Origin of the sequence: Acidaminococcus sp. BV3L6 (assembly GCF_000468835.1) — a bacterium.
Taxonomy (GTDB): domain Bacteria; phylum Bacillota; class Negativicutes; order Acidaminococcales; family Acidaminococcaceae; genus Acidaminococcus; species Acidaminococcus intestini.
This window is the reverse complement of record NZ_AWUR01000048.1, coordinates 1-56,555: the sequence shown is the minus strand read 5'-3', so window position 1 is coordinate 56,555 and position 56,555 is coordinate 1. Positions and strand designations below refer to the sequence as shown.

Annotated in this window: 64 protein-coding genes and 1 tRNA gene (1 of these 65 running past the window's edge); 10 read left to right on the top strand and 55 right to left on the bottom strand. The window is 48.7% G+C overall.

Going from position 1 to position 56,555, the window contains the following annotated elements; all coding sequences use genetic code 11:
• The 3 genes from HMPREF1246_RS09045 to HMPREF1246_RS09035 all read left to right on the top strand — a co-directional run.
• On the top strand, positions 1 to 611 hold the 3' portion of the coding sequence (locus tag HMPREF1246_RS09045) for a DUF6282 family protein (protein ID WP_016459958.1). 280 nt of this gene lie to the left of the window's left edge; 611 of the gene's 891 nt are visible here — the last part of the coding sequence; the start codon falls outside the window, past its left edge; its stop codon occupies positions 609 to 611.
• 27 nt (positions 612 to 638) lie between these two features.
• On the top strand, positions 639 to 1,952 hold the full coding sequence (locus tag HMPREF1246_RS09040; protein WP_014129115.1) for an SLC13 family permease: 1,314 nt from the start codon (positions 639 to 641) through the stop codon (positions 1,950 to 1,952).
• 169 nt (positions 1,953 to 2,121) lie between these two features.
• Positions 2,122 to 3,039: a LysR family transcriptional regulator gene (locus HMPREF1246_RS09035; protein ID WP_021737344.1), complete on the top strand. Its 918-nt coding sequence runs from the start codon at positions 2,122 to 2,124 to the stop codon at positions 3,037 to 3,039.
• Positions 3,040 to 3,114: 75 nt separating this feature from the next.
• Here HMPREF1246_RS09035 and HMPREF1246_RS09030 read toward each other — a convergent pair whose 3' ends face one another.
• The 6 genes from HMPREF1246_RS09030 to HMPREF1246_RS09005 all read right to left on the bottom strand — a co-directional run bounded on the left by HMPREF1246_RS09030 (position 3,115) and on the right by HMPREF1246_RS09005 (position 11,699).
• Positions 3,115 to 5,418, bottom strand: a complete 2,304-nt coding sequence (locus HMPREF1246_RS09030) for a hydratase (RefSeq protein ID WP_021737338.1) — start codon at positions 5,416 to 5,418, stop codon at positions 3,115 to 3,117.
• A gap of 17 nt (positions 5,419 to 5,435) precedes the next feature.
• Entirely contained in the window at positions 5,436 to 6,575 is a 1,140-nt protein-coding gene (locus tag HMPREF1246_RS09025) for a PrpF domain-containing protein (RefSeq protein WP_021737320.1), read from the bottom strand.
• 21 nt (positions 6,576 to 6,596) lie between these two features.
• Positions 6,597 to 7,901, bottom strand: a complete 1,305-nt coding sequence (locus tag HMPREF1246_RS09020; RefSeq protein WP_021737330.1) for a 2-hydroxycarboxylate transporter family protein — start codon at positions 7,899 to 7,901, stop codon at positions 6,597 to 6,599.
• Between the two features lie 15 nt (positions 7,902 to 7,916).
• A complete protein-coding gene (locus tag HMPREF1246_RS09015) occupies positions 7,917 to 8,789 on the bottom strand; it encodes an amidohydrolase family protein (protein ID WP_021737305.1) in 873 nt (290 codons plus the stop codon).
• Between the two features lie 276 nt (positions 8,790 to 9,065).
• A complete protein-coding gene (locus tag HMPREF1246_RS09010) occupies positions 9,066 to 10,268 on the bottom strand; it encodes a M20 family metallopeptidase (protein WP_021737288.1) in 1,203 nt (400 codons plus the stop codon).
• A 24-nt stretch (positions 10,269 to 10,292) separates the two neighbouring features.
• Entirely contained in the window at positions 10,293 to 11,699 is a 1,407-nt protein-coding gene (locus tag HMPREF1246_RS09005; RefSeq protein WP_021737302.1) for a YfcC family protein, read from the bottom strand.
• A 215-nt stretch (positions 11,700 to 11,914) separates the two neighbouring features.
• Here HMPREF1246_RS09005 and HMPREF1246_RS09000 point away from each other — a divergent pair, with 215 nt between their 5' ends.
• Together HMPREF1246_RS09000 and HMPREF1246_RS08995 are read left to right on the top strand one after the other, a co-directional pair.
• Positions 11,915 to 12,847, top strand: coding sequence for a LysR family transcriptional regulator (locus HMPREF1246_RS09000; RefSeq protein ID WP_021737278.1), 933 nt, complete (start codon positions 11,915 to 11,917; stop codon positions 12,845 to 12,847).
• Positions 12,848 to 13,821: 974 nt separating this feature from the next.
• On the top strand, positions 13,822 to 14,484 hold the full coding sequence (locus HMPREF1246_RS08995; protein ID WP_035224692.1) for a helix-turn-helix domain-containing protein: 663 nt from the start codon (positions 13,822 to 13,824) through the stop codon (positions 14,482 to 14,484).
• A gap of 187 nt (positions 14,485 to 14,671) precedes the next feature.
• Here the strand turns inward: HMPREF1246_RS08995 and HMPREF1246_RS10615 are convergent, their stop codons facing one another.
• The 4 genes from HMPREF1246_RS10615 to HMPREF1246_RS08980 form a co-directional block, all read right to left on the bottom strand.
• Positions 14,672 to 15,562, bottom strand: coding sequence for a reverse transcriptase domain-containing protein (locus HMPREF1246_RS10615; protein ID WP_021737341.1), 891 nt, complete (start codon positions 15,560 to 15,562; stop codon positions 14,672 to 14,674).
• Positions 15,559 to 15,726, bottom strand: a complete 168-nt coding sequence (locus HMPREF1246_RS10610) for a hypothetical protein (RefSeq protein ID WP_021737287.1) — start codon at positions 15,724 to 15,726, stop codon at positions 15,559 to 15,561. Before HMPREF1246_RS10610 ends, HMPREF1246_RS10615 begins: the two co-directional genes overlap by 4 nt.
• Before the next feature lie 765 nt (positions 15,727 to 16,491).
• Positions 16,492 to 17,946 carry a sodium:alanine symporter family protein gene (locus tag HMPREF1246_RS08985; protein WP_021737284.1) on the bottom strand — a complete coding sequence of 485 codons (1,455 nt, stop codon included), beginning with the start codon at positions 17,944 to 17,946 and terminating at the stop codon, positions 16,492 to 16,494.
• A gap of 81 nt (positions 17,947 to 18,027) precedes the next feature.
• A complete protein-coding gene (locus tag HMPREF1246_RS08980) occupies positions 18,028 to 19,224 on the bottom strand; it encodes a PLP-dependent aspartate aminotransferase family protein (RefSeq protein ID WP_021737293.1) in 1,197 nt (398 codons plus the stop codon).
• 178 nt (positions 19,225 to 19,402) lie between these two features.
• Between HMPREF1246_RS08980 and HMPREF1246_RS08975 the strand changes: the two genes are divergently transcribed.
• The 3 genes from HMPREF1246_RS08975 to HMPREF1246_RS08965 all read left to right on the top strand — a co-directional run bounded on the left by HMPREF1246_RS08975 (position 19,403) and on the right by HMPREF1246_RS08965 (position 26,332).
• A complete protein-coding gene (locus tag HMPREF1246_RS08975) occupies positions 19,403 to 20,920 on the top strand; it encodes a sodium:alanine symporter family protein (RefSeq protein WP_021737299.1) in 1,518 nt (505 codons plus the stop codon).
• 448 nt (positions 20,921 to 21,368) lie between these two features.
• Positions 21,369 to 24,872: a pyruvate:ferredoxin (flavodoxin) oxidoreductase gene (gene nifJ / locus HMPREF1246_RS08970; RefSeq protein WP_021737291.1), complete on the top strand. Its 3,504-nt coding sequence runs from the start codon at positions 21,369 to 21,371 to the stop codon at positions 24,870 to 24,872.
• Between the two features lie 782 nt (positions 24,873 to 25,654).
• Positions 25,655 to 26,332 carry a PolC-type DNA polymerase III gene (locus HMPREF1246_RS08965; protein WP_021737331.1) on the top strand — a complete coding sequence of 226 codons (678 nt, stop codon included), beginning with the start codon at positions 25,655 to 25,657 and terminating at the stop codon, positions 26,330 to 26,332.
• A 99-nt stretch (positions 26,333 to 26,431) separates the two neighbouring features.
• On the opposite strand, the gene HMPREF1246_RS08960 is transcribed toward HMPREF1246_RS08965, so the two are convergent.
• The 14 genes from HMPREF1246_RS08960 to murQ form a co-directional block, all read right to left on the bottom strand.
• Positions 26,432 to 26,507: transfer RNA gene (locus tag HMPREF1246_RS08960), tRNA-Ala, on the bottom strand.
• Positions 26,508 to 27,281: 774 nt separating this feature from the next.
• On the bottom strand, positions 27,282 to 28,175 hold the full coding sequence (locus HMPREF1246_RS08950) for a S1 RNA-binding domain-containing protein (RefSeq protein ID WP_021737303.1): 894 nt from the start codon (positions 28,173 to 28,175) through the stop codon (positions 27,282 to 27,284).
• Complete coding sequence (gene rsfS, locus HMPREF1246_RS08945) at positions 28,172 to 28,534, bottom strand: ribosome silencing factor (protein WP_009015348.1); 363 nt, start codon at positions 28,532 to 28,534, stop codon at positions 28,172 to 28,174. The genes HMPREF1246_RS08950 and rsfS overlap by 4 nt, the downstream gene beginning before the upstream one ends.
• A gap of 13 nt (positions 28,535 to 28,547) precedes the next feature.
• The gene (locus tag HMPREF1246_RS08940) at positions 28,548 to 29,522 is read right to left on the bottom strand and encodes an LCP family protein (RefSeq protein WP_231368272.1); all 975 of its coding nucleotides are present in this window, start codon (positions 29,520 to 29,522) and stop codon (positions 28,548 to 28,550) included.
• 18 nt (positions 29,523 to 29,540) lie between these two features.
• Positions 29,541 to 30,122 carry a bis(5'-nucleosyl)-tetraphosphatase (symmetrical) YqeK gene (yqeK, locus tag HMPREF1246_RS08935; RefSeq protein ID WP_021737306.1) on the bottom strand — a complete coding sequence of 194 codons (582 nt, stop codon included), beginning with the start codon at positions 30,120 to 30,122 and terminating at the stop codon, positions 29,541 to 29,543.
• A gap of 14 nt (positions 30,123 to 30,136) precedes the next feature.
• Positions 30,137 to 30,385: a hypothetical protein gene (locus HMPREF1246_RS08930; protein ID WP_035224689.1), complete on the bottom strand. Its 249-nt coding sequence runs from the start codon at positions 30,383 to 30,385 to the stop codon at positions 30,137 to 30,139.
• A 730-nt stretch (positions 30,386 to 31,115) separates the two neighbouring features.
• Positions 31,116 to 31,724: a nicotinate-nucleotide adenylyltransferase gene (gene nadD, locus HMPREF1246_RS08925; protein WP_009015351.1), complete on the bottom strand. Its 609-nt coding sequence runs from the start codon at positions 31,722 to 31,724 to the stop codon at positions 31,116 to 31,118.
• 67 nt (positions 31,725 to 31,791) lie between these two features.
• Positions 31,792 to 31,938, bottom strand: coding sequence for a hypothetical protein (locus HMPREF1246_RS10520; RefSeq protein WP_021737298.1), 147 nt, complete (start codon positions 31,936 to 31,938; stop codon positions 31,792 to 31,794).
• Between the two features lie 212 nt (positions 31,939 to 32,150).
• Entirely contained in the window at positions 32,151 to 32,924 is a 774-nt protein-coding gene (locus tag HMPREF1246_RS08920; RefSeq protein WP_009015352.1) for a histidinol-phosphatase HisJ family protein, read from the bottom strand.
• A 16-nt stretch (positions 32,925 to 32,940) separates the two neighbouring features.
• Complete coding sequence (ychF, locus tag HMPREF1246_RS08915; RefSeq protein ID WP_021737311.1) at positions 32,941 to 34,050, bottom strand: redox-regulated ATPase YchF; 1,110 nt, start codon at positions 34,048 to 34,050, stop codon at positions 32,941 to 32,943.
• A gap of 267 nt (positions 34,051 to 34,317) precedes the next feature.
• Complete coding sequence (mgtE, locus tag HMPREF1246_RS08910; protein ID WP_021737315.1) at positions 34,318 to 35,703, bottom strand: magnesium transporter; 1,386 nt, start codon at positions 35,701 to 35,703, stop codon at positions 34,318 to 34,320.
• 335 nt (positions 35,704 to 36,038) lie between these two features.
• A complete protein-coding gene (locus HMPREF1246_RS08905) occupies positions 36,039 to 37,100 on the bottom strand; it encodes a MupG family TIM beta-alpha barrel fold protein (protein WP_021737324.1) in 1,062 nt (353 codons plus the stop codon).
• Complete coding sequence (locus HMPREF1246_RS08900) at positions 37,100 to 38,509, bottom strand: PTS transporter subunit EIIC (RefSeq protein ID WP_021737329.1); 1,410 nt, start codon at positions 38,507 to 38,509, stop codon at positions 37,100 to 37,102. The genes HMPREF1246_RS08905 and HMPREF1246_RS08900 overlap by 1 nt, the downstream gene beginning before the upstream one ends.
• Positions 38,499 to 39,335 carry an N-acetylmuramic acid 6-phosphate etherase gene (gene murQ, locus HMPREF1246_RS08895; RefSeq protein ID WP_021737322.1) on the bottom strand — a complete coding sequence of 279 codons (837 nt, stop codon included), beginning with the start codon at positions 39,333 to 39,335 and terminating at the stop codon, positions 38,499 to 38,501. The genes HMPREF1246_RS08900 and murQ overlap by 11 nt, the downstream gene beginning before the upstream one ends.
• A gap of 76 nt (positions 39,336 to 39,411) precedes the next feature.
• Between murQ and nagA the strand changes: the two genes are divergently transcribed.
• Positions 39,412 to 40,554: an N-acetylglucosamine-6-phosphate deacetylase gene (gene nagA, locus HMPREF1246_RS08890; RefSeq protein WP_009015358.1), complete on the top strand. Its 1,143-nt coding sequence runs from the start codon at positions 39,412 to 39,414 to the stop codon at positions 40,552 to 40,554.
• Between the two features lie 370 nt (positions 40,555 to 40,924).
• Here the strand turns inward: nagA and HMPREF1246_RS08885 are convergent, their stop codons facing one another.
• Positions 40,925 to 41,302 (bottom strand): pyridoxamine 5'-phosphate oxidase family protein, encoded by a 378-nt coding sequence (locus HMPREF1246_RS08885; protein WP_009015359.1) that lies wholly within the window; start codon positions 41,300 to 41,302, stop codon positions 40,925 to 40,927.
• A gap of 215 nt (positions 41,303 to 41,517) precedes the next feature.
• On the opposite strand from HMPREF1246_RS08885, the gene HMPREF1246_RS08880 reads away from it, so the two are divergent.
• Entirely contained in the window at positions 41,518 to 42,009 is a 492-nt protein-coding gene (locus tag HMPREF1246_RS08880; RefSeq protein WP_009015360.1) for an Rrf2 family transcriptional regulator, read from the top strand.
• A gap of 87 nt (positions 42,010 to 42,096) precedes the next feature.
• Here HMPREF1246_RS08880 and rplQ read toward each other — a convergent pair whose 3' ends face one another.
• The 30 genes from rplQ to rpsJ form a co-directional block, all read right to left on the bottom strand.
• On the bottom strand, positions 42,097 to 42,435 hold the full coding sequence (rplQ, locus tag HMPREF1246_RS08875) for a 50S ribosomal protein L17 (protein ID WP_009015361.1): 339 nt from the start codon (positions 42,433 to 42,435) through the stop codon (positions 42,097 to 42,099).
• 17 nt (positions 42,436 to 42,452) lie between these two features.
• The gene (locus HMPREF1246_RS08870; protein ID WP_009015362.1) at positions 42,453 to 43,424 is read right to left on the bottom strand and encodes a DNA-directed RNA polymerase subunit alpha; all 972 of its coding nucleotides are present in this window, start codon (positions 43,422 to 43,424) and stop codon (positions 42,453 to 42,455) included.
• A gap of 63 nt (positions 43,425 to 43,487) precedes the next feature.
• Positions 43,488 to 44,081, bottom strand: a complete 594-nt coding sequence (gene rpsD / locus HMPREF1246_RS08865; protein ID WP_009015363.1) for a 30S ribosomal protein S4 — start codon at positions 44,079 to 44,081, stop codon at positions 43,488 to 43,490.
• Between the two features lie 17 nt (positions 44,082 to 44,098).
• Complete coding sequence (gene rpsK, locus HMPREF1246_RS08860) at positions 44,099 to 44,491, bottom strand: 30S ribosomal protein S11 (RefSeq protein ID WP_009015364.1); 393 nt, start codon at positions 44,489 to 44,491, stop codon at positions 44,099 to 44,101.
• A gap of 21 nt (positions 44,492 to 44,512) precedes the next feature.
• Entirely contained in the window at positions 44,513 to 44,878 is a 366-nt protein-coding gene (rpsM, locus tag HMPREF1246_RS08855; protein WP_009015365.1) for a 30S ribosomal protein S13, read from the bottom strand.
• A gap of 19 nt (positions 44,879 to 44,897) precedes the next feature.
• On the bottom strand, positions 44,898 to 45,011 hold the full coding sequence (gene rpmJ / locus HMPREF1246_RS08850) for a 50S ribosomal protein L36 (RefSeq protein ID WP_009015366.1): 114 nt from the start codon (positions 45,009 to 45,011) through the stop codon (positions 44,898 to 44,900).
• Between the two features lie 29 nt (positions 45,012 to 45,040).
• A complete protein-coding gene (infA, locus tag HMPREF1246_RS08845; RefSeq protein ID WP_009015367.1) occupies positions 45,041 to 45,259 on the bottom strand; it encodes a translation initiation factor IF-1 in 219 nt (72 codons plus the stop codon).
• 12 nt (positions 45,260 to 45,271) lie between these two features.
• Entirely contained in the window at positions 45,272 to 45,919 is a 648-nt protein-coding gene (locus tag HMPREF1246_RS08840; protein WP_009015368.1) for an adenylate kinase, read from the bottom strand.
• A 10-nt stretch (positions 45,920 to 45,929) separates the two neighbouring features.
• Positions 45,930 to 47,186: a preprotein translocase subunit SecY gene (secY, locus tag HMPREF1246_RS08835; RefSeq protein WP_009015369.1), complete on the bottom strand. Its 1,257-nt coding sequence runs from the start codon at positions 47,184 to 47,186 to the stop codon at positions 45,930 to 45,932.
• The gene (gene rplO / locus HMPREF1246_RS08830; protein WP_009015370.1) at positions 47,187 to 47,627 is read right to left on the bottom strand and encodes a 50S ribosomal protein L15; all 441 of its coding nucleotides are present in this window, start codon (positions 47,625 to 47,627) and stop codon (positions 47,187 to 47,189) included.
• 12 nt (positions 47,628 to 47,639) lie between these two features.
• The gene (gene rpmD, locus HMPREF1246_RS08825; RefSeq protein WP_009015371.1) at positions 47,640 to 47,825 is read right to left on the bottom strand and encodes a 50S ribosomal protein L30; all 186 of its coding nucleotides are present in this window, start codon (positions 47,823 to 47,825) and stop codon (positions 47,640 to 47,642) included.
• Positions 47,826 to 47,838: 13 nt separating this feature from the next.
• Positions 47,839 to 48,339, bottom strand: a complete 501-nt coding sequence (gene rpsE, locus HMPREF1246_RS08820; protein ID WP_009015372.1) for a 30S ribosomal protein S5 — start codon at positions 48,337 to 48,339, stop codon at positions 47,839 to 47,841.
• Positions 48,340 to 48,357: 18 nt separating this feature from the next.
• On the bottom strand, positions 48,358 to 48,720 hold the full coding sequence (gene rplR / locus HMPREF1246_RS08815) for a 50S ribosomal protein L18 (protein ID WP_016459951.1): 363 nt from the start codon (positions 48,718 to 48,720) through the stop codon (positions 48,358 to 48,360).
• Positions 48,721 to 48,745: 25 nt separating this feature from the next.
• Positions 48,746 to 49,294: a 50S ribosomal protein L6 gene (gene rplF / locus HMPREF1246_RS08810; protein ID WP_009015374.1), complete on the bottom strand. Its 549-nt coding sequence runs from the start codon at positions 49,292 to 49,294 to the stop codon at positions 48,746 to 48,748.
• Between the two features lie 29 nt (positions 49,295 to 49,323).
• Positions 49,324 to 49,722, bottom strand: coding sequence for a 30S ribosomal protein S8 (rpsH, locus tag HMPREF1246_RS08805; RefSeq protein WP_009015375.1), 399 nt, complete (start codon positions 49,720 to 49,722; stop codon positions 49,324 to 49,326).
• A gap of 32 nt (positions 49,723 to 49,754) precedes the next feature.
• Positions 49,755 to 49,940: a type Z 30S ribosomal protein S14 gene (locus tag HMPREF1246_RS08800; protein WP_009015376.1), complete on the bottom strand. Its 186-nt coding sequence runs from the start codon at positions 49,938 to 49,940 to the stop codon at positions 49,755 to 49,757.
• 14 nt (positions 49,941 to 49,954) lie between these two features.
• Positions 49,955 to 50,497, bottom strand: coding sequence for a 50S ribosomal protein L5 (rplE, locus tag HMPREF1246_RS08795; protein WP_009015377.1), 543 nt, complete (start codon positions 50,495 to 50,497; stop codon positions 49,955 to 49,957).
• Between the two features lie 20 nt (positions 50,498 to 50,517).
• Positions 50,518 to 50,838 (bottom strand): 50S ribosomal protein L24, encoded by a 321-nt coding sequence (gene rplX, locus HMPREF1246_RS08790; RefSeq protein WP_009015378.1) that lies wholly within the window; start codon positions 50,836 to 50,838, stop codon positions 50,518 to 50,520.
• 18 nt (positions 50,839 to 50,856) lie between these two features.
• A complete protein-coding gene (gene rplN / locus HMPREF1246_RS08785; protein WP_009015379.1) occupies positions 50,857 to 51,225 on the bottom strand; it encodes a 50S ribosomal protein L14 in 369 nt (122 codons plus the stop codon).
• 50 nt (positions 51,226 to 51,275) lie between these two features.
• On the bottom strand, positions 51,276 to 51,536 hold the full coding sequence (rpsQ, locus tag HMPREF1246_RS08780) for a 30S ribosomal protein S17 (protein WP_009015380.1): 261 nt from the start codon (positions 51,534 to 51,536) through the stop codon (positions 51,276 to 51,278).
• A gap of 35 nt (positions 51,537 to 51,571) precedes the next feature.
• Positions 51,572 to 51,766, bottom strand: coding sequence for a 50S ribosomal protein L29 (gene rpmC / locus HMPREF1246_RS08775; RefSeq protein WP_009015381.1), 195 nt, complete (start codon positions 51,764 to 51,766; stop codon positions 51,572 to 51,574).
• Entirely contained in the window at positions 51,766 to 52,224 is a 459-nt protein-coding gene (rplP, locus tag HMPREF1246_RS08770) for a 50S ribosomal protein L16 (protein WP_009015382.1), read from the bottom strand. Before rplP ends, rpmC begins: the two co-directional genes overlap by 1 nt.
• Entirely contained in the window at positions 52,224 to 52,907 is a 684-nt protein-coding gene (gene rpsC / locus HMPREF1246_RS08765; protein ID WP_009015383.1) for a 30S ribosomal protein S3, read from the bottom strand. The genes rplP and rpsC overlap by 1 nt, the downstream gene beginning before the upstream one ends.
• Before the next feature lie 28 nt (positions 52,908 to 52,935).
• Positions 52,936 to 53,271, bottom strand: a complete 336-nt coding sequence (gene rplV / locus HMPREF1246_RS08760; protein ID WP_009015384.1) for a 50S ribosomal protein L22 — start codon at positions 53,269 to 53,271, stop codon at positions 52,936 to 52,938.
• A gap of 23 nt (positions 53,272 to 53,294) precedes the next feature.
• Entirely contained in the window at positions 53,295 to 53,576 is a 282-nt protein-coding gene (gene rpsS / locus HMPREF1246_RS08755) for a 30S ribosomal protein S19 (protein ID WP_009015385.1), read from the bottom strand.
• Positions 53,577 to 53,604: 28 nt separating this feature from the next.
• The gene (rplB, locus tag HMPREF1246_RS08750) at positions 53,605 to 54,435 is read right to left on the bottom strand and encodes a 50S ribosomal protein L2 (protein ID WP_009015386.1); all 831 of its coding nucleotides are present in this window, start codon (positions 54,433 to 54,435) and stop codon (positions 53,605 to 53,607) included.
• A 21-nt stretch (positions 54,436 to 54,456) separates the two neighbouring features.
• On the bottom strand, positions 54,457 to 54,747 hold the full coding sequence (gene rplW / locus HMPREF1246_RS08745; protein ID WP_009015387.1) for a 50S ribosomal protein L23: 291 nt from the start codon (positions 54,745 to 54,747) through the stop codon (positions 54,457 to 54,459).
• Positions 54,747 to 55,376: a 50S ribosomal protein L4 gene (rplD, locus tag HMPREF1246_RS08740; protein WP_009015388.1), complete on the bottom strand. Its 630-nt coding sequence runs from the start codon at positions 55,374 to 55,376 to the stop codon at positions 54,747 to 54,749. Before rplD ends, rplW begins: the two co-directional genes overlap by 1 nt.
• A 20-nt stretch (positions 55,377 to 55,396) precedes the next feature.
• Entirely contained in the window at positions 55,397 to 56,056 is a 660-nt protein-coding gene (rplC, locus tag HMPREF1246_RS08735) for a 50S ribosomal protein L3 (protein ID WP_009015389.1), read from the bottom strand.
• Positions 56,057 to 56,068: 12 nt separating this feature from the next.
• Positions 56,069 to 56,380 (bottom strand): 30S ribosomal protein S10, encoded by a 312-nt coding sequence (gene rpsJ, locus HMPREF1246_RS08730; RefSeq protein WP_009015390.1) that lies wholly within the window; start codon positions 56,378 to 56,380, stop codon positions 56,069 to 56,071.
• Positions 56,381 to 56,555 lie beyond the last annotated feature (175 nt).

Here is a 56,555-nt window from a genome sequence, read left to right as displayed (position 1 = left end):
AGGGACTCAAACTGGGGGCAAAAGTGATTTGGCTGCCGACCCAATCTGCCCGGAGGCATCTGGAAAAATTGGGGCAAGATCCCAATCAAGGTATTACACTGGTTGAAAATGGCAAGGTTGTACCCAAACTAAAGGACATTTTTCAGCTCGTCAAGGATCATGATGCCGTTCTAGCAACAGCCCATGTTTCACCGGAAGAAGCCTTTGTTGTCGTCGAAGCAGCCAGAAATGCAGGGGTAAAGAAAATCGTCATCACTCATCCAGAATGGTGGGTCTGTGACTATACGATTGAAGACCAGATTCGCCTAGTCAAAGACTATGATGTCATTCTGGAACGCTGCTATGCTCAAAATATGGGGAAAGGTCAGCCTTACCACCTAAATCTCAAGGACAATGCAACCCTCATCAAAGAAATCGGCTATCGCAACATCATGGTGGCCACTGATGGCGGACAGGTTGAAAATCCAGATTGGGAAACAGAAATCTACGAATACATGCACTATCTTGTGGAAGCGGGAATTCCTGAAGAACAAGTCTATTACATGACAAAGACCATTCCTTACCGTCTGCTCGGCATTGATGATGAACCAGAAGGTGCCGTAAAAGACTGATTGACTTGTGAAAGGAGCCTGATCAACATGTTAAGCGCCATTATCATTGCGGCCATTGCCGTTGCTATTTTTCTCGGTTATAAGACCAAACTGAACACCGGTCTCTTTTGTATTGTTTTTGCCTACATCATTGGATGTCTGATCATGGGACTCAAACCAAAACAAGTCATTTCTTTTTGGCCTGTGAGCACAATGTTTGTCATCCTTTCCGTATCCCTCTTCTATAATGTCGCCGCAATCAACGGGACGCTGGAAAAGATGTCAGGATCCCTGCTTTATTCCTGCCGAAAATTTCCAGGTATGCTTCCCTTTGCTCTATTTGCCGTAGCCGTCATCCTTTCCATTATGGGAGCAACGTATTTCACCGTCCTAGCCTTCCTGGCTCCCATTACGATGGTCATCTGCGATGAATCCAAAATGGATAAGCTGACAGGCGCTATTGCCATTAACGCGGGGGCCCTTTGCGGTGGTGATTTCCCGACCTCAAATCTAGGCGTCATTTTCCGCGGTCTTGCTGACACAGCCTATGAAGCCAACAAGAATTTAGCAGCCCTCGATACCTTTGCCATGGAAATGGAGATTTTTCTCTTTTCCCTCGTCTTTTCCGTATTACTGATCACCATCTTTAAATTTGGGGTTAAAGCCAATCGAAATATCGGGGAAGGGGTAGTCTTTAAGAAACCTGAAGCATTTACGGGAAAACAAAAGACAACCTTGACCTTGATGATTGTCATGATGATTGTTGTTCTTGCCTTCCCCTTGCTTAAGATTTTTATGCCATCTCAGCCCTTCATCAAGTACATGGCGGGAAAAATTGATGTTGGCCTAGTTGCCATCATCTTTGCTGTCATTGCCCTGCTTCTTGATTTGGCCCCACAGAAAGAGGCCATTGCCAAAATACCTTGGAACACTATTGTCATGATTGCAGGCGCCGGCATGCTGATTGCCGTTGCCGTCAAAGCAGGAACCATCACCATGCTGAGCAACTGGGTCGGAAGCAACGTGCCAAAGCCCTTGATTCCAATCGCCTTTTCCATCATCGGGGCCATCATGAGCTTCTTCAGCTCGACCACAGGTGTTGTAACGCCAGCACTCTTCCCGCTCATTCCTGGTCTTGCCAGCTCTACGGGAATTGCCGCACCGGTTCTTTTCGCCTGCACGGTACTCGGTGCACAGTCCAGTGCCATTAGTCCCTTCTCCTCTGGCGGATCCCTGATTCTTGGTTCCAGCCCGAAAGAAGAAGACCGTAATGAGCTCTTTAACCGGCTGCTTCTTATAGCTGTACCGACAAGCGTCATTTGCTGTGCCCTGTTCAACTTCGTTGTTGCCTTTATCTTTTAAAAGACGCAGGGGATATTGCCTCACGCAATATCCCTATTTTTCTGTTCCCAATACAAGTCCTACCTCAGCGAACCACCAGAAGCCTCTTTCTTGTGCTCTATTTTTATTATAAAATGGTTGTAATATTCCGACTCTGAATCATGAGCCTTTTCTTTACAAGGAGGACACCATGGATTTACATGAGCTCCAATACATTATTACCGTTGCCGAGTGCCAAAGTGTAACTAAAGCCGCTAGAAAGCTTTATATATCTCAGCCATCCCTGAGTTACGCCATCTCTCAGGTAGAAAAAGCGGCAGGGATGAAGCTTTTTGACCGGAATCACCAGCCAATTACACTCACTGAGGCTGGTCGTCTTTATGTAAAGATGGCCCGCAATATCCTTCGGGAACAGGGAGAACTTGCAAGCCGTCTGGCAGATCTGAAAAACAGTGGTTCAGGGCAGATTCATATGGGAATTCCGGCTGAAAGAGCGGGTTATATGCTTCCCTACGTACTTCCAACTTTCCGTAAGGAATATCCTGATTCCGAATTCATCATCAAAGAAGCGGGAACGGAAGACCTCATGGAGATGCTTCTTGCCGATAAAGTCAATTTTATTATCTGCCCTTGGAACGATGAGGTGCCTGTAACTGTCGTCAAGGATCTCATCTATGATGAACCAATGCAGCTCATTGCGACGAAAGATGGTTTTCAGGATGATATGTTTTATGACAAAGAAAAGCGGATCTTGAGCCTAAAGAAAATTGCCGCTTTTCCGTTCATCGGCATCAAAAAACGACACTCTGTTACGCGAGAAGTTCAAAAGATCTTTGAAAAGTCTCAGATTGAACCTCATATAATCCTCAAACTAGAAAGCAGTACAGCTGCCGCCCAACTTGCTGCAGCTGGCCTAGGTTACACAATTGTTCCCGGAAGGTGTGCCCGAAGCTTAGGGCCCGACTATAAAGCGTATTGCTATCGGTATGACCATTATCCCCTTAGTCTACGTGTCTGCGTTCTTTATAAGGACAATACGTATCTCAATAAAGCGGAACGCTATCTAATTAATCTTCTTAAAAACCAGTTTAAAGACATGTTTGACTGATAGAAAAAACCAGGTGAATATTCTGGCATCATGCCTGCGTTCACCTGGTTTTAAGTTATATCCAAAAAGATTCAATCAGCTATTTTTCTTTTGACGATTGAAATTGATGAGGCATCCATCTTTAATAATTTTCTTTTCTTCCTCCGTCAGCGCATTTATATAGAGCATAATTGGGAGCATGTTCCCACCTTTAACAATGTAGGCCGGGATGTTCTGAAGGTCCGTCTCAAGCGTCTTACGAATATTCGGCACAAAGATGTAATCGTCCACCTCAAAATCAGTCGTTTTCCCTTTAAACTGGAATGGTAGCATACCCCAGTTAATCACGTTGCTGCGATATCGTTTAGTTGCATATTCCTGTGAGATGTTGGCTAGACCGCCAATAACGCGCTGGCAGCTTGCAGCCTGTTCACGAGCACTGCCATCCCCAGGCTTATTGGCATAAATCACGGATCCAATTTCTGTATTCTGAAGGGAGACATGGGACCACTCATCATACTTATGAAGTGTATCCAAAACAACTGCTAAATCAGCATCTTCTTTTACTGGGTCAAGACCCTTTTCACGAGCAATCTCGAGTTCTTTTACCATTTTTGTACGGCCTACATATCCAGGATCCCGGCGACTTAAGGTAAATTCAGCAAGGCCAAGGGGGTTGGAGCGGAAAGAAGACGTTTCACCGGAAGGAATGAGTTCATCCGTTGTCGTAACCGGATCCTCAATCTTGGAACAAACCTTCAAGAGGATATTTTCTTCCAGCTGCGGAAGTTCTGGCCAATCCTTGATGTTTGGCCCGTAGAAAAGATTTTCATCAGGATTTGCTTTCCCAAAGCCATAATAAACGCGAGCTTTGTATGGGGCTTCATTGAAATGATAAGCGGGTACTTCGTCAAAAAGATCTGCGTAAGCTTCTGCCGACGTAAGTGCGCCGCCATTTGCAGCCGTTGCCGCAATGCTTCTTGCATCCATGAGTGCTACAGCAGACATCTGCCCCTTTCCTGGCTTGCTACCCTCGCGGTTCGGAAAGTTTCTCGTTGTATGACGAATGGAAAAGCCATTGTGATTCGGCGTATCACCAGCACCAAAGCAAGGACCACAGAAAGCCGTCTTGATGACAGCTCCCGCCGTCATCAGGTCCGTTAGAATACCCTTTTTAGCAAGATCCATATAAACGGGTATAGACGAAGGATAGATATTGAGGCTGAAATCCCCTGCGCCGGTAATTTTCCCTCTCAGGACGTTGTTAGCTCGTACAACATTGGAATAGTTACCACCGGCACATCCACCAATGACACCTTGCTGGACGTGGAGCTTTCCGGCCTTAATCTTATCGACCAATGAGTACTCCGCCCGACCTTGACTAATCTTAGCAGCCTCTTTTTCGGTCTCCCGCAGGATATCCGCTAAATTCGCATTCAGTTCATCGATTTCATAGGCATTGGACGGATGGAAAGGCAACGCAATCATAGGTTTGACTGTGCTGAGATTGATGGATACGCAACCATCATAATAAGCCACATCGGCCGGATTCAGTTCCTTATAATCACTCTCGCGGCCGTGCTCCTTGAGGAAGGCCTTCGTGTCACTGTCCGTCCGCCAAATTGAAGAAAGACATGTCGTTTCCGTAGTCATGACATCAACAGAATTTCGGTAGTCCGTAGACATTGACGATACACCCGGTCCTACAAATTCCATGATCTTATTTTTCACATAGCCATTTTGGAATACAGCTCTGCAAATTGCCAAGGCAATATCGTGAGGACCGACCCAAGGCTCTGGTTTTCCGGTGAGATAGACAGCAACAACCTGAGGATAGGGATTGTCCCACGTATCCCCTAGAATCTGTTTGTCGAGTTCCCCACCACCTTCGCCAACAGCTATGGTACCTAGGGCACCATAGCGAGTATGGCTGTCGCTGCCAAGAATCATCTTGCCGCAGCCAGCATACATTTCACGCATATACTGGTGAATAACTGCAACATGGGGAGGAACATAGATGCCACCATATTTCTTAGCTGCAGAAAGGCCAAACATGTGGTCATCTTCATTGATTGTTCCACCCACTGCACAAAGGGAATTATGACAGCATGTTAGAATATAAGGCATGGGAAATTTATCCATGCCGGAAGCCTTGGCAGTCTGGATGATGCCGACATAGGTAATATCATGGCTTGTCAGTGCATCAAATTTAATCTTCAGATGCTTCATATCACTGCTTTGATTGTGCTTTTCCAAAATGCGATAGGCAATAGTTCCTTTGTGGGCTTCTTCCTTATCAACCTTACGCCCCAGAATAGACTCAACCTTCTTGACTTCATTTTCAGGAATGAGATTTTTCCCATGAACTAAATATATGCCGCCGTTAGACAACTGAATCATTATCTCTTCCTCCACTATTATTTCCGAATATATACACAGCCATCCATAATCCGTCTTGCCGTTCGCTGACCAGCAACGCCTTTCACTTCAACATGATTGGCAGAAACCGTCATATCTACATATTGCTTCATAATGCCGCTCGGGTGCCCGATTCGGACACTGCTGTCGCCGTGACTAGCAGTATGTAATTTCTGGTCAATGACAGAGTCCTTTAATTTCGCAAGCACAGCCACTGAATTTGCAGCCGTAAGCGGGCAAGCCTTGTGACATTTGAAGACCGACAGGATACGCACGCAAACGTCCATATCCTCAGCGCTGACAATATTGCCACTAATGCCCTGATAATCTTTGGGACTTGTAAATACGCCTACCTTAGGAACAGCTGGCGAATTCACCTTAGCGTCTTCCAAATTCTTAGCAAACCCCATAAGGACAGCTGCGTTGCCGCGAATCTGTTCAAGAAGCTCAGAAGCTTTTTTATTTTCATCGAGTTCAGTAGGCATTTCCGTCCCCGTAAGGCCTATATCCTCTGCCGCCACAAGGATCAATGGATTGGATACGTCGACAAGGGAATAGACAATCTGTTTCCCTCCAATTTCAAAAGTATCGGTTACATACCCCGTCGGGAGCAGTTTTCCTGTCTTGGCACCGGCCGGATTCAGAAAGTTCACCTTAAGCTCGGCCGCGGTCCCGTCTATACCTGCAATATGACAATCTCCATCTTGGGCAAAGGTATGCGTTTCCGGGTCGATGGGAACGGATACATTGATGTATTTATCTGTATTTTTATTAAGCATACGGACAACCGTGATCGGTTCCGTAATATCAACCATCCCTTCTTCAACCGCATAGGCTGGAACCGCAGCTGTCATATTGCCACAGTTTGACTTATAGTCGATTTGGCTTTTTCCCACAATGGACTGTCCCACCAAATACTCAATATCTACATTGGGTTCGTCACTCTTCCAAACGATGACAATCTTATTATTGGAAGAAACGGTCCCGCCCATACCATCGATCTGTTTTGGATCAGGACTGCCCATGACTTGAACAAAAATGTCATCCCATTCTGCACGATTTTCCGGTAAATCCTCTTTATGGAAAATACATCCTTTGCTCGTTCCGCCTCTCATATATACAACATTAAACTTTCTCATACTTAGATGCTCCTTTCAGCATTAAAGGAATTGGAAAATAAAGCTACCGACAAACAGTACGATAGCTCCACCGATTCGTGATGAAATCTGGGCGTAACTCATTAGTTCCATGCGTCTAGCAGCCCCCAATACAGCAAGATCCCCAGCTCCACCCATATTAGCCATACAAAGTCCCGCCGTAATTGAAGATTCTATGGGGTAAAATCCAACAAGAGCGCCAAATATACCGGATCCAATGACACATCCGAGGACAATCAAAAAAGCAATGAAAAGATTTTCAGGGCTCATAACACTTACCATTTGTTTAAAGTTAATTAGCGTAATCCCACATCCTGCCATCTGAATCCAAACGAGCTTATTACCGCAGAACTGCTGCAGTTTTTGGCACGCCTTCTTGTTTCTCTCAGGAATCAGATCAAGAATATTTGCCAAAGCAGCAAAGATAATGAGATAGGCAAAATTAGGAATAGCAACGCCAAAAATAGAGGGAAGGATTTTTTTAGCGGTCAGTTGGGCCAGAACAAAAAAAGCTCCAATGAGAAAGATTGCAGAGCCGATATCATCCATCGTAATATCGACTTTGCTATCTTTTGTTTCAATGGTCGTCTCAGCTTTTGAAGCCTCTACCTTGACAAGGTTTCCATGACCCGTAAGTTTAGGAAATACGCGGCCAATATTATCAAGAATGATGGCAAACAAGATGGCAAGGATATTTCCAATGGCCAAAATTGCTATGGCAAAACTCAAATAGCCTGATGAATCTTTTCCTGTTACGTCCTGATAAACCTGAGCCATCGGGATGGCTCCAGCTCCGGCTCCACCACCCATGATGGGAAGCACATATGCAGTCACAACCTCCGCCGGTTTGATTCCAAAAAGCAATCCTCCAAGAATACCAAATAAAGCAGCTACTGCTAGAGACGCTAGAAGTGCAGGAAGATATAAAGCTCCTGATTTAATAAGAAGCTTACGATCAAGCCCCAAAAGACTACCCACAACAAGGGTTGAAATAAAGACGTTGAGAAAACTATATGTGCTCATCCACCCTTTGGAAATGGATACAATATTTTTCGGCATTAAATTCGTATAAGTCAGAATACCACAAGCTAGGAACGCCAAAATAGCACCGCCGCCACAATACTTATTCCAAATCGGAAGTTGTTCTCCCAATTCTCCGAATATAATTCCTAACGTAAACATGACAGCAATGCCGCCGATTAATTGATTGGGGATAATATTCATATATGCAGAAATAAGAATCGCCCCACCAAAGATGGTAAAGATTCTCCAATCCATCCCATAAAGCATGAAGTTTTTCTTCGCCATTTTCTTTCTCCTTTCCTAAAAGCCAAATAATCTTGCGGGGTTTTCAACAAGTACTTTTCTGAAGTTCTCTTCCGTATCTACTTGGTTCATCAGACAATCCAGCATATACGAATCATCCGGCATGGGGCTTAATCCTGAATAGCAAGATGGATGTGGCCAATCCGTTCCCCAAAGAATTTGCTGGATATTTGCCTCTGCATAGGCCCGCCCAACTTCCATCGTATCCGTATACTGTTCTGTCTTTGTATCGATATACAATCCAGATAGTTTAACGTAAACTTTGCCTTCCTTCAGCCACTCGCAAATAAGCGGGAAAGCAGGATGATCTTTTCCACTGCCTGCAGGGATATGACCGCGATGATCCAACACAACATGACAAGGAAGATTTTCAATGGTTGCTTTCATTTCCATCAAAAGATCGGCAGGCATCCAAAAGCAAGCGCTCCATCCCATAGGGGCAATCCGTTCAGCAAGCCGCTCAATCTTCGTCCAGTCCCCACTGTAGCCGCAATTGATGTTGAAACGGATGCCCCGTACGCCTTGGTCATGATATGCAGTAAGGTCTGCATCTGTAACAGATTCATCTACTACAACAATGGCCCTTGTTTGTTCCTTTCCCATAGCTCTCAGGGCGTCTAGAGTACATCGATTATCCGTTCCATACGCTGACGGCTGAACAATTACGTTTCGTGAAAGGCCCAGTTTCTTTTGCAGCATCCGATACACATCCACCGTAGAAGGTGGCTGATTTCTCGTGTCAGACGGTTGATATGCGTACCGAACCGGATCATAGATGTGATGATGACAATCACATGCCCCTTTCGGGATGTGATACTTAGGAAAGTTTCGCCCGGCACAGTAAGGGACCTGGTCCCGGATTTTTTTCATAATCGTTTCCTCTTTTCTTTTTGCTCACACAGAAGTCTCAATCCATCTACCCTGAGTTTACATGAATATTCAAATAATTCCCAATACTAGATATAATATATAACTTATAGATATTCATCTATATTTTATTTATTTTCCATCATTTTTATAAAATAATTCAAAAATATAGTACTTCCAATTGCTGTAACTCAAAAAGGACCTTACGATTTCATAAACCGCAAGGTCCTTTTCAGTTATATCATATATGGGACTTAGACAAGTGCACAAGGCTTCATTTTACGCAGAGGGATTCTTTTCCTCTGCTTCTTTTCTTTCTTTGAACTCTTTTTGGATAGCTTCTAGCTGTTTTGGATCATCAATCAGTTCGAGAGCAGCGTCAGCAAGGATCTTGGCGCCAAACTGCACGGCCTGATGGGCTTCTTCAGATTTACCGGCCGCAATGAATTCCGGCGAATGGGAAGAGGTTCCATCGGGGACAAAGGCGACCCGGATACAGGAGCCCGGAACACGGTGCATGACATTAGCAAAGTCCGTAGAGCCTGTCCGTTTCCGTGCAGACTGACAATTAGGTGCGTTCAGCGCCCTGGCATGTTTCATGAGGAGATCATTGAGCGTAAGATTCGGAATCTTGTTATCAAGAATCTTCCCCACCTCGGCATTGACAGTTGTTTCTGTCATCATAGCGGCTCCGTTATAGATTTTTTCCATGCGGTTCATGATTTCCTTGACAAGACCAACTGTTCCGGCCCGAACCATGACCTGAGCCTGCGTAAAGCTTGGCACGACATTTGCGGCAGTACCGCCTCCATCAATGATATTGTAATGAATCCGCACATCATCAGGTACATGTTCCCTCAGGCATTCAATTCCGTGAAAAGCAAGCATCATGGCATCAAGGCTGCTTCGCCCGGCTTCCGGTTTGAGGGCGGCATGAGCGGCCTTACCGTGATAAGTAACTGTATATTCAGCATTTGCAAGACTCTTGATGTCTGTCTGCGTTGCCGGTCCACCGTGCATCATCAGGGCCACATCTAGTTCCTCAAAGGTGCATCCTTCCTTGATCATGATATATTTGCCACTGATATTTTCCTCGCCCGGCGTGCCATATACGGTCAAGGTAAAGGGGATATCTCCGGCGGCTTCCTTGATAGCGTTTGCTGCGCCCAAAATAGAGGGTCCCTGAAGCTGATGGCCGCAGCCATGTCCCATGCCGGGCAGGGCGTCAAACTCACACAGAAGGCCGATATTAGGCCCGCCTTCCCCATTTTTCCAAATGGCCTTAAAAGCCGTCTCCAAGGAACCAATCCCCCGTGTTACGGTAAAATCATGGTCTTCTAGATACCGTGTCAAAAGGGCACTTGACTGATACTCATGGGGTCCAATTTCCGGATGATCAAAGAGGGTATCCGCCATCTCTGTCAGCTCTGGAAGATGAGTATCTATCCACCGATTTGCTGTCTCAATTTGTTTCTTCAGCATCGTTTATCATTCTCCTTTATCACATTACATAGGTCCCAAGTGAATCATTTGGGCAATCAGGGTCATGACGCATCCCGTCACGAGCCAAATCAGGAAAAGTTTCCACATGAAGCGCATCCACCGGTCATAAGGAATATTGGTCACGCTCAGAGTTCCCATAAGGGCGGTCGATGTCGGCAGGATAAAATTACAGAATCCATCGCCAAAGTTAAAGGCAAGGACAGTGGTCTGGCGGGTAACGCACAGCACATCAGCTAGTGGAATAAGAATAGGCATAACAGCAACCGCCTGCCCACTCCCTGAAGTCAGGAAAAGATTGATGAGCGTATTGGCAAGGACCATTCCTGGAGCTATGATGATGGGCGGAAGACCGCTTAGTAGCTCTGAGGTTGCATGAACAATCGTGTAGGTAATCTTTCCGGCATCCATGATGCCGCTGATGGCGGTTGCCATCCCAATGATGAAAGCTGCCCCAAGCATTTGCTTGCTGCCATCTAAGATGTCCTTGCATACCGTATTGACAGGCGTTCCAATCATAAGATCTGCAACGACGCTGTAGGTCAGGAACATCGCTGCCATATGAGCCATACCCCATTTTAGGACAATCGCCCCATAGATGATTACGGCAAAAGCAATCACTAGAAGGACCAAGGGAGCCAGCATCCTTCCCGTAAGCTCACTGGCGGCTTCAAGGTCCATTGTCGCTTCTTCCGCTTTCATTTCCTGATCAAGATCAAACATTGGACTCATCGTTGGATTTTTCTTGATTTTCTTCGCATATCGGATAAGGTACCAATTTGTTACGATGTAAAAGACCACAAAACAGACCGCACGATACCAGAGACCGGAATAAGCTGGCAGTTCCGCAATATCCTGTGCGACTACAGTCGTAAACATATTGAATGTGCCTGTCGAAAACCCGATAGCCCCGCCCAAGACCATGATGGCTTCGCCGGTGATAGAGTCAAGACCCATCGCCATGGCGAGCATGACCATAACGGGAGCAAAAGGAATAAATGTATTGACGCCCTGCGTCGTGCAGATGAGGCCAAAAATTAAAGTCAAAACGGGGATGAAGACTTCCAAACGATTGGAAAAACGCTTAGCCCCTTTGGCAAGAATGGCCTGCAAAGCGCCAGTCTTCGTCACAACATGGAAAGCTGACCCAGCCATGAAAATCACCATCATAAGGTCAATTCGCTTGCTGAAGGACTTGATAATGTAAAGCGGAATAAGAAGGGGATTGACGGATGCTGATTGGATATAATGGAATGTTGCCGGATCTACAACTTTTCTTCCGGATGCGCTCTTTACAAAATCATAGGTCCCTGCTGGAACCACCCAAGTCAGTCCCACAGCAATGACAATCATCACAAAAATAATGACAAATGTGTGGGGGAAAGAGACTTTCTTCACTTTTCTTGTTTCCATATAACCCCATCCTTTCTAAGTACAGATTTCTTTTGAATCAAATCTCCATTGGAATTGATTCTTTCCGTGTCTTATTATAGAATAATCACAATAGATTGACTAATTGTATTTCATTCATCTTGATAAATAATCTCAATAAATCGCTTATTGAGATATATTATATTTGTGCGCCAACTCGACGCCTGCACCTAGGGAAAGGAGGCCTTCTCGAGGCCATGGATATTAAAAGAAAACAATATCAATATCTTTGCACCTTGGCTGATACGGGGAACTTTCATCAAGCCGCAGACAAGCTTTTCATCACTCAGCCTACACTTAGCCTAGCCATCAAAAAAATGGAAAAAGAACTGGGAACAGCCCTATTTAAGAGAAGCCGCACCACCCTTACTCCTACGGAAGCAGGTGAAATCATGATTGCCTACGCAAAGAAAATCCTCAATCTCGAAGAAAAGATGGAACAGGAATTGCAGCAGCTGAAGACAACGCATGTCAGCCAGCTGCGCATCGGGACCTACCAAATCCTTTACTCAGGAATCATCCCATCCCTCGTAGCCGCGCTCCGCAAAGAAAAACCATCCCTACAGATCAAGACAAAACATATGCACGATCAGATCCTTGAAAGTGCACTATTCAACAATCTTCTGGACGTGATTCTTTGCATACAAAATCGGAAAAATCCCTTTTTTGATACCATCCCTCTCAAAAAAGAATATGTTCTCGTTGCCATCGTCCCTACCCATCCAGCCTGCCGAAAAGCGCAGTACCGGGATGACCTTCCCTATCCATATCTTGACATCCACGCCCTGAATCATGAACCCGCTTTTTTTCAGTTCAAAGGACAGCAGATCCGCTGGCAGCAAACAAAACTCATTGAGGAAGCTAAATTTGAGCCCAGCAGTATCGAAGAAGTAGACAGCATCAATCTAGCCATTCGGCTCGCTTCGGAAGGGCTGGGTGTCGCCTTTACGATGCGCTCCTATGTCCCGGCCATGACTATTCATAAACCTATTCGCTATTTCATTACAGGAAACACGGAGACTGCCCCAATCCTATCTATCTGCACCTTGCGAAACCGCTCCAAGGAACCCCTGCTTCGCACATGTATTAGGATCATAAAACGAATCCTAACGGAAAATAAGGGCGATTGATGAACTTGAGAATGTCTATATTCTTGACTGTCTACCAGAAAAGTGCTTTTACGATAAAATTAAAAAAAGGCAGAAGGACTTGCTCTTGAAACAAAGAATTAAGGTGAGCTGTGAAGAATACTTTTTCTATGAACAACCCTGCAGTTTAGTGCGTTTCATACAAACTAAACTGCAGGGTTGTTCTGTCCGCTGGTGCAAGCATATGAAATCCTCAGACTAAACTTTCACTAAGCGTAAAATGTTTCTCGGTAGGGTATAAATAATCCTTGCAAAATAAAGGGGAGCCCCCTATTGTTAAGCTAGTGTTAACGGCACGAATATCAAAACAAAGGAAGGTCTCCCATGGAAAAGATTGTATCAGATGTCATCAAAGTAATAAAGAGGTCTAAGAACGAAAAAACAAGGCCGGCGCTGGGGGAAAGAAGGCTGCTTAGCCATGGCTAGGGCCCTTACGGGCCTGCAAAATGAAGAGCTGGAAGCCGGCTATTCAGCAAGTTCAGGCCCTTAGAAGCCCCGACGAGCGCGGAGCTGCGAAAAGCCTTGAAGAGCGCGCTGAAGAAATCTCCCATGGTTCCACACGTGGGAATTAAAAACGGGGGAATTGGTGCGTATACGGCCAGCAGTACAGCCAAAGGTCACTTAAGCTCCATTTTTCGCATATAATGAGGCTGCAACACAATCTTATATGGGTCTCCCGAGAAAATATTGACACATACCCAAAATATTCTTAAAAATACAGTTTTGCTTTTTGTGATAAAACAAATATAATATTCATGGCATATCTGTTGGTACTACGGCAAAAAATTCATATTAGTTTAGAGGCATTTTTTTAAATAACATAGAATGGCTGAATCCTTCTACAGTCAAGTAATACAGAAAGATAAATTTTCCTATAAGGATGTAAAGAAAATCTATGAAATAATCCTCTTATTCCTCCATTTTAACTTCCAGATAGTTTAAAGCAGGTGATAAAAATGAAATTATACTCCATTGGAGATACTGCTAAAATTATGGGTGTGTCGGTTCAAGCCCTCCGTTATTATGATAAAATTAAACTCCTCGAGCCCAAATATATTAGTCCAAGTACAGGATATCGTTACTATACTTACGATCAATTTCACTACATAGATAGAATTAAATACCTTCAGAACTTTGGATTTACTTTAGATGAAATTCGAAGTATCATACTAACAAATAATATCAATAAACTCGTATCTATGCTTGACGATAAGAAACAGGCATTAAATGAGGAAATTAAAAAGATTCAGCAAAATATTGACTTAATGACTTGGTATCACAACTACTTTATAAAGGCTCAGCATCTAAATAAGAGCCATGTCAGTCATTTTGACACTCGTTATATGGTCTGCACAAAAATAAAAAATGATGAATCAAGAGAGAATTATCATATTCGCTTACATAAAATCAGGCATTCTATGAAAATTCCAGCAGGAAACTATTATTGTATGCCCGCACAGGTACTATGCCAAGAATGGAGCCCTTATGAGGCAACAGTCTATTTTAGCCAATTCAACGAAAAGCCAAGATTGGTTCTCGCCAATGAATTTGAAGATAACTTACAAGAATACAATAACTGTCCTTACGAAATTCAAATTCTGATTCCAGAACGCTATTGAGAGGTCGGGATTTCTAAATAGAAATCCCGACCTCTCACACCACCGTGCGTACTGTTCGAAGCGCGGCGGTTTCCTCGTTTTCACAAACTTATTTGTAATAGCTCGTCATGGTTATATAACCAGAGCGGGCTATTTCTTTTTTAGTAGGGATCAAGTTCAGCATAAGCGCCGCTCTCCATGATCCTTTTCAGCAACTTGCCAGTTCATGCATTTTCCATTCTGGAATTGCGTATTGGCGCATCATGCGGTACCTTGTTCGCACCTTCTTCCACTGTTTCCAGTAGATTGCCCGGATTTTCCGCTGTATCCATGTATCCACTTCCATGAGCAGCTGTTTCATGTCTATCAGCTTGAAATCATTGACCCATCCGTGGATGAACTGTTTCAGCCTGATGGGTCTTACCGCATTCGGAGTTAGTTTGTTGCGGTCTAAAATGGCCCCCACCTTCTCCTTCATCTTTGCTGCGGATTTTGCATGCACACGAAAACGAAGTTTCCCTTTCCTCCTGTAGAATCCATATCCCAGGTATTTTACCCGGCTAATGTATGGAGCCGGCGTCTTTTCCCGATTCACTTTGAGGAACCGTTTCCTTTCTATGTATCGTGTTATGCTTTCCAAGGTCCTCTCTGCACTTCTCCTGCTTTTGCACAGTATCATGCAGTCGTCGGCGTAACGGACAAATTTATGTTCTCGCCGTTCCAGTTCCTCGTCCAGTTCATTAAGCATCACGTTGCTTAATAGTGGGCTTAAGGGGCCTCCCTGTACAGCGCCTGTTTCGCTTCTCTCAAATATCCCGTGGTTCATGATTCCTGCATTCAGGTATTTGTGTATCAGTGAGATGACAGCTCCGTCCTTGATGCTTCTTGACAGGACTTCTACCAATTTACTCTGATAGACATTGCCGAAGAATTTCTCCAAATCCATGTCCACCACATAGACATATCCTGCATCTGCATAGGCCTTACACTGTTTCAGGGCGTCATGCGCTTTGCGTCCCGGCCGGAAGCCGAAACTGCTGTCTGAGAACTGCGGTTCATATACCGGCGTCAGCTCTTGCGTAATCGCCTGCTGTATCACCGGTCCACAACCGTCGGGATTCCCAATTTACGGAATTTTCCTTTTTCTTCTTTGGGTATTTCTACCCGTCGGACGGGTTTGAATTTATACTTCCCATCCCGTATCTGCAGTAAGAGTTCCAGTCGGTGCTCTCCAAGGTACGGTAGAAGTTCATCTACACTCATCTTGTCGACACCGCCTGATCCTTTGTTGGCCTTTACCCTGTGATACGCGGCATTCAGGTTGTCTCGCCTCAGGACTTGCCCCAACAGAGTGTCCGCTCACAAGTTTGCAATGATGTCGTTGTGTTCGGCACTCCTCACAGGGATAGGCGTTCCCGCATATCCTTGCCGCTTGGCAGCTGCTTTTCGCGGGCAACCTTCTCTATGAAGTTTTCTGCTTTTAATGACCTCTTTTGACTCCCTTCACTAACTGATATTTCCTAAGATTCGGCCCTTCCTGGACGGTCTATAACCCGTCCAGTACGATGGCCTCTGCTGACTCCTCACGATAAATCTTGTTTGGGCCACAGCTGCCATTTTCATGGCTCCGGCCCTATCCGTGAGGCCTCCCCGCGTAAGAACACACTCTTTCTCTCCACTCACCTGCCACATCTACCCTTTGGGATTCCGAGTCATTATGGGACTTCAGTCTGTTTTACTCCCTTATCCATCCCGAATTGGCCTTATGCGGTTTCTGTTCGTCAGGTCAGAGATTTGCCTGCACCTTCCTTCAGATTCCACCTCACGGTGTCGCTTTTGGTGTTCGGCTATGACTTACTCGAACAGTCTAAGGACTTGCATCCTTAAGAGTGCACCCATGCCGGGCGCACAAAAATAAGACTCGAACCGATTTTCATCACTTCGAGTCTCATCTAAAACCACACAAAGTTTATAGGGGTCTCCACAATCTTATAATAGTAAACCACAGGGTTATTTAACCCCCCTTGTTTAATATGCATTTCTAAAAATTTTATATTTAGGGTCGACCGTGCCAATTCCCATATATCTTGCTTTATAATCGTCCAATAATCGCAGAAACTGCCTGCGTAACAAAAATAGTGAAAGCAAATTAAATCCAACAGGAAATACTAGGGTTATATTAACAATCGCCCAAAATAGATCAGGGCCATTTCCAGTCAAAACAATTGATGATACGATAATAATGTTAGGGAGAGGATATAAATATTTAAAAATTTTAATGACTTTATCTCTTCTCTGAGGATATTTTTTAAACACATACTGAATAATCGAAATATAGTAACTAAACCATCCTGAAGTAGTAGTGAGACCAAATAAAATAGCAATAAATCCAATTAATATCGACCCCCACTGGCCATATACACTTTCATAAGCGTTTATCGTCAATGTAGCACCATAGACTCCGCTTGTCCAAGTATCTGTGACAAGAACACTTAACGCTGTAATAGAACTAATTACAATGGTATTAATAAAGACATCAAAACTGCCCCACAATCCCTGTCGAACAGGATGAATTGTATCGGCAGATCCATAAATGAGAGGACTGGAACCCTGGCCAGCTTCGTTTGAATTAATAGAACGAGCTAATCCTTCATTTATTGTTTTAACTAAGGTACTTCCCAAAAAGCCACCGACAGCAGCGGATCCGTGAAATGCATCTACGACGATTCTATAAAATGCTGCTGGAAGAGCATCAATATGAATAAGAATAATTCCTAAGCCTGCCAAAATAAAAATAGTACACATAATCGGAACAATCCTAAGAGCAAAAGATGCGATACGCGGCACTCCCTTAAAGATGATGTAAAATAATGCTGCAGAATAGAATAAGGTCACAATAATCATATCAAATCCAAATGATTCTTGTAAAATTTCAGCAACAGTAAATACTTGAGAACCGCCTAGAAATTGAGATACAAACCCAAACGAAAATAAAACTGAGAGAATTTTACCAACAAGAGGATGTCCCTGATCCTTTCCAATTCCATCAGCAATGAAATAGACACTGCCACCATAATACTCACCCTGCTCGTTACGATATCGATAATAGCAACCTAAGGCAGTTTCAACACATTTGATGATCATGCCTAAGAAAGCCCAAGCCCACATCCAAAATACAGCCCCTGGTCCTCCAACAGCAATAGCAGTTGCCACTCCTCCGATTGCTGTACATCCAACCGAGCCGCCAATTGCTATACAGACCGCTTCTATCGGAGATATTGTGCCGTCTTGTTTAGAATTCAATTCCTGCTTAGATTTCCTTTTAAGAATGCTAAAGATTGTACAGTTTAAAATATGGAAGAAATGTATTATAGGGAAAAACTTACTTGCCCACATAAAGTATATTCCTACAATCAGTATGAATATTATAAATGGCCATCCCCAGAGGAATGAGTTTATACTCATAATAATGTCATACAGCACGGGATACACCTCCAATAAAAGATAAGAGGCTATAGATTAAGATATTACTTAACCTATAGCCTTAGTAGAGTTCTAAACTGTTTACTTACCGTACGCAACATCCAATGCGTTCATAAAATCATTCACTAAATCCTCTGTATCTTCAATACCACAGGAAATTCTTAACAAGCCATCAGTAATTCCCATTTTAAGGCGTTCCTCACGCGGAGTATCATAATGAGAAGACATAACAGGATAAGATAATGTAGTTCTATATCCACCTAAAGTCATTGCATAATGAGCGAAGCTAAGAGCTCGCATAAATTTATTCATTTTCTCGCGACTATCCGGCAATTCAATACTGAGCATGCCACCGAATCCATGGAACTGCTCCACTGCTAATTCATGCTGAGGATGAGTAACCAAGCTAGGGTGATGAACTTTTAGAACGTATGGACTCTTGTCAAGAGCTTCCGCCAATGCTGCAGCATTTTTTGCCTGCCTAGGTACACGCAGCTGAATTGTTCTAAAACCTCTCTGAACAAGCCAGCTCGAAAAAGGATCTGCCTGTGAACCAATCAAAACTTGAAGTTCATAGGCCTTTTTAATTAGTTCCGCTTTTCCTGTTGCCGAGCCACAAACGGCATCACTGTGACCATTAGCAAATTTTGTCAAACTATTGACGACAATATCAGCACCAAAGTCTAACGGGCGGCATTGAACACACGTCATAAAAGTGTTATCCACAACTAAAATCGCATTATTATCATGCGCCAAATCAGCAATAACTTTCAAATTAGGAACCGTAATCATCGGATTGGATACTGTTTCTGTATAAAGCAGTCTGGTATTAGGACGAATAGCTTTCTTAACAACATCAGGATTAGTAAAATCTACAAATGTTGTTTCGACACCGTAATGACTCAATACTTTAGTAAAGATGTCAATCGTTTCACCATAGAGGGTCATATCTGATACTACATGATCACCTGATTTCAGATTAGAAATCAACGTTGTAGAAATAGCACCCATTCCTGAACTGCATACAATGGAATCCTCTCCATTTTCTGCATAGGTCATTAATTCGATTAAAGCGGAGCGATTCGGATTGCGATTTCTATTATAGCAGAAACCGTGTTCATCGTAACGTTTTTGCAGATCATCAAGGTCTTCTACATTAAAAGCAGTCGTCATGTAAATCGGTGTTGCTTCAGGATTGGTTGCAGGCTTATCGATATAAATCCCCTTTGAAAGCACATCCGTCCCAAACTTAAATTTTTTGTTGGTTTCCTTAAACATGTTAAAACCTCCTATGCAAACTAACTTTGATTTAATTATAGGGTCTATACTAAGAATAGAGTCAATATTTTAAATTTACAGAAAAATATTTGACTCTATTCTTAGTATATAGTTTAGAATTCAAATTGAAACAAATGCATTTGTACTGATGAATCCTAATAAGACAGGAGGTTGTAAAATGCTTGCACAAGTATTGAATTCAATCAACGACTTTTTTTGGAGTATTCCATTTATCGCTTTTGTAATATGCATAGGGGCTTACTTTACTATAGGGTCAAAATTTTTTACTATTTTTCATTTTGGGCATATAGTAAAAAATACTTTTTTTACTATGTTCAATAAAGATGCCCACAAAAAATCCAAAGGTACCGTTTCTCCCTTCGAAGCCGTATGTGTTTCTGTGGGAGGAAACGTTGGAATGGGTACTATCGGAGGGGTTGCAACAGCTGTTGCAACTGGCGGACCGGGAGCACTTTTTTGGATGTGGATTTGGGCTTTCTTTGGAATGATGGTTAAGATGGTTGAAACGGCGTTAGGGTGCTACTATCGGAGTCGCAACGAGAAGGGCGAATATTATGGTGGCGGTACATACATGCTGGAAAAAGGGATCGCTCGGGAATTGCATCATAAGAAATTTGGCACAACACTGGCTGTATTATTCGGTATTGGTTTTATTGCCCAATTCTTAGGCGGATCACAAGTATATACCATTTCTGAAATTTTAAATACGAGTTTTGGCATTAATCAAATGTTAACAACGGTTCTCTACACCATTCTTCTTTACTATGTTATTTATCATGGAACTACGGGTGTAGCAAAGTTTGAAAAATACGCTACTCCTGTTAAATGTCTACTTTATTTGGTTGGTTGCCTTTTCCTGATTATCTTCAACTACCAAAATATCCCGCATATGTTCTACCTAATTTTCCACGATGCATTCACTGGGACAGCAGCAACGGGAGGTTTTGTTGGTGCGACCATTTCCAAAGTTATCGGTGACGGTGTCGCTAGATCGATTAATGCTAACGAAGCTGGTCAGGGTTCCAGTCCATTTATCTACGGTTCTTCTAATACTGAGCATCCAGTTCGTCAAGCATTATGGGCCTCATTCGATGTTTTTGTAAATACGATTATTGTATGTTCTTTAACCGGTCTTTGCGTCATTGCTACTGGTGTTTGGGATTCAGGTATCAAGGGAGCCTCTTTAAGTATTGCCGCATTTGAAACGGCCTTTGGGTTCGGCGGTGATATTTTCTTAGGAATCGTTGCTATTTTGTTCGGTATTACAGTTACCAGCGGTTGGTTTAGCTTCTATGTTGCTATTATTAATCACGGATTTAGAAGTCACCCTGTTTTAAGAGACAGATTAGTAAAGATTTTCAAATTTATCTATCCAATTCCTAACCTAGTCATTGTAGGTTCTCTTGTTTATACAGGAAATGGTCCTGATCTCTTCTGGACGATTGTTAATATCTCTTTAATTGCTCCTGTGGCAACAAACTTGTTAGGTTTATTTATTCTCAGAAATAAATTCTGGGAACTGTTTAAGGATTACAAGGCTCGCTATATGGGTATTGGGAAAGTTGATCCCAATTTCTACGTATTCTATGAAGATGATCCTGAAGTCTTTGCTGTAGAAGAAGAAATTAGACGCAAGGCTAGAGAAAAAGAAGCTGCATATCGAGCAAGAGCTTAATCAAATAACTTTTTGCCCCTCTCAAACACTTACTTTGATTGTTTAATTTAAGATATTGCGGTCTCTAAGAAGACTCCTGATAGATTGCATCCTTTTGGAGTCTTCTTTTTCTATCGTAAATTCTTCATATTAAAGAATAAAAGTATGTTGAATAAGCATCACTTGATGTAACTTACATCATATATTCATTACAAAAACAGCCAAAATTCAACTGTTTTTTAATTACACACATCAAATTGTGAACATAAATCCAAGATTTTTTGATTTCTATTTTAATTGATCTAATCAGATCAGATTCATTCAACCAAAAAAGTTTAGATTTCACTTGCCCCTTTCTAATTTTTTCGATACTATATGAATAGTGATAATTTTTTTATTAATTTCAAAGATTTATTTTCATATTTGATATAAAATCGACAAAATAACAGAAAAGAAGGGAGTCTTATCAATGACAAAAACCAAGATGATGGATGGAAACACAGCGGCAGCCTATACATCCTATGCTTTTAGTGATGTAGCGGCCATCTACCCCATTACGCCGTCGTCCCCCATGGCAGAGGTGACGGATGAATGGGCTGCCTATGGCAAGAAAAACATGTTTGGCCGCCCGGTCGAACTCATGGAAATGCAGTCTGAAGGCGGTGCCGCCGGTACGGTTCACGGCAGCCTCCAGGCCGGAGCGCTCACAACGACCTACACGGCTTCCCAGGGGCTGCTCCTTATGATTCCCAATATGTTCAAGATTGCCGGCGAACTGCTCCCCGGCGTATTCCAAGTGGCAGCCCGTACGATTGCAACGAGCTCCCTCAATATCTTTGGTGACCACAGTGACGTCATGGCCTGCCGTCAGACGGGATTTGCCATGATGGCCTGCGCCGGTGTCCAGGAGGTTCTCGACCTTTCAGCCGTATGCCACCTGTCGGCTATCCGCGGCCGCGTTCCCTTCCTCAACTTCTTTGATGGGTTCCGTACGTCCCACGAAATCCAGAAGGTTGAGCTCCTTGATTATGATGATCTTAAAAAATTGGTGGACCAGGACGCCCTCGCCCGCTTCCGCCGGGAATCCATGAACCCCGATACACCAGTCATCCGCGGTACGGCCCAAAACCCGGACATCTACTTCCAGACCCGCGAGACCGTGAATCAATTCTATGAAGCCCTACCGGAAGTGGTTGATGGCTACATGAAGGAAATCAGCAAACTCACGGGCCGCGACTATCAGCTCTTCAATTACACCGGTGCGCCTGATGCCGAACGGGTCATCATCCTCATGGGAAGCGGTGCCCAGACGGCTGAGGAAGTAGTGAAGATCCTTGCTGGTCAAGGCGAAAAAGTCGGTGTCCTCAATGTCCACCTTTATCGGCCGTTCTCCGTGAAACACTTCCTCTCCGCCCTTCCGGAAACGGTGAAAAAGATTGCCGTTTTGGACCGCACGAAGGAACCGGGCTCCGACGGGGAACCGCTCTATCTTGATGTGCGCAATGCCTTCTATGAAAGTGACCGCCGTCCTGTCATTGTAGGCGGACGCTATGGCATGGGCAGCAAGGAATTTTATCCCGGCGACGTTCTCGCTGTCTTTGACAACCTGAAACTTGATGCGCCAAAGAACCACTTTACGGTGGGCATCGTCGATGATGTGACCCACACGTCGCTTAAAAAGGAAAAATCCCTCGACATTACGCCCAAGGGTACGCGCAGCTGCCTTTTCTGGGGCCTTGGGAGCGACGGCACGGTCGGCGCCAACAAGAGTGCCATCAAAATCATTGGCGACAAGACGGACATGTATGCCCAGGGCTATTTTGCCTATGACTCCAAAAAATCCGGCGGCATCACCATTTCCCACCTGCGCTTTGGTCACGATCCCATCCATATGCCGTTCCTCATCAACTTCGCGGACTACATCGCCGTCCACAATCCGTCCTATGTCCGTCTCTACAATGTGCTAAATGGAATCAAGGAAGGTGGCACGTTCCTCCTCAACTGCGGCTGGAGCGGGGAAGAACTCGATACGCGTCTGCCCGGTCAGCTCAAACGCGTCATTGCTGAAAAGAAGGTCAACTTCTACACCATCGATGCCGTGAAGATTGCCCGCGAGATCGGTCTTGGCGGTCGCATCAACATGATCATGCAGGCAGCCTTCTTCAAACTGGCTGATATCATTCCCATCGACGACGCTGTCGCCTACCTCAAGGAATCCATTGAACATACCTACGGCAAGAAAGGCCAAGATGTGGTCGACATGAACGGCCGCGCTGTCGAAGCCGGCGTCAAGAATCTCGTCAAGGTCACGGTTCCTGAAGCCTGGAAGGACTGCACGGACGAAGAGCTCTATCCGAAGACAGGCAACGCCTTTGTCGATCAAATCATGATGCCCATGAACCAGCAGGAAGGCAATACCCTTTCCGTCGGGCAGCTCATGGATCAGGCCAACGGTACGTTCCCGTCAGGCACGACAAAATATGAAAAACGCGGCATTGCTGTCATGGTACCGGAATGGCAGATTGAACACTGCATCCAGTGCAACCAGTGCGCGTCCATCTGTCCGCACGCGGCCATCCGACCGGTACTCCTCACGAAGGAAGAAATGGAAAAATCCGACGTACCGGCGAAACCCGCCCTTGGTGCCAAGGACCTTTATTTCCGCATTGCTGTGTCGCCCATGGACTGCCAGGGCTGCCGCAACTGCATCGACGCCTGCCCGGCCAAGGAAAAGGCCCTCGTGGCCAAACCGCTTGATACGCAGCGCCATCTGGCTGACGCTTGGAACTACTTCATGGAAGACGTCACGCCAAAGAAAAACCCCATGAACAAATACACCTTAAAGGGCAGCCAGTTTGAAAAGCCGCTTCTTGAATTTTCCGGCGCCTGCGCCGGCTGCGGTGAAACGCCGTACGCCAAGCTCGTAACCCAGCTCTTTGGTGACCGCATGATGATTGCCAACGCTTCGGGCTGCTCCTCCATCTGGGGCGGTTCCGCACCGAGCATGCCGTACACGAAGAATGCCGCTGGCCATGGTCCGACTTGGGCCAATTCCCTTTTTGAAGACAACGCCGAATACGGACTTGGCATGCATCTGGGCACCCAGGCCTGCCGCAAGCAGATCACGGATATCATGACGGGGCTCATTGAAGAAGGCCAGATTTCCACGGAACTCAAAAATGCCATGGAAGACTGGATCTGCCACCGCGATGAAGGGGAAGGGAGCCGTGAACGGGCCGATCGCCTGACAGACCTCCTCGAGAAAGAAAAGGCCGGCAATGAAACGCTGGAGCACCTCTACGAAAATAAGATCTACTTTGTCAAACGTTCCCAGTGGGTCTTTGGCGGCGACGGCTGGGCTTATGATATCGGCTACGGCGGCGTAGACCATGTCCTTGCCATGAACCGCGATGTCAATATCCTCGTCTTTGATACGGAGGTCTACTCCAACACGGGCGGACAATCGAGCAAATCGACGCCGACGGCAGCGGTTGCCAAATTTGCCGCCAGCGGCAAAAGGACAAAGAAGAAGGACCTGGGCATGATGGCCATGAGCTATGGCTACGTCTATGTGGCCCAGATCAACCTCGGCTATGACAAGAACCAGGCCATCAAAGCCATCAAGGAAGCCGAAGCCTATCCGGGACCGTCGCTAATCATCTGCTATGCACCGTGCATCAACCACGGCATCAAACGCGGTATGGATCATTCCTTCATGGAAGCCAAGGCGGCTGTGGAATGCGGCTACTGGATCAACTATCGATATAACCCGGAGCTCAAAGCTGAAGGGAAGAAAGCCTTCTTCCTTGACAGCAAGGCCCCGACTGGTGATTTTGAAGCCTTCCTCCGTGGAGAAGTCCGCTATGCCTCCCTCGAACACGAATTCCCCGATGTCGCAAAGGAACTCTTCAAGAAGACCAAGGAAGATGCCATGGCGCGGAGAGCCCTGTACGAACGGCTCGATGCAGAATGAAGAAAAGCTCGGATAAAGAATGAGGTAATGTAAAACGCAGCGTCCACTGGGCGCTGCGTTTTTTGGTGTGAGGCTGTCACGAGCCTGCGGCTCTAGCTTTCTCGCACCTACGGTGCTGGCTGTCGAGCGAAAAGACCGTAAGGGAAAAGACCAGGAGGTGCCGCCCCAAACCGCCCTACGGGCGGATCGGCATTCGCCGTCTCTAAGGCAAAAGATTCGAAGGCAGTTCGTGCTGAGAATAAAGGTATTGCCTAGTGATTTTTGCACTTAGTATAGAAAAGCCAATAGAAGGTCATTGATAGCAAACTATGCAGAATCAACTAAAAAGACTTAACCCGAAAACGCGCTTTGATTCGGGGTAAGGCTTACTTTTTTATTTTTTTCTTTAGGTTCGGTGCTCCTGCATCGAACCGTTCCTGTCGGGTCTTTTCGCCTTGGAACTCGACTCGTAGAGTCGATCCGCCCCGCCAAGGCGGGGGACCGAAAGCCGCATGTTGCCTCATTAAAATGAGGCACGCGTGCCCTTTCGGTGGTGGATGAGGAGCGCAGCGACGTTTCCTTGCGAGCGGCTAGCGAGGCATATCCGCCCGGGTTTCGAAGGACGCCTTTGGAGCGGAAGTCCGAGAAACATGTTTAAGGGCGGATTTAATTCGGCGCCCACGACCAATAGGAAGACGGTTTGGCGCCGGCCTCACAGTGCCTTCTCCCCCCTCAATTTCGTGACAGCACGGTAGCCATGCGGTATAATAGACTTCCAACTACAATCCTACGGAGTGATCACAGTGGAAGAACGGACCCGCGGACCGAGACGGGATACACGAACACGCAAGCCGATGACGCCGCAAGAGCGGCGCAATCTGCTCTACAAGCGCTGGCGAAAGGCAGAGCAGCAAAAGGTCGATGCCAAGGAACTGCGGGACCCTACAACCTGCGATATGGTCGTCTTTGACCTTGAACTGGCCGGCTACGCCGAAGATGATATCATTGAAATTGCTGCCATCAAGGTGGATTTCTTAGGCCGGCAGACAGCCGTTTTTCGTGAGCTTATCCGGCCTAGGACGAAGATCAGCAAACGCGTTACGGAAATGACGGGTATTACGCGGGACATGGTGAAGGATAAACCTCAGCTCCCTGAGGTCCTAAAACGTTTTTTTGCCTTTGTGGAAGGCAGTGTCGTCATGGGCCACGATATCGGCTACAATGACATCATGGCCATCAACCTTGCCTGCCGCCGTTATGGCATGAAGGCCTTTCGCCCGCCTTTTTTAGATACGTCGCGCCTTATCCTGCGCCACCTCTCCCGTGAAGCTGTAGGCGGAAAAACGGGCCTTGCGGCGCTCCTAGCGCACTTCAATATTCCCATCCATCGCCATCATGAAGCCCTGGCAGACTGCGAAGCCACGCTTCTTCTTTATGAAGCCGTTGCAAAGGAAATCAGGAAACAAAAAAGCCACCCTTAAGGCGGCAGGAAAAGAAGCCCCCTCCTTTATTTTGAAGGAGGGGGCTTTATTACAACAAAAAATCCATGTGACTGAAGCCACATGAATCTGAGTCCAAATTGGTGGAGACAAGGAGGATCGAACTCCTGACCTCTTGCATGCCATGCAAGCGCTCTCCCAGCTGAGCTATGCCCCCAAAAGACTTGTTCATTATAGCTCAAGTATACCGCTGTTGTCAATATATTATTTTGGGAGATGGAAGATATAAAGGCGCGGCGCCAAAGCGTCCCGACCGGAGGGGGCAGATTGCCGCTATGCGGCAATTGTGTTGTCGGAGTTGCGTTTCTTGTCGTTCTAAGGCGATTCTAAGGCGATACAAAGGCAGTTCTAAGTCAAAAGACCGTGAGGCACCGCCCCAAACCGCCCTACGGGAGGGGGTGGAACTTAATTCGCCCTCAAACATGTTTCTCGGACTTCCGCTTCGCTCCAAAAGCGTCCTTCGAAACTCCGGGCGAATCTGCTTCGCTACCGCTCATGATGAGACGTCGCTCCGCTCCTCATCCACCACCATAAAGGAGGTCATGTTATGACCTCACTTGATGGTCCCCCGCCTTGGTAAGGCGGAACGGCTTTCGCCGTCTCTAAGGCAAAAACCCCACGGGAAAGACTCGACCAAAAGATTCCAATGGGAGAAGGTTTAGCGACGCCCTCACGGTCTTTTAGCCTGCCGCCTCTGGTAGCCTTGGCCAAGCGCAGCGCCTTAGCCAAGGAAGGACCTGTTTTCATAGGCCTTCCGCCTCAGCCAGCAGCCGAAGGCTGCCTTAGCCCCACAGCACCACAGCATCCTTTCCCCTCTCTCGCTCGACAGCCGCGGCTTTGCCGTAAGACAGCCATTCAGGGCGGGGCCCTGAATGAGACAGCTTGACAGCCAAAAAGACCACGCTGCAAGAGCGTGGTCTTTTCTTCACTTTCATTTCTTTAAACTTGTCCACCCATCTTCCTGCACGACTTTGCCTTCTTTCATAAGGCGGCCCAAGGCGCGCTTAAAGGCGGATTTAGAGATATCAAAGACGCTTTTGATGATGGCCGGCGGCGTATCATCGGAATAAGGCATGGTGCCATTGCGCTTTTCGAGAAAGAAGAGGATCTTATCCGCATCGTCCAGCATGGCTTCTTCTTTGACAAGGCGCAGGGACATATCGATGTGTCCATCTGCACGAACGTAGGTGACGCGTCCTGTGACACGCTGACCAAAGTCAAGGCGTCCACCAGGGACTTCACTGCGATGGATAAAAGCGATATAGCGTTCTTTTGTAAAAAGGAAAAAGCCATCCTTAAGGATATTGTAGACGGTCCCTGTAAGCGCATCCCCCACTTTGACGCCTTCTGCCGGACGGCTGGCCCGTTCCATATCTTCTTCGACACGCATGGTCACGGCCTGACGGCCTGACTTATCACGGTAGAGTTTCACCCAGATATGCTGATTGGGGGAAACATGGCCCCGCATTTCGCTATAGGGCAAAAAGACGCCGCGTTCAGCGCCGATATCGACAAATCCGCCCATCCTGTTCACGGAGATCACGTTGACGTATCCCAGCTGCCCTTCCCGCATCTTGGGAAGCTTCATGCTCGCCGTGATCCGGTTCTTGGCATCGAGGTAGAGCTGGACCTTGACCTTATCGCCAACGGAAACAGGCGATGTCATCTGGTGCTTATGAAGGAGAATATCATCACTGGTATTCCCCGTTCCAGCATCAAGAAAAACGCCCTGGTCATTCATGCGCACGGCCGTAAGTTCCACGACATCGCCAACGCGGTGACTGCCAATGGTCTTGACGCTGGCCGGTTCTTTTTTCGGGCTCATGCTTCTCCTTCCGTTTCCACATAGGCTTCAGACGGGGCATCGGCCCAGAGCTGTTCCAGGTTATAAAAGTCACGTTCCGTTTCCCGGAAGATATGGGCCACACAGTCGCCGTAATCCATAAGGATCCAGTTGCCTTCGGTGTAGCCTTCTTTGTGGGAGGGCAGGATGCCGCGTGTTTCGGCCAGTTTATCTTCGATGCTGTCTGCGATGGCTCGGACCTGAGTCGCGCTCTGGGCAGAACAAATCATGAAGTAGTCCGTCACAGGGGACAGGCCAACCATATTGAGAAGCAGGATGTCTTTTGCTTTTTTGTCAGCAGCGGCGGCGGCAATGGCGTTTGCGAGTTCTTTTGGATTCATGGATGGAACCTCCTTAAATTTCTGTAATCCTTTTATGGGGAATCCCCAGTTTATCGAGGGTGTGCGAAACCTGGGACGGCGTCGTAACCCAGTAACTGATATCATCGATGGTCTTGAAATCACCATCGAGCATTTCACTTTTGATGGAGTTTTCGCCAAAGATGCGGAAGCAGTTGGCGGCACGGATCATGGTCATCAGGTTCATGTCCGTATCGACGTAGTCAAGGCCGGTGTTGATGATCATGGGAAGCTTCAGCATATTCGTGAAGGTAAAGAACTGTCCAGCCAGGGCTTTCATAAATTTCTGCTGACGCTCCACACGGCCAATATCGCCCAATTCATCGTGACGGAAGCGGACATACTGACCTGCCTTTTCACCATCCAGGTGCTGGTAGCCTTTTTTGAGGTGTATCTTGAGGTTGGCGTAAGGATCTTCATAATCCATGTTGTTATCAACGTATAGGTCCACACCGCCCAGCATATCGATGACTTTAATGAAGCCCTGCCAATCAACGACCATGTAGTAGTTGATGGGAATCTGGAGGAGCTGTTCCACCGTGCGCACGGCCCGTTTGGTACCGCCATAGGCGTATGCGGCATTGATCTTGTCATGACCCCGCCGGCCGGGAATGGTGACCCGTGTATCACGCGGCAGTCCGACGATGGCAATCTGTTTTTTCTCTGGGTCAAAGCTGACGACCATCATGGAGTCTGTCCGCTTCGGTGCATCGGGGTTATTCATATCCTCGCTGTCCCCGTCATCTTTCCCGAGGAGCAGGACGTTGATGCGGCTTGAAAGGGGTTCTTCTGTGAGGAGTTGGTTCTCTTTCTGTTTAGGCACGGGATCTTCGGCACTGAAAAATCGGTCATAAAGGCCCATGCCAGCCATGAAGCCGCCGCACAAGATCCCGATCAAAAGGATGAGGAGAAGAAAAACACGTCCCTTGCGGAGCCGCTTTTTCTTTTTCTTCACGCCTGATTGTTCCATATCACTCATGGGTTGCGATTACTCCTTCTTATTGTGTTTGGCCGCAAGGACCAGTTCGTTATAGCCGTCCAGACAATCCGGATGGATCAACAGATGCTGGTGCATCAGGTATTCCATCGTATTGGCATAGGCGGCAATCATGGCCTCATCAAGATCCTTCATCGTAAGGCGCCGCATTTCGTCCACGGTAGGAAAGTCACGATGCGGTTCCGTAAGGTCTGCCAGATAAATGATTTTTTCAAGGGCCGTCATATGGGCTTTGCCCGTTGTATGATAACGCATAGCAGACAGGACTTCCTCATCGGTAACGCCATAGTCCCTCTTTGCGACAAGGGGCCCCAAGATGGCATGGATAAGGATGGGCTGCGCCTTTTCGATATCCGTGAGCGGGACGCCCAGCTTTTTTGATACCTCCACAAAATCCTTGGTCGGATACTTGCGGGCACAGTCGTGGAGCAGGCCGGCAAGGGCGGCTTTATCTTCGTCGACCCCGTAATGACGGGCAAGCGCAACGGCAGTTTCACTGACGGCCACGCTATGCTCAAAGCGCTTTGGCTGAAGGCTTTGGCGAAGCTGTTCTTTCATTTGGGAAAAATCCATGATTGGTTAGCTCCTTACTTGAATTGAAATCGGCTCGCAAGTCGCGCCGATGAAATCTGGGCTAAGGCCGCCGGAGGCGGCAGGCTAAGGGAATGCAGGCATTCCTGGCTAAGGATCTGCTTTTGCAGTTTGGTGAAGGCTGCCTGCGGCAGCTGGCGAAAAGACCAGAAGGGAGGCGCCTTATGATCGGGTTCACATTTCTTGTCGAAACGAAGGCGATGTGAGGTCGATTCAAAGACAAAAGTGCAGGAGGCCAGCCCCAAACCCGGGCCTCCTCATCCACCACCAAAAGGGCTCGCTCTCTGCTGTTTCACATGAGAAGACCGGCCTTTCCGGCAGAGGATACTCCAACTGCTCCTATTGTCGCTGCCCTATGAGTAAGCTTTCTGCACGAATTTTTCAGCATAAGGGGTAACAAAAAATTCGGCGACTCACTTAACCGCCCTGTCACGATCTCTCGCTTCGCTTTTTCCAAGGCACAGGGAAGTTCGCGAATCGATCGGCGATACGCTTACCGCCCTGACGGGGCGGATCGATGCTGCGCATCGAGCGCTGAGGCAAAAGACCCTAAGATGTGGAACCAGACTTTTCGCTCCCTCATTTTTCTTAAGGATGAGATGAGCAGCAATCATCTGATCACTCCCGTTCTTTTATCTTCGGGTTTTACCTTAGAAACGGCGAACCCTGTTCCGCCTTACCAAGGCGGGGAACCAAAAGCCACTTGATGCTGCGTTGCAATAGACAAGTCCTTTTGGTGGTGGATAAGGCGCGCAGCGATGTCTCATCTTGAGCGGAAGCAAAGCAGATTTGCCCGGGTTCCGAGGCTGCTTTAATGCAATCGCAGAAGGCAAAGAAACATGTTTGAGGGCAAATATAATTCAGCGCCCTGTCCGAAGGACACAATGAGTCACCGGCTTCTGGCGCCTTTCATTTCCGCACGAGGCTGCCCGATTTTTGGGCTGACCCTTTCACCCAACAAAAAAGAGAGCCCCCCTACCGACGGTAGAGGTCTCTCTGTCTCATGTAGTCCACTACAGTCCGAGGAACAAGTCCATCAATGGATTCACCGCGGGAAAGGCGCTGCCGGATCATGGTGGAAGAAATATCCGGGGCTTTGGCGTCGATCCACACGAGGCGGGTGAGTCCTTTTTGGGCCAGTCGTTTTGTCACATCTTCATGACGCTCCCTGTACCCAACCCGTCCAATGGCAAGGAAGGTGCAGTAGCGCATCGTTTCTTCGATGCGGCACCACGTATCAAGGGCTTCGGCTGAATCCCCGCCAATGATGAAGTACAGGTCATAAAAGCGATGCCACCGACGATGGAGGATCCGCATGGTATCGACTGTATAGGAAGGGCCCTTGCGGACCAGCTCCATATCGGACACCAAAAAACGCGGCTCGTCCATCGTCGCAAGAAGGGTCATGGCCATGCGATCCCCGGCCGGCGCCCATCCGGCCGCTTTATGGGGCGGCAAATAGTCGGGAATGAAAAGGACCCGATCAAGGGCCATGGCATCCATAGCGGCGCGGGCAATCGCAAGATGACCATTATGGATGGGGTCAAAGGTCCCGCCCATGATGCCTAAACGCTGTCGGCGCATATGGAAATCCTCCTTCAGAATGGTTCTTACATTATATCAGGTACGATGCCAAAGCTCAATCAAATTGTCATGCGGAAAAGGTGATTTTTATGTGGCATAATGCCGATTTTACAAGAAAAGGAAAGAGGCCTTCTACGAAACAAAATGAAAAAAGCATAGCCTGTTGCCTTTCATCGTCAGCAGCGGATTTTTCGAGCGTCGTGTTTTCTTTCACGAAAAACCTCCCTCCCATCCGATTAAGTTTCATCCCATGAGCATAACAAAAGCGCAACGCAAATGAAATAAAATTTTTTTCATTACATTTGCGTTTTATTTTCAAAGTAGTAATATATTTTTCGTTCAAACAGATTCCATAAGGAAATCGTTTTTCAGATATTAGATGAATAAACGCCGTGAAAGAAGTCTCCTTCCTTCACGGCGTTTCCTTTATTTCGGCAGCTGGCGCTGTCTTTTTTTGTAGTAGACGATGGTGAGCCCTGCCGTTTTGGCGATCTTTTGGGCCACATCAAAGTGCATGCCCACGGCTTTTGCCGCATGGGCGTCGCTGCCCAAGGTCACGTACTTGCCGCCCAGTTCGGCATAGCGCGTATAAAGTTCCGTCAGGGACTCCACCGCACCGGGCACGGCAAGGCGACGCGTATTGATTTCAATGCTCTTATCGAGGCGAATGAGGTGCTTCATGACTTCGTCCCACAGATCGGCATGCTCGCTGTAATGGAGGTTCTTGTCTTCATAGGGCCAGTAGCGGCAGATATAGTCGATGTGACCATAGGTGTCAAAGTTCGGGTCCTGTTCGAGGCATTTGAGGGAATCCTCAAGATAGTACCCCACAGCCTGATCCTTGGCAACGCCGTCGTAAGTCGTCCGTTCATACATATCAAGGCCGCGATAACAGTGCATGGAGCCAACGATTTCGTCAAAGGGATGGCTTTTTGCAACCATCCGGTCCTCCTCGATGGTATGGGGCTGGAGCCCCATTTCAATGCCAAGGAGCACGGTATCGCTCCGATAGGGTGCGTTTTTTTTGAAATAATCGTTGATGTCAAAAAGAAAGCTTTCCGGGTTCGTCGGATAGTCCCGGTCCCAGTGTTCCGTCAGGATCATGCCAAGGCCAGCGGCTTTGGCCGCTTCCATGGCATCCTTGATGGTCATTTCGGCATCGCAGGAATAATCGGCATGCATATGGGTATCAAACAGCATGGCCCTCACCCCTTTTTTACACGTTGAAGCGGAATTCGACGACGTCGCCGTCCTGCATGATGTAGTCCTTGCCTTCCAGTCTCACAAGGCCCTTTTCACGGGCAGCCTGTTTGCTGCCACAGGCAACGAGGTCATCGTAGGAAACAATTTCAGCACGGATGAAGCCTTTTTCAAAGTCCGAATGGATCTTGCCAGCTGCCTGAGGTGCCGTAGATCCTTTGACGATGGTCCAGGCACGAGATTCCATTTCCCCCGCCGTGAGGAAGGTCTGGAGACCTAGGAGGGAGAACCCAGCTTTGATGAGGCGATCAAGACCCGCTTCGGTGAGGCCTTCCATTTCAAGATACTCCTTGGCTTCGTCTGCCGGCAGGGAAGCAATGTCCTCTTCGACCTTGGCGGAAATGGTGATGACCTGGGCCCCTTCTTTTTCGGCATATTCCGTTAGCGCCTTCACATGGGGGTTTCCGGACGCGTCGGCGGCCTCTTCTTCGGAAACGTTAGCTACGTACAGAATTGGTTTCAAGGTGAGGAGATCGAGTTCACGGATCATCTCCTTTTCATCCTTTGTCATTTCCACCTGACGGGCCGGCTTGGCATCGCCGAGGGCCTCGACGAGACGGGTCAGAAGGGCATTTTTCGCAGGCGCCGTCTTGTCACCGCTCTTTAAGAGCTTCTGGACCTTGAGCTGCTGCTTTTCCACCGATTCGAGGTCAGCCAGGCACAGTTCCGTATTGATGATTTCAATATCGCGGATAGGGTCAATGGAGCCTTCGACGTGGGTGATGTTGCCGTCTTCAAAGCAGCGCACCACTTCGGCAATGGCGTCGGTCTGGCGGATATGGCTGAGGAATTTGTTGCCCAAGCCTTCACCTTTGGAGGCGCCCTTCACAAGGCCTGCAATATCGACAAACTTCATGCCCGCCGGAACAATGCGTTTGGAATGGTATAGGTCGCTCAGGACCTGGAGCCGTGGATCGGGGACATCGACGATACCGACGTTGGGCTCTATGGTGCAGAATGGATAGTTGGCCGCTTCCGCCCCAGCTTTCGTAATGGCGTTGAAGAGGGTGCTCTTGCCTACATTCGGCAGGCCGACAATACCCATTTCGAGGTTGGTTGAACTCATGGATGATCTCTCCTTGTCTAGTTAAGTTGACACATCATTATATCACAGCAAGGGGATTTTTTCAGCAGGGGCGAAGAGAATCGGGGAGTCGAAAGAAAGGGTCCGAGGCCCTTTTCTTTTCAATTCCATTTCTTTACAAGTTTGCCTGCCACCACACCTACCGTTCCAGCTGCTGATAGCTTGTACAGTAAGCCAAGCCTCCATTGATTTCATAGGGAGCGCGCCGATTCCACAAGCTGTCCCTTTTAAATGCTGATGCCTACGCGCTTACAGCCCCAATCCATGCACCAACATCGCCCACGCCAGGGTATAATAGGTCACGACACCCACAAGGTCCGTAACGGTCGTAATGAGCGGGCCCGAGGCCACGGCTGGATCGATATGGATCTTTTTGAAGCCCATCGGGACCACGGTCCCTACAAGACTCGAAATAAACATGGCAAGGACCAGGGAAAGGCCGATGCAGGACGATATGCCAAAGGCCGTAAGGGCATCGTAGGATTTTACCGCATAAATATAAAAACCAATGCCCAAGACGGCAATGCCTCCCAGGATCAGTCCATTGAAGAAACCGGCGCCCCCTTCCTTTCGGATGAGCCGCCATTTATCGCCTGGTTTCAGTTCTTCATCCATAAGGACACGGATGGTTACGGCAAGCGACTGGGTCCCAACGTTTCCCGACATATCAAGGATCATGGACTGAAAGGCCATGATAAGGGTCAACTTTGCCACGACGTTTTCGTATAGACTGACGACGCTTGAAACGACAAGACCCAAGCCAAGAAGCAGAATAAGCCAGGGCAGGCGTTTCTTGATGGACGTTTTGAGCGGTTCGTCCAGGTCTTCTTCAGCGGAGAGGCCACCCAGTTTAGCATAGTCTTCGCCCATTTCATCATCAAGGAGCTGCGCTACGTCATTTGCGGTTACAACGCCAAGGATCCGATGGTCCGGCGATAGGACAGGAATGGAAGCTTCACTGTATTCTTCAATCAGCTGCAGGCAGTCGCTGATCTTTTCGCTGGCATAAACGTAAGGGTATCCTCGCACGATGATTTCGTTAAGGGGAGTATCCCGTCTTGCAATGATGAGGTCCTTGAGGGAAAAGGCCCCGGCAAATTGAGCACGGTCATTGAGGGCATAGATGACCGCAATTTCATCATGGTCAGCCGCTTCCCGCACAACTGTGCGCATGACGGAAGGAACATCAAGACCTTCCTCGACGGCAACAAAGTTCGTTGTCATCCGGGAAGCAATCGTATCTTCATCATAGGCGGCCAGGCGCGTCAGTTTTTGCCGTGTCGCCTCATCCAAATGCGCCACCCATGCTTCTTTTTGGGCACTTTGGGTTTCCTTCAGGAAATCGACGGCTTCGTCAGGCTCCATCTGGGTGAGGATGGCAGCTGCCCTTTCAGCTGGCAGAACCTCAAAAAGGGATTCCTTGTCATCGACATATTCCATCAAATCGGCAAGATAGGGAGCCGGCAAAAGACTTGCCAGGCGCTTCCATTCGGGCGAACTTAAAAGAGGGAGCACATCGGCTATATCGTGATCGTGATAACTGTCAAGGGCGCGTTCCAAAAAGTAGGGATCCCTTTCCGTACGGATGAGCTTCAGGATATCCTGCACGCGATGCTGGTTCCTATTCTTTTTCATGATGTGACCTCCTTTTTGCCATAATGAAAAAGATGGGGTCTGTACAGTCCCATCCACAGGCTTATCATAGCGCAAAATCGGTAGATTTGCAATGTAAGGATGAATAAAGGAGCAAGAAGTTCACAGTTTATTTTTAAAATAGGGGAAAATAGGGTAAAATAAGTGGATTTGAAGAATAATAAGCTATTTTTAGAATCCAATCGATCTAAGAAACAAAAAGAAGCGTACCCGATTTTGGTCCATCCAGATTACGCAAAATCAGGTACGCTCGCTCCCAGTTTTATTCAACAAGCCTTGGATTCCTTACTTTCCCGACGCTTTTCCAAGGCAAGGGATCACTTTTTACTTTTAATCGGCGCAGCTTTTGTGACAAGCCTAAATCTAAACCGTGCCCCACCCCGCATGAGACCCAGCAGGAACCGTTCCTCCTCGCTCACCCGTCCCATGACGTTGACGCTGGGATCAGCAGGAAGGTCCGTAAGGGTAATCTCAACTTCACCAGCATAACGGCCGGCAAGACGGTTATCGAGGGTCACTGTACCCTGCGGCAGATATTTCAAGGTAAAGGGCGGGATATCCATTTCTTTAAAGAGAGCACGGCTATTTTGGGCGCGCAGGACCTCTTCGGCCTCATCGGGCCGCAGCGTAAAGATACAGGCAGCAAGTTTTTCATGAAGGGCCGTGATTTTTTCCGTCAACAGCGTAAGGGTAAGGACGTCATCCAATTGGGCCAAGGCGTCCAGTTCGTCTTCCGTTGCTCCGTCGTCCCCAATATAAAAGGCGTCAGTTCCAAGGAGCCTCAGATGCTGCAGGGCCAGGAAAAAATCCAGGGTCCGATGTATTTCAAGCGTGGGGAGTCCCTTAAAAAGCGGACCGCGGCAGGCGCCAAAGCTCCGCACAAAGGCGCCGACTTTGATGCCATAATGGTGACAGAGGGCATTTTGCCGCAGGAAAAAGGCTTCTGATAGGCCCGTATGGGGCCGGGGATAAAAGTTATGGAGCGCTTCGACGCATCCTACGTCAACACCGGCTTTCTCAAGGGAAAGAAGAAATCCTTCCGTCACGGTCGACGCGTTAAGGACGATGGTCTTTTGCGGATAGCGCGTCTGCAGCTCTTTTATGCGCTCCGGCGTAAAGCCGTCATCAAGGCGCAGATGGGTCAAGGCCTCCGGAATGGGACGACCTGGCACAAGGTCGCCGACGACGTTCAGGTCATAGCACCGAGCCGCTTCAAAAAGGGCGTCGATATCCTTTTGAAAGGCCGCCTCATTGGTCTCAGGGATATGAAAGGATAAAAAGAGGCGGGTCATGCCTTTTTGGGCCGCCTGTTCCACCCGTCCAACGAGTTCCTCCCGCGTCATGCCAAGACCGGGATAAAGGGAAATGCCTTTTTCCATCATGCGCCTCCTTTCGCGTCCTGCGGGTCATCAAAACCCAGGATCCACGCGGCAGCAAACCCGCCTACATAAGCGGCAAGAAGGCCTGCGAGGTACATCAAGGGATGGGTCGTACTGGGCAGAAGGGGGAGACCTGAAATACCCATGGAAAGGGCCCCTACATGAAAGGCCGCTTCCACAGCGCCGCCCAAGGCTCCGCCAATGCAGGCCCCGATAAAGGGCCGGCCCAAAGGAAGGGTCACACCGTAAATAAGAGGCTCGCCGACGCCCATGACGCCGACAAAAAGGGACGACGCCACAATCTTTTTAAGGCGTGGGTTTCTTGTTTTCACATAGACTGCAAGAGCAGCTCCCACCTGCCCGGCGCCCGCCATGGCAAGGATGGGAAGAAGGATCGTATAGCCAAATTGGCTGATGAGCTCGGCGTGGATGGGTGTGAGGCCCTGATGGACGCCCATCATGACAAGGGGCAGAAAGAAGCCGCCCAAAAGAAAGCCCGTCACGGCGCCGCCCCGCTCCACCGCTTCCGTGGCGCCCCGGCCAATGGTTTCTGCTAAAAAGCCGCCCACTGGCTGCAGAACGTAGAGCGCCAAAAGAGACATAACAAGGATGACAAGGGTAGGCGTCACAAAAAGGTCAAAGGCAGGCGGCACGATTTTCCTCAGTTGCTTTTCCCCGTAGGCCGCAAGGAGGGTAACGAGGAGGACGGCAAAGACGCCGCCCCGGCCTGGCGTCAAGGGCATGCCGTAAAGGGTGAGGTCGGCAAGGCCGGGATGGGAAATGAGGGCTCCCAAGATGCCGCCAATAACGGGCGAACCGCCAAAGACCTTGGCCGCGTTCCAACCGACGAGGATATTCATGGACTGGAAGATGGCGCTTCCCGCTAGAAGCAGAATGCGCAGGGGCGCCAGGGCAAGAAGAGCGGGGTCGTAGAATTTCACGATGCCCAAAAGGCCCGTCAAAAAACCGCAGCCCACAAAGCCCGGAATAAGGGGCATGAAGATGGACGCCACTTTGCGCAGAAAGGCTTTTGCCGGCGTGGCGTTTTTTTGCCGAATGGCTTCATGGAGGGCTTTGCCGTCCCCCACCTCCCCTTGGACGCCAAAAAGGCCGGCTGGCTCTTTGGGCATCTCCTTGGAGTCATTCGGCGTGGGTGCTTCGTTTCCGTCAAGAAGGGCCGCAAAGGCATCAGCCACGCGGATCACCTTTCCCGGGCCTAGGACAATCTGTAGCTCGTCACCGTTTTGGTTGACGCCGAGGACGCCAGGAATGGCCTTTAGCTCATCAAGGTCCGCGTCCTTTACGAGGTGCAGGCGCAGACGCGTCATGCAGTGCGTCACTGTTTCAATGTTGTCCTTGGGGCCCACGATGGCGTAGATCTTTTGGGCAATCTCTTTTTCACGAGTCATGGCTGGCCTCCCATCGCTCTACAGCAAGGCGTGCACGGCCGTCTGACTCCCTAAGGGCCTTTTCCGCCGCGGCCCGGTCCATGCCGGTCACGGTCATGACGATGCGCGTCGCCCGTTCCTTTAGTTTCTCATTGGTCGCCTTTACGTCAATCATGAGGTTGCCCCGCACTTTGCCAAGACGGATCATGGTGCCCGTCGAGAGCATGTTGAGGATCATCTTCGTTACGGTCCCGGCCTTCATGCGCGTCGACCCCGTCACGACTTCCGGACCGGGAAGGCAGATGAGCATAAGATCTGCAGTGCAAGCGATATCAGGTTCCTTGGAGCAGGCAAGACCAATGACAAAAGCGCCGCGGCGCCGGGCTTCTTCCATGCCGCCAAGGACGTAGGGCGTGCGGCCTGACGCGGTAATCCCGACCAAGACGTCCTTTGCCGAAAGATCATGGGAAATAATATCGTCTGCCCCTTTATCCAGAGAGTCTTCCGCCCCTTCACGGGCCCGAAAAATGGCTTCCTTGCCGCCGGCAATGAGCCCTTGGACAAGGTCCGGATCTGTGCTGTAGGTGGGGGGACATTCCACGGCGTCGAGAATGCCGAGCCGTCCTGACGTCCCACTTCCCATATAAAAGAGCCGGCCGCCTGTTTTGAGCCGGGGCGCAATCACATCAACAGCGCGTGCAATATCCGGCAGGATGGCCTTAACGGCAAGGGCCGTCTTTTGGTCTTCATCATTCATGACACGCATCATGGACAGCGTATCGAGTTTGTCAATCCGGCTGGAAGCAGGATTACGGGCTTCAGTCGAAAGTTTTTCTAAATTCAGCATAAGTTCCAACCTCTTTCAGGGGTATAATTAAGAGGAAATCAATAAGCCATTGGGCAGATTGCAAAGGAGTATTGCTATGCAAGCCATCATCAACAGCAAACTTATTTTACCACACACCGTCCTTACAGGACAGACGCTCCTTTTTGGAACCCATATCTACGATATTCTCCCGGCAGGCAGCCCCTTACCGGAGGGTACGGAAAGCATCGACGCCAAGGGGGCCTATCTCTCGCCTGGCTTCATCAATATGCATATCCATGGCTGCGGCGGGGCCGATACAATGGATGGGACCCGGACCTCCATGGAAATCCTCTGCCGGAAACTTCCAAAATGCGGCGTTACGGCATTTTTACCGACGACAATGACAAGGGTATGGCCCATCGTTCAAAAGGCGCTCAGAAACGTTCGTAAGGCTATGGAAGTCCCCTGCCCCGGCAGCCGTGTCCTGGGGGCCTATTTGGAAGGGCCCTTCATTTCCGGCAGTTACCGGGGATCGCAAAAAGCCGAGGAAATCCAAGCGGCCAATATGGAGCGGATCCGCCCTTACTGCGACGTCATCAAAGTCCTTGTCATCGCCCCGGAAACACTGTCTTCCATGGCGTTTATCCATTCATGCTGCAAAAAGGGCATCATCGTTTCCCTTGGTCATTCCGGTGCAACCTATGAAGAAGCCAGCCGGGCCATCAAGGCAGGGGCCAGCCACATCACCCATACCTTCAACGCCATGAGTCCCCTTCATCACCGTAAACCCGGCATGGTCGGCGCGGCCCTGACGCTTCCGGTGACAACGGAGATCATCTCGGATGGGCTGCACATCCACGATGCGGTCCTGCGCCTGTTGGTAAAAGTCAAGGGGCCGGACCAGATTGTCATTGTGACCGATTCCATGCGGGCTGCCATGGAAGGCGACGGCATCAGTGAACTCGGCGGGCAGACAGTCTATGTCCGCGGCGGAAGGGCGCTTCTCGCGGACGGGACCATTGCGGCAAGCGTCGACACCATGGAACACAGTCTCCATCATTTCCTGAAGGCTACGGGCCTACCCCTCGCCGATGTCATCCGCATGGCAACGGTCAATCCCGCCAAGGAGCTGGGCGTCTATGAGACAATGGGCTCCCTTGAAAAAGGCAAACTGGCTGACATGACCATCTTTGACGAGAAGTTTGACGTGAAGATGACCTTTGTGGGTGGGGAAAGGGTGTATCAGAAAAAAGGATGAGACCGCTAGGTTTCCAACTTTTTGACTAGGCGCCAAACCGCGCCGAGTCTCTACCACGATATGCCTCCATTGCTTGATTCCTTTTTTATGGATGCAATGGAGGGATGTAGTGCTGGAGAATCGGAGCGATTTTTGCTCCAAAGTATAAGAGGGGAGTGAAATCGGAAAGCCGAAGAACATGTGTAAGGGCGGATGGATTCGGTCCCCACCCTTTGAAGAAGGGACGGTTTGGGACCGCGCCTCATCGTTGCCTTCGTATGCCATGAAAGACCAAACGCACGGTTCTCCTCACGATTGATATTCCCTTCCGAAAACAGGCCGCCCGTCCTCTTTAGAGGCAGGCGGCCCGTTTTATTTTTCTTTGCCTTGATCAAATTTTTTGCTGTACAAAAGTGGGCGTGATTTCAAGTACGCGGGTCAGGAAATCATATTTTTCCTTCATGCGGTCATAGTCAGGTCCTTCCGATAGGAAGCGGGCCGTGCCTTCAAGATAGAATCCCGTTCCCTGATAGTCTTTGTACCCTTTGACTTCCTTGGAGCCAAGAGACATCTTGATTTTCCCTACTCGATTGACATTTCTTTCCGTGACACGGAACCCATAAGCAGGAATCAGGATCCGTTCATCTTCCGTAATGACCAGATAGGAATTCCAGGTATTGGCAAAATGGGGTTCTTCTGTATCTCCCCAGGAAATAACCGTTACGACTCCTTCATGGTTTAGTACGTCGAAAAATTTTTTAGGCAGCATGATTGCGTCCTCCTTTTTATTATGGATAGATTAACTCCGTGATTAAAGTGTATCATCTCTATAAACATTGAGTCAATTATATTTTTCTAAAATATTACAGATATATTATATCTGTAATATTGACGAAATCCCCTCTTGTGACGTACCATATGAAAAGGACCCCGGTTAGGGGCTAGCGAAAAGAAACATCCCTTTGGGAGGGAGGACAACTCACTATGTCAATTTCTGTCGGCGTTGAATATGCGCTCCACTGTTTGATCTATTTAGCCATTCCCACGACGTCCCGGTCCATCGGCATCAAGGAGATGGCTGCATTCCAAGGCATTTCAGAGACGTATCTGTCAAAGATCTTCATGAAGCTTAGGAAAAAAGGACTTGTATCTGCGGTTCCCGGTGTCAAGGGAGGCTATCGCCTTTCCAGGGAAGCTGATGAGATTACGTTTTGGGATGTCGTGGAGGCCATCGAGGGGCCCCATTATCGGTTTCAATGTGCCGAAATCAGGCAGCATATGGCCATTGTGGATCCGCACGAATTGCCGCCTTCCTTTTCGGAATGTCCCTGCCTGATCAGTGAGGTCATGAAAGGGGCCGAAGACCAATATCGCACCTATCTCAAGGGAAGGACGATTGGCTGGTTATATCGGATGGTCAAGGACAAACTGGACGGACCTTACTGGAAGGCCATCGAATCCTGGGCTGCCCGCTAAGAACCGGTTGCCGTCCTGTTAAAAGGTAAAAAACAACCCCTGCAGCTTTATGGCTGCAGGGGTTGTTTTTTATGCCTTGAGACCCAATCAGATGAGTTCCAGAATGGCCATATCAGCAGCATCGCCGCGGCGAGGGCTGGTCTTGTAGATGCGGGTGTAACCGCCATTGCGTTCCTTGTATTTCGGGGCAATGACTTCGAAGAGTTTCTTCGTGGCTTCTTCATCTACGAGGAAGGCCAGAACTTTACGGCGGCTAGCCAGATCATCGGTTTTGGCCGTCGTAATGAGTTTTTCTGCCAGACCGCTGATTTCCTTGGCTTTGGTTTCAGTGGTCTCAATTCTCTCGTTTTTGAAGAAGGCGGTCAGGACGCTACGGAACAGCGCTTTCCGGTTGCTGGAGCTGCGGCCCAATTTTCTGTATGCCATGTTTCGTCTTCCTCCTATTATTCTTCGTCGGAGCTGCGCAGGTGAAGGCCCAGTTCCTCAATCTTATTCTTGACTTCTTCCAAGGATTTGCTTCCGAGGTTACGGACGCAAATGAGCTCGTCTTCCGTCTTGTTGATGATATCCTCTACCGTGTTGATGCCGGCCCGTCTGAGGCAATTGTTGGAACGGACGGTGAGGTCCAGATCGTCAATGGACATCTGGAGCACGGACGATTTCGTTCCTTCCTCATCGGGTTTGCCACTTTCTTCGCTCCCCTGGATTTTGGGAACATTGGTGGTCTTGAAGAGGGCCAGGTAGTTGATCAGGATTTCAGCAGCACTCGTCACGGCTTCATCCGGTCCCAAGCTGCCGTCGGTCCAAACTTCCAGGGTCAGGCGGTCATAGTTGGTGACGTTGCCGACACGAGTGTCGGTGACGCCAAACTTGACGCGCGTGATCGGAGAATAGATGGAGTCGACAGGAATGAATCCAATGGGCTGATCCTTGGATTTGTTCTTATCAGCTGAGACGTAGCCGCGTCCGATATCGACATAGATTTCCATATTCAGGTTGGCGTTCTTGTCGAGGGTGGCAATGTGCAGCTCCGGATTCAGAACTTCCGTATCCTGGTCGGTAATGATGTCGGCACCGGTCACTTCACCTTCGCCGGACTTCTTGATATAGAAAGTCTTGGGTTCATAGGTGCCCTGGTCATCCAGGTTCACCTTGAAGCACAAGGCTTTGATATTTAAAACGATATCTGCGACGTCTTCCCGTACCCCCTCGATGGTGGAGAACTCATGGAGCACACCATCGATCTTGATTCCCGTGACGGCCATGCCGGACAGGGAGGACAGGAGCACACGACGCAGGCTGTTGCCTAAGGTAATACCGTATCCACGTTCCAAAGGTTCCCAGACAAACTTTCCGTATCGTCCATCAGGGGAAATTTCGTCGATAACAAGGCTCGGTTTTTCAATTTCCTTCATGCGGAAGCCTCCTTTTGCGCATTACCACAATACGCAGTATCTATTGTGGAGAACAGTATAAGATTACTTGGAGTACAGTTCGATGATGAGCTGTTCTTCGATAGGAACATCGATTTCATCACGAACAGGCAGACGGTCAACCTTTCCGCTGAGGTTCTGTCCGTCCACAGAGATCCAAGCAGGAACAGCGCTCTTGCCGAGGGTTTCTGCCATACCTTTGAAGTAAGCGGAGCTGCGGCTTCCTTCCATAACGGAAACAACATCACCGGCTTTGACGAGCGCAGAGGGGATGTCCAGGCGCTTGCCGTTTACGGCAATGTGACCATGGGTAACGAGCTGACGAGCCTGACGGCGCGTACGAGCAAGCCCCAGACGGTACACAACGTTGTCCAGTCTGCGTTCCAGAAGGATCAGCAGGTTGGTACCAGCGATGCCTTCCATTTTCTTTGCTTTTTCATAGTAGCCGCGGAACTGTTTTTCCAGAACGCCATAGATGAACTTGGCTTTCTGTTTTTCAGCCAGCTGCATACCGTATTCGCTCTTCTTCTTGAACTGCCGTTTCGGCTGACGGTGAGATTCCTTCATCACACCGACGAAAGCCGGAGACATGCCCAAGGATCTGCATCTTTTCAGAACAGGAGTCTTATCAATAGCCATCTAACACTTCACCTCCATTATACTCTTCTGCGTTTAGGCGGACGGCAGCCGTTATGCGGGATCGGAGTTACGTCCTTGATGGATTCAACTTCGAGACCTGCGGCCTGCAGTGCACGGATTGCGGCTTCACGGCCAGCACCCGGGCCCTTGACGAAGACTTCGATTCTCTTCAGGCCATGTTCCATAGCGGCTTTGGCAGCCGTTTCAGCAGCCATCTGAGCTGCGAAGGGAGTGCTCTTACGGGAACCGCGGAAGCCCATGCCGCCTGCGGATGCCCAGCTGAGGACTGCACCGGTCGTATCGGAAATCGTTACGATGGTGTTATTAAAGGTGGAACGAATATGTGCCACACCAGCTTCAATGTTTTTGCTTACTTTCCGTTTGTTACGGACAACTTTCTTACCAGCCACTCGTCTGATCCCTCCTTACGATTATTTCTTCTTGCCGCCAACGTTCTTGGGGCCTTTGCGAGTACGGGCGTTGTTCTTGGTGTTCTGACCACGAACAGGCAGACCTGCTCTGTGGCGACGGCCACGATAGCAGCCAATTTCCACCAGACGCTTGATGTTCAGGGATTCCTCACGGCGGAGGTCACCTTCTACTTTATATTCGTGATCCAGGAGCTCACGAAGCTTTGCGATTTCAGCTTCCGTCAGGTCACGGACACGGGTATCCGGGTTGATCCCAGTCTTTTCCAGGATTTCGCGGGAAAGGGTCAGGCCAATACCGTAAATATACGGCAGAGCATATTCAACACGCTTATCTCTCGGCAAATCTACACCGGCGATACGAGCCATTATTCAAAGCACCTCCTTCTTAACCTTGTCTTTGTTTATGTTTCGGGTTTTCGCAAATGACCATAACGCGGCCTTTGCGCTTAATGATCTTGCATTTTTCGCAAATGCGTTTTACAGACGGTCTAACTTTCATTGTTGCTGAACCTCCTCTTGCCAATCCTCTTATTTAAACCGATAAGTAATCCGGCCCCGGTTGAGGTCATAAGGCGTCAGTTCGACGGTAACCTTATCGCCAGGGAGGATCTTAATAAAGTTCATACGTATTTTGCCAGAAATGTGGGCAAGGATTTCGTGGTCATTTTCCAGTTTGACCCGGAACATGGCATTAGGCAGGGATTCAAGGACCGTACCTTCTACTTCAATAGCATCTTGTTTCGACACAATCCTGCCTCCTTACTTACCCTTTACAGCCTTGACAACGTCAGCATAGACCTTGTCAATGGGCTGGGTGCCATCGATTTCCTTGTACACGCCGGCAGCTTTGTAATACGCAATCAGAGGAGCTGTTTGGCTATGATACGCTTCCAAACGTTTCTTTACAGTCGTTTCCTTGTCATCATCCCGCTGGTAGAGGGATCCGCCGCATTTGTCACAGACATTTTCCTTTTTGGGGGGATTGAAGGTGACATGGAAGGTTGCGCCACAGGCCTTGCAGATGCGGCGGCCCGTTACGCGGCTGACAAGGTCGGCGTCGGGAACAGCAATGTTCACAGCGGCGTCAAGCTCGATCTTGAGGTCCTTCAGGATGTCATCAAGAGCAGCAGCCTGTTCCTTCGTGCGTGGGAATCCATCCAGGATGAATCCTTTGACACAGTCCGGCTGGCTCAGGCGTTCCCGTACGATTCCAATGGTGACTTCGTCGGGCACCAGTCCGCCGGCGTCCATATATTTCTTGGCTTCCTTGCCCAGTTCCGTTCCATTTTTCACAGCCGCACGGAACATATCTCCCGTGGAAATATGGGGAATTGGGAAGTCGGCAACTAATTTTTCTGCTTGGGTTCCCTTGCCTGCGCCGGGAGGTCCCATTAAAAGAATATGCATATTTTCTCTCCTATTTCATGAAGCCTTGGTAATGACGCATCAGTACCATGGATTCAACCTGCTTCATCGTATCGAGGGCAACACCAACAACGATGAGGAGTGCCGTACCGCCAAAGTAGATGCCGGAGATTCCCGTCAGCCACACGATGATGTTTGGCATCACCGCAATGAAGGCGAGGAATACGGCCCCTGCCAAGGTGATCCTGTTCATGATCTTATCAAGGTAAGCAATGGTCGGCTTGCCAGGACGAAGGCCCGGGATGAACCCGCCATACTTCTTGATGTTGTCGCACATCTCAGGGATGTTGAGGCTTACTGCCGTATAGAAGTAAGTAAAGAACAGGATGAGCAGTACGTACAGTGTTGTCTGCAGCGGAGTGCCCCATTGGAGATAGCTGGCTACCTTCTGCACCCAGGGAACCTGGATGAACTGGGCAATCGTTACAGGAAACATCAATACGGAAGAGGCGAAGATGATAGGCATGACACCGGCTTGGTTGACCTTAAGCGGAATATAGGTCGTATGGCCACCGTACATCTTGCGCCCAACAACGCGCTTGGCGTACTGGACGGGAATCTTGCGGTAAGCGACGGTGATCGCTACGACAAACATCACCATGAGTACGGCCAGGACGGCGAAAATCAGGAGATTGAAGATGTTGATGGTTCCGGCTTGTAAGTACCGGTACATAACGGCCATTCCACTCGGAAGCCTTGAAATGATACCAGCGAAAATGATCAGCGAGATCCCGTTTCCGATCCCTCGCGCCGTAATTTGCTCACCGATCCACATGAGGAGAATCGTACCTGCCGTCAGGGAGACGACAATGGTGAGGTAGGAGAAGAAAGTCGGGTTATTGACGGCAACGCGGAGGCCATAGGCCATGCCGATTGCCTGGATCACACCAAGAACAACGGCTGCGTAGCGGTTGATCTTGTTGATCTTTTTGGCGCCCTCCGCTCCTTCCTTGGACCATTCTTCCAAGGTCGGGATGACCACGGTCAAAAGCTGAGTGATGATCGACGCATTGATATAAGGAGTAATGCTCATAGCAAATATTGAAAATTTGCTGAGTGCGCCGCCGGAGAACAAGTCGAGCAGCCCGAACAGGTTCCCGTTATTGAAAAGCTGTTCGATCATGGCTGCGTTGACCCCCGGAACGGGGATTTGCGTTCCAGCCCTGAATACTATGAACATCGCAAGTGTAAAAGACAACTTCTTTCGGAGTTCTGTAGCCTGCATCAGGTTATCAAGGGCTGAAGCCAATTAGATCACCTCTACTTTACCGCCGGCAGCAACGATCTTTTCCTCTGCGGTCTTGCTGAAGCCACAAGCCTTGACGGTGAGCTTCTTCGTAAGTTCGCCGTTACCGAGGATGCGGATACCGTCGCGGACGTTCTTGACGATACCTTCTTCGATAAGGGATACAGGATCGACCACTGCGCCGTCGTCAAAGCGATTCAGTTCCTCGACATTTACAACGGTGTAATGAGCGCCGAATTTATTGTAGAAACCGCGTTTCGGCAGACGCAGGTATAACGGCTTCTGGCCACCTTCGAATCCAGGACGCTTTACCCCGCCACTACGGGATTTCTGACCTTTTTGGCCTTTACCGGATGTCTTGCCCAGTCCGGAACCAAGACCACGGCCAACACGGACGCGGGATTTCTTGGAGCCAGGAGCGGGTGCTAATTCATGCAGATACATCGCAAGCCCTCCTTAAGCCTTGACTTCTTCGACTTCAACAAGATGTGCAACCTTGTGGAGCATACCACGGAGGGAAGCACTATCTTCTTTTACAACACTGGTACGGATCTTACCCAAGCCCAGGGCCTTAACGGTTGCGCGCTGGTCTTTCGGATAACCAATCAAGCTACGGGTAAGCGTGATTTTAACTTGTGCCATCTCGCTGTCCTCCTTAGCCTAACAATTCTTCTACAGTCTTACCGCGCAGGGCAGCAACATCTGCAGCATTTTTCAGGAGCTTCAGGCCTTCCAGCGTTGCGCGAACAACGTTGTTCGGGTTGGAAGTTCCCTGGGATTTGGTGAGGATGTCTTTGACACCAGCCAGTTCCAGGACGGCACGGACCGGGCCGCCGGCGATAACACCGGTACCAGGGGCAGCCGGTTTCAGAAGGACGCGGCCAGCACCAAAGATGCCGATGATTTCATGAGGAATGGTGGAGCCCTTCATCGGAACCGTGATGAGGTTCTTCTTGGCATCTTCCACACCCTTACGGATGGCTTCAGGCACTTCGGCAGCTTTGCCCATGCCCATGCCAACTTTGCCATTTTCGTCGCCGACAACAACCAAAGCAGAGAAGGAGAAACGACGTCCGCCTTTGACGACTTTAGCTACGCGGTTAATGAAGACGACTCTTTCTTTGAAGCCGTCATCTTGTTTTTCAAAATTAGCCACTTAAATGTCCTCCCTCTGTTAAAATTCCAGGCCAGCTTCGCGAGCAGCTTCTGCAAGAGCAGCTACGCGGCCATGGTACAGGTAACCACCACGGTCAAACACAACGGTCTTGATCCCTTTTTCAAGGGCTTTCTTGGCGATTTCAGCACCAACAACCTTGGCTGCTTCGATGTTGCCGCCGTAGTTTTCTTTGTTGGCCTTTTCAACCGTGGAAGCAGCGACGAGGGTTTCGCCGGTTTCATCGTTGATGATCTGAGCATAGATGTTGCTCAGGGAGCGATATACGTTAAAACGGGGTCTTTCAGCAGTACCCACAATATTTCTGCGCATGCGCACGTGACGTTTCTGACGTGCAGCGTTCTTATCTTTCTTGTTCAGCAAGAGATTCACTCCTTCCTTCTAGAAATTACTTCTTGCCTTTGGCGCCCGCTTTACCAACCTTGCGGATGATATGTTCGCCAACGTAACGGATCCCTTTGCCTTTATAAGGTTCAGGAGCACGCAGGCTACGGATTTCAGCGGCAACAGCACCCACTTTTTCCTTGTCGATACCGGATACAACGATCTGGCTCGGACCAGGAACATCAAAGGTGATGCCTTCGGGCGGTTCCATGACGCAGGGATGGGAGAAGCCGAGCGTAAAGCTGATGGCCTTGCCCTGTTTAGCAGCACGGTAACCAACACCCTGAATTTCCAGGCTCTTGGAATAGCCTTCCGTAACACCGATGATCATGTTGTTGATCAAGGTACGGGACAGGCCGTGGAGAGAGCGATGGGTCTTATCATCGCTGGGGCGGGTCACGGTGATGACGCCGTCTTTGAGTTCCACGCTAATTTCTTTGTTGATCTGGCGGGAAAGTTCGCCTTTCGGTCCCTTGACGGTGACCAGATTATCGTTCACGGTTACCGTAACCTTATCAGGGACGGTAATCGGATTCTTACCAATTCTTGACACTTATAAGCACCTCCGGTCCTAGGATGATCTTACCAAACGTAAGCGATGACTTCGCCGCCAAGTCCAGCCTTGCGGGCAGCCTTGTCAGTCATCATGCCCTTGCTGGTGGAGATAACAGCGATCCCCAGGCCACCCAGTACGCGAGGCAGCTGGTCTTTCTGGGAGTAAACCCGGAGGCCGGGTTTGGAGATACGTTTAATGCCGGAAATAACATGTTCCTTGTTCGGACCATATTTCAGAAGTACGCGGATCACATCTTGATGCTTTCCGGGAACGACTTCGAAATCTTTGATGAAACCTTCGTTCTTCAAAATCTCTGCAATGGCAGTCTTGATTTTGGAACAGGGGATTTCAACTTTATCGTGATGAACCGAGTTTGCATTACGGATGCGCGTAAGCATATCGGCAATCGGATCAGTCATAGTCATTTGCGAATATCCTCCTTCCTGAATTTGCGCTCTTACCAGCTTGCTTTTTTAACACCGGGGATAGCGCCTTCATAAGCGTATTTCCGGAAGCAGATACGGCAAATGCCGAACTTGCGCATGTAAGCGTGCGGTCTGCCACAAATCTTGCAGCGGTTATATTGACGAACCTTGAACTTAGGTTCCGCTTTCCATTTCTCAATCAATGCGGTCTTTGCCACGGTTTTACTCCTCCTTACGCACTGAACGGCATACCGAGCAGTCTCAAGAGCTCTCTGCCTTCTTCGTCACTCTTAGCCGTCGTAACGATGATTACGTCCATGCCGCGGACTTTATCAACCTTATCATAGTCGATTTCCGGGAAAATCAGCTGTTCCTTGAGGCCGATGGAGTAGTTGCCACGACCGTCAAAGGACTGGGGATTGACACCACGGAAGTCACGGACACGAGGAAGAGCGATGTTCATGAATTTATCAAGGAATTCATACATGCGGCTGCCGCGGAGCGTAACCTTGACACCAATGGGCATGCCTTCACGCAGTTTGAAAGCAGCGATGGATTTCTTGGCTTTCGTGATGAGGGGTTTCTGGCCGGAAATAACAGTCAGGTCCTCAACTGCGGAATCAATGGCTTTGCTGTTGGTGACAGCATCGCCGCAGCCAATGTTGATGACAACTTTTTCCAGTTTCGGAAGTTCGTTGACATTCTTATAATTGAACTTTTCCATTAAGCCTTTGCAGACTTCGGAAGTGTATTTTTCTTGCAATCTGGTTGCCATTTGTTCTCCTCCTTCCCGTATTATTTATCGATGACTTCGCCGCATTTCTTGCAAGCTCTGGCGAATCCGTCACCAACAGCCACTTTCTTAATACGGGTCGGTTTCTTGCAAGCCGGGCAGACAATCATGACGTTGGAAGAAGAAATCGGGGATTCCTTTTCCACAATGCCGCCCTGCGGGTTTTTCTGGCTCGGTTTGCTGTGGCGCTTCACAACGCTGACGCCTTCAACGGTAACTTTGCCTTTTTTAGGGAAAGCAGCTACAACTTTGCCTTCCTTGCCTTTATCTTTGCCGGCGAGTACCACAACGGTATCGCCTTTTCTTACGTGTAATTTGGTCATGTTCGCGATACCTCCTTCTTAGAGTACTTCCGGGGCCAGGGAAATGATCTTCATGTAATCTTTTTCACGAAGTTCACGTGCAACTGGTCCAAAAATACGAGTGCCCACCGGGCTCTTGTCGTCTTTGATAACGACAGCTGCGTTTTCGTCGAAACGAATGTAGGAACCGTCAGCACGGCGAGTGCCTTTGACGGAACGGACGACAACGGCCTTTACGACTTGACCTTTTTGGACAACGCCACCGGGTGTTGCATCCTTAACAGCAGCTACAATCACATCGCCGATATTGGCGTATCTACGATAAGAACCGCCCAATACGCGGATACACATAATCTTCTTGGCACCGGTATTGTCGCCAACATTCAGCACCGTCTGTTGTTGAATCATGGTTTACCTCCCTTGCTGAGCAAGACTGCCCAGCAGTCTATCAGTCAATCTTATTTTGCGCGTTCAACGATTTCAACGACACGCCAGCACTTATCCTTGGACAAAGGACGGGTCTGCGCAATCTTAACGGTATCACCAACATGTGCATCGTTGTTTTCGTCATGAGCCTTCAATTTGATGGTATGCATTACGCCTTTTTTATAGAGGGGATGCTGAACCAGACGTTCGATGGCGACCACTACGGTCTTTTGCATCTTGTCGCTAACGACTTTGCCCGTACGCGTAACACGCATGTTTCTTTCTTCAGCCACGAAATGTTGCCTCCTTCGCTTAGGTATAACTCCAATCAGGAGTTAATCTCGCGTTCTCTCTGGATCGTTTTGATCTGGGCGATGGACTTCTTGACTTCACGGATCTTCATGGGGTTTTCCAGTTGTCCCGTCGCCATTTGAAAACGCAGGTTGAAAAGTTCGTCTTTCAAGCCGGCCAGCTTTGCATCGAGATCGCTGCCAGACATTTCTCTGATTTCTTTAGTTTTCATTAAGCTTCACCACCTACTCCATTTTCACGCGCGGTGACTTCGGCATCCAGCTGTTCCTTGCTAACAAAACGGGTCTTGATCGGCAGTTTGTTGCCAGCAAGACGCATCGCTTCGCGAGCAACTTCTTCCGTTACGCCAGCCATTTCGAACATCACGCGGCCCGGTTTGACAACGGCAACCCAGTATTCAGGGGAACCTTTACCACTACCCATACGGGAGCCAGCGGCTTTAGCGGTGACAGGTTTGTCCGGGAAAATCTGGATCCAGACTTGACCGCCACGTTTGATGTAACGGGTCATAGCAATACGGGCAGCCTCGATCTGACGGTTGGTGATCCAGGACGGTTCCAGGGCGACCAAACCATACTCGCCGTGTGCTACACGATTACCACGCATTGCGCGGCCCTTCATGCGTCCTCTATGTTGTTTACGATGCTGTACTCTCTTTGGTAATAACATTATTTCGCCCCTCCTTCTTGCCCTTCAGGAGCTTCTTTCTTAGCGGCTGCTTTCACAGTCGGGAGAACTTCACCTTTATAGATCCATACCTTGATGCCGATGCGGCCATAGGTGGTATGGGCTTCAGCAGTACCATAGTCAATGTTGGCACGCAGGGTGTGCAGGGGAATGCTGCCGTCACGATAAGATTCGGTACGGGCAATTTCAGCACCGCCAAGACGGCCGGAGCAGGTGATCTTGATTCCTTTTGCACCCAAGCGCATGGTACGGCCTACGCACTGTTTCATGGCACGGCGGAAAGCGATACGGCGTTCCAGCTGGCCAGCTACGTTTTCAGCAACGAGGGTAGCGTCCATATCGGGGGATTTGACCTCGATGATGTTGATGTCCAGTTTGCTGTCAGTCAGTTTAGCAAGATCCTTCTTGAGGAGCTCAATATTGCTGCCCTGACGGCCAATGACAATACCCGGTTTAGCCGTGTAGATGGAAATACGCATCTTTTGTTCGGTTCTTTCGATGGCTACACGGGAAATGCCAGCCTGGAACTGTTTATCTTTAATGAATTCACGGATTTTGATATCTTCCAAAAGATATTTTTGATAGTCTTTGTCGGCGAACCACTTGGAATCCCAATCATCGATTACGCCAACCCTAAAACCATGTGGATTAACTTTCTGACCCACTATTCATTCCCTCCTTCTGACAGGATGATTATTTTTCGGATACAGCAACAGTCACGTGACTGGAGCGTTTCAGGATCTTGAATGCCTGTCCACGGGAGCGTGGATGAATTCTTTTCATGGTCGGACCCTGGTCCACAAATGCGCTGGACACTACCAGATTATCAACGTTCATGTCGAAATTATGTTCCGCATTGGCAACAGCCGAGCGAAGCACCTTCTCAATCACTTCAGAACCAACCTTAGGGGTGTACTTGAGGATTGCGAATGCTTCGTTCACGGACTTACCGCGGATGAGGTTGATCACAATGCGCAGTTTGCGCGGTGCGATGCGGATATATTTGGCAACAGCCTTAGCTTCTTCCATCGTATGGTTCCTCCTTCCCCTAATTATTTACCAGCGACAGCAGCCGCTTTATCACCATGGCCTCTGAAGAGGCGGGTCGGTGCAAATTCGCCGAGTTTATGGCCAACCATATCTTCCGTAATGTAGACGGGAACATGTTTGCGGCCGTCATGAACAGCAATGGTATGCCCCAGGAATTCAGGGAGAATCGTAGAGCTGCGGCTCCAAGTCTTGACGACTTTCTTTTCCCCTGCAGCATTCAGGGCATCAATTTTCTTTTTCAGGCTTTCCTGGACGTACGGTCCTTTTTTTACAGATCTGGACACGGGTTATGCCTCCTTTCCCAGTACTTGGTTATTTCGTTCTGCGTTTCAGGATCAGTTTGCTGGAAGCTTTCTTGTTCTTCCGGGTACGAGTACCAAAAGCACTCTTGCCCCAAGGAGTAACAGGACGCTTACGACCAACAGGGGAGTGACCTTCACCACCGCCATGCGGATGGTCGTTCGGGTTCATCGCAACACCGCGGTTAGCAGGACGGACACCAAGCCAACGGGAACGGCCGGCTTTACCAAGGGTCAGGTTTTCGTGATCCAGGTTGCCGATTTCGCCGATGGTTGCACGGCAGTTGATGTGGACCTGACGGAGCTCACCAGAGGGGAGACGGAGCAGGGCATAGCTGCCTTCCTTAGCCATGAGCTGGATACCAGCGCCAGCAGAACGGCCAAGCTGACCACCTTTGCCGATTTTCATTTCGACGTTGTGGACCATGGTACCAAGGGGGATATTGAGGAGCGGCAGCGTGTTGCCGACCTTGATATCAGCTTCGGGACCGCTTACGACGACATCGCCGACCTTCAGGCCCTGAGGAGCCAGGATGTAGCGTTTTTCGCCGTCAGCATAGTTCAAAAGGGCAATGTTGGCAGAACGGTTAGGATCGTATTCGATCGTAGCCACTTTAGCCGGGATATTGTCCTTCGTACGTTTGAAATCGATGATACGATATTGTCTCTTGTGGCCGCCGCCCTGATGACGGACCGTGGTCTTACCGGTGTAGTTGCGGCCGGCATGCTTGTTCAGTTTGACAACCAAAGGGCGATGGGGCTTATCCGTCGTAATCTCTTCAAAGGTGGACACAGTCATGCTGCGTCTAGAAGGAGAATACGGATTAAAGCTTTTAATAGCCATGTTTTGACCTCCTTAGACGAATTACATTCCTTCGAAGAGCGGAATCGTATTGCCACTAGCGAGCTTTACAATTGCTTTCTTGTAATCGGAACGCTTACCTTCAAATCTGCCCATACGTTTTTTCTTGCCTTCAACGCGGACAGTGTTGACGTTAACAACCTTGACATTGAAGATGGCTTCAATGGCTTGGCGGATTTCTGTCTTGTTAGCTCCCATAGCTACCTGGAAAGTATATTTGTTGTCCTTCATCATATCAGAAGTCTTTTCGGTAACGATAGGTCTAATGATGATGTCGCGAGGATTAGCAGCCATTATGCGAGCACCTCCTCAATTCTAGCTACGGCATCTTTGGCCAGCAGTACTTTTTCTGCATTCAGGATGTCGAAAACATTCAGGCAGTCGTTGCTGAGTGCCTTGACTTTCTCAATGTTGCGGGAAGAAAGTTCAACGTTTTCGTTTTCACCGTCCGTGATGATCAGGGCTTTCTTATTAGAAGCTTCGAAGCCTTTGAGCATTTCAACGGTGTTCTTGGTTTTGTTATCGGCAAAGGAAAGACCATCAACGATAACGAGGGAGCCATCGGCAACCTTGGAGCTCAGTGCGCAGCGGATAGCAAGGCGACGGGCTTTACGGGGCATATCGATAGCATGGCTGCGGGGACTCGGTCCAAAGATGGTACCGCCGCCGACCCACAGAGGGGAACGAACGGAACCGGCACGGGCACGGCCAGTACCTTTCTGTTTCCAAGGCTTTCTGCCGCCACCACGGACCATACCGCGGGTTTTGGTAGCATGGGTGCCTTGACGTTCATTGGCTTGCTGCATAACAACAGCCTGGTGGACAACGGCTTCGTTGAATTCTACGCCAAAGACGTAATCCATCAATTCTATTTCTTCACCGGTCTTTTTACCGGTCAGATCGTAAATTGCAACTTTCGGCATTGTAACGCCCTCCTTTCGAATTATTTCTTGTCAGCTTTTTTGACAACGGGGCGAACCGTGTCTCTAAGCATCAGGAAGGTACCAGCGGCACCAGGAACAGAACCCTTGACCATGATGAGGTTGCGTTCTGCATCCACTTTGGCAATCGTCAGTCTTTGAACGGTCGCACTCTGACCACCCAGGCGGCCAGGAAGCTTCTTGCCTTTGATTACACGTCCGCCAGGACCGGAATGCATCGGACCGTTGGAGCCCGGTTCACGGTGGCTCTTGGAACCGTGTTTCATAGGACCACGAGCGAAGTTGTGGCGTTCAATCGTACCAGCGAAGCCCTTACCGCGGGAAACGCCGATGGCGTCAACGAGATCACCAGCTGCAAAGATGTCAGCTGCAATCTTATCGCCGACTTTATATTCAGAAGCTTCAGCAAGACGGAATTCCCGTACGAATTTGACAGGAGCGACACCAGCCTTGTCGAAGAAACCCTTCATGGGTTTATTAACGTGTTTTTCTTTGATATCACCAAATCCGAGCTGAATGGCGTTATAGCCGTCCGTCTCTTCCGTCTTGTTGGCAAGCACCACGCAGGGACCTGCTTCAACAACGGTTACAGGGACGAGCGTACCGTCAGCTTCGAAAATCTGGGTCATGCCTAATTTTTTACCTAAGATTCCTCTAGCCATCATCGCACCTCCTTACGCTTTGATCTCAATATCTACACCAGCAGGAAGATCCAAGCGGGTCAGTGCGTCGATCGTCTTAGGTGTCGGTTCCAGGATATCAACGAGTCTCTTGTGGGTTCTCATTTCGAACTGTTCACGGGAGTCCTTGTTGACATGAGGGGAACGCAGGATCGTGTAGATGTTCTTTTCCGTAGGAAGCGGAATCGGACCAGAAACCTGTGCACCGGTACGTTTTGCCGTTTCCACAATCTTGGAAGCGCTCAGGTCCAGTGCTTTGTAGTCATACGCTTTCAGGCGTATACGGATTTTTTGAGTCTTTGCCATTGTGCTTAATTCCTCCAATCGCCACGTTTCAATGAACGGACATACTCAGCAAAAGTTCCCTTCCTGACCTCTCGGGCGGAAGCCATCTCTTGCCTCATCGCGGGCCCATAATAACATAAAGAAGTGAGGGGCTTTTGTCAAGCCCCTCGCTTGGGCTTTAAAGATTATTTCGAAG

Coding starts and splice junctions, on each gene's coding strand:
- HMPREF1246_RS09040 (WP_014129115.1), top strand. CDS start 639: ATGTTAAGCGCCATTATCATTGCGGCCATTGCCGTTGCTATTTTTCTC.
- HMPREF1246_RS09035 (WP_021737344.1), top strand. CDS start 2,122: ATGGATTTACATGAGCTCCAATACATTATTACCGTTGCCGAGTGCCAA.
- HMPREF1246_RS09030 (WP_021737338.1), bottom strand. CDS start 5,418: ATGATTCAGTTGTCTAACGGCGGCATATATTTAGTTCATGGGAAAAAT.
- HMPREF1246_RS09025 (WP_021737320.1), bottom strand. CDS start 6,575: ATGAGAAAGTTTAATGTTGTATATATGAGAGGCGGAACGAGCAAAGGA.
- HMPREF1246_RS09020 (WP_021737330.1), bottom strand. CDS start 7,901: ATGGCGAAGAAAAACTTCATGCTTTATGGGATGGATTGGAGAATCTTT.
- HMPREF1246_RS09015 (WP_021737305.1), bottom strand. CDS start 8,789: ATGAAAAAAATCCGGGACCAGGTCCCTTACTGTGCCGGGCGAAACTTT.
- HMPREF1246_RS09010 (WP_021737288.1), bottom strand. CDS start 10,268: ATGCTGAAGAAACAAATTGAGACAGCAAATCGGTGGATAGATACTCAT.
- HMPREF1246_RS09005 (WP_021737302.1), bottom strand. CDS start 11,699: ATGGAAACAAGAAAAGTGAAGAAAGTCTCTTTCCCCCACACATTTGTC.
- HMPREF1246_RS09000 (WP_021737278.1), top strand. CDS start 11,915: ATGGATATTAAAAGAAAACAATATCAATATCTTTGCACCTTGGCTGAT.
- HMPREF1246_RS08995 (WP_035224692.1), top strand. CDS start 13,822: ATGAAATTATACTCCATTGGAGATACTGCTAAAATTATGGGTGTGTCG.
- HMPREF1246_RS10610 (WP_021737287.1), bottom strand. CDS start 15,726: ATGAGTGTAGATGAACTTCTACCGTACCTTGGAGAGCACCGACTGGAA.
- HMPREF1246_RS08980 (WP_021737293.1), bottom strand. CDS start 19,224: ATGTTTAAGGAAACCAACAAAAAATTTAAGTTTGGGACGGATGTGCTT.
- HMPREF1246_RS08975 (WP_021737299.1), top strand. CDS start 19,403: ATGCTTGCACAAGTATTGAATTCAATCAACGACTTTTTTTGGAGTATT.
- nifJ (WP_021737291.1), top strand. CDS start 21,369: ATGACAAAAACCAAGATGATGGATGGAAACACAGCGGCAGCCTATACA.
- HMPREF1246_RS08950 (WP_021737303.1), bottom strand. CDS start 28,175: ATGAGCCCGAAAAAAGAACCGGCCAGCGTCAAGACCATTGGCAGTCAC.
- rsfS (WP_009015348.1), bottom strand. CDS start 28,534: ATGAATCCAAAAGAACTCGCAAACGCCATTGCCGCCGCCGCTGCTGAC.
- HMPREF1246_RS08940 (WP_231368272.1), bottom strand. CDS start 29,522: ATGGAACAATCAGGCGTGAAGAAAAAGAAAAAGCGGCTCCGCAAGGGA.
- yqeK (WP_021737306.1), bottom strand. CDS start 30,122: ATGGATTTTTCCCAAATGAAAGAACAGCTTCGCCAAAGCCTTCAGCCA.
- nadD (WP_009015351.1), bottom strand. CDS start 31,724: ATGCGCCGACAGCGTTTAGGCATCATGGGCGGGACCTTTGACCCCATC.
- HMPREF1246_RS08920 (WP_009015352.1), bottom strand. CDS start 32,924: ATGCTGTTTGATACCCATATGCATGCCGATTATTCCTGCGATGCCGAA.
- ychF (WP_021737311.1), bottom strand. CDS start 34,050: ATGAGTTCAACCAACCTCGAAATGGGTATTGTCGGCCTGCCGAATGTA.
- mgtE (WP_021737315.1), bottom strand. CDS start 35,703: ATGAAAAAGAATAGGAACCAGCATCGCGTGCAGGATATCCTGAAGCTC.
- HMPREF1246_RS08905 (WP_021737324.1), bottom strand. CDS start 37,100: ATGGAAAAAGGCATTTCCCTTTATCCCGGTCTTGGCATGACGCGGGAG.
- HMPREF1246_RS08900 (WP_021737329.1), bottom strand. CDS start 38,509: ATGACTCGTGAAAAAGAGATTGCCCAAAAGATCTACGCCATCGTGGGC.
- murQ (WP_021737322.1), bottom strand. CDS start 39,335: ATGCTGAATTTAGAAAAACTTTCGACTGAAGCCCGTAATCCTGCTTCC.
- nagA (WP_009015358.1), top strand. CDS start 39,412: ATGCAAGCCATCATCAACAGCAAACTTATTTTACCACACACCGTCCTT.
- HMPREF1246_RS08885 (WP_009015359.1), bottom strand. CDS start 41,302: ATGCTGCCTAAAAAATTTTTCGACGTACTAAACCATGAAGGAGTCGTA.
- HMPREF1246_RS08880 (WP_009015360.1), top strand. CDS start 41,518: ATGTCAATTTCTGTCGGCGTTGAATATGCGCTCCACTGTTTGATCTAT.
- rplQ (WP_009015361.1), bottom strand. CDS start 42,435: ATGGCATACAGAAAATTGGGCCGCAGCTCCAGCAACCGGAAAGCGCTG.
- HMPREF1246_RS08870 (WP_009015362.1), bottom strand. CDS start 43,424: ATGAAGGAAATTGAAAAACCGAGCCTTGTTATCGACGAAATTTCCCCT.
- rpsD (WP_009015363.1), bottom strand. CDS start 44,081: ATGGCTATTGATAAGACTCCTGTTCTGAAAAGATGCAGATCCTTGGGC.
- rpsM (WP_009015365.1), bottom strand. CDS start 44,878: ATGGCTCGTATCGCCGGTGTAGATTTGCCGAGAGATAAGCGTGTTGAA.
- rpmJ (WP_009015366.1), bottom strand. CDS start 45,011: ATGAAAGTTAGACCGTCTGTAAAACGCATTTGCGAAAAATGCAAGATC.
- HMPREF1246_RS08840 (WP_009015368.1), bottom strand. CDS start 45,919: ATGCATATTCTTTTAATGGGACCTCCCGGCGCAGGCAAGGGAACCCAA.
- rplO (WP_009015370.1), bottom strand. CDS start 47,627: ATGTATCTGCATGAATTAGCACCCGCTCCTGGCTCCAAGAAATCCCGC.
- rpmD (WP_009015371.1), bottom strand. CDS start 47,825: ATGGCACAAGTTAAAATCACGCTTACCCGTAGCTTGATTGGTTATCCG.
- rpsH (WP_009015375.1), bottom strand. CDS start 49,722: ATGACTATGACTGATCCGATTGCCGATATGCTTACGCGCATCCGTAAT.
- rplE (WP_009015377.1), bottom strand. CDS start 50,497: ATGGCAACCAGATTGCAAGAAAAATACACTTCCGAAGTCTGCAAAGGC.
- rplX (WP_009015378.1), bottom strand. CDS start 50,838: ATGACCAAATTACACGTAAGAAAAGGCGATACCGTTGTGGTACTCGCC.
- rplN (WP_009015379.1), bottom strand. CDS start 51,225: ATGATTCAACAACAGACGGTGCTGAATGTTGGCGACAATACCGGTGCC.
- rpmC (WP_009015381.1), bottom strand. CDS start 51,766: ATGAAAACTAAAGAAATCAGAGAAATGTCTGGCAGCGATCTCGATGCA.
- rplP (WP_009015382.1), bottom strand. CDS start 52,224: ATGTTATTACCAAAGAGAGTACAGCATCGTAAACAACATAGAGGACGC.
- rplV (WP_009015384.1), bottom strand. CDS start 53,271: ATGGAAGAAGCTAAGGCTGTTGCCAAATATATCCGCATCGCACCGCGC.
- rplB (WP_009015386.1), bottom strand. CDS start 54,435: ATGGCTATTAAAAGCTTTAATCCGTATTCTCCTTCTAGACGCAGCATG.
- rplW (WP_009015387.1), bottom strand. CDS start 54,747: ATGGCTGCTAATCCTCGCGACATCATCATTAGACCTATCGTTACCGAA.
- rplD (WP_009015388.1), bottom strand. CDS start 55,376: ATGCCGAAAGTTGCAATTTACGATCTGACCGGTAAAAAGACCGGTGAA.
- rplC (WP_009015389.1), bottom strand. CDS start 56,056: ATGGCTAGAGGAATCTTAGGTAAAAAATTAGGCATGACCCAGATTTTC.
- rpsJ (WP_009015390.1), bottom strand. CDS start 56,380: ATGGCAAAGACTCAAAAAATCCGTATACGCCTGAAAGCGTATGACTAC.